Genomic DNA, 53,018 nt, shown 5'->3' on the forward strand with positions numbered 1-53,018 from the left:
TCATAAGACGGGAACCCCACAGCCCTTTTCAATACCCCCGGTTGCATATCCTTGAGGGGAAGTGGATGAGTGCAAGTTTTGAGATGCCTTTCTTTTATAGGCGCCACCACCGGAAGCGGGACGGCCGGGAGCTCATCCTCTACGGGCTTACCCCTTGGGAGGAGGCGCCTTTGCCGGAAGGGGAGGAGGCCCTGGCGCCCGCCCCCCACCTCCGCTACCACCCCTTGCGGGGGGAGTGGGTGGTCTACGCCGCCCACCGCCAGGAGCGCACCTTCCTTCCCCCAAAGGAGCACTGCCCCTTGTGCCCCAGCCGGGAAGGGGCCTTCCCCACGGAGATCCCCTTTACCCGCTTCCAGGTGGCGGTCTTTGAGAACCGCTTCCCCGCCCTGGTTTCCTCCCCTCCGTCCCCTCCTTCCGGCCTTCCCGTGGCGGCGGAAGCCGCCCGGGGCCGGTGCGAGGTGGTGGTCTACACCCCCGCCCACACGGGGAGCCTGGGCACGCTTAGCGAGGAGGAGAGGCTCCTTTTGGCCTGGGTGTGGCGGGAGCGGTACCAGGCCCTCTATAGCCTTCCCGGGGTGCGCTTCGTCATGCCCTTTGAGAACCGGGGGGAGGCGGTGGGGGTGACCCTGCACCACCCCCACGGGCAGATCTACGCCTACCCCTTCGTGCCCCCCCTTCTAGAGCGGGAGAGTGCGGCCTTCCGCGAGCGGCCTGTGCTCCAGGAGCTTATGCCCCGCCTCGAGGCCTACCGGGTGGACGAGGAGGAGGGCTTCCTGGCCTTCGTGCCCCCCTTCGCCCGCTACCCCTACGAGGTCTGGGTGGCCCCCCGGGAGCGGCACCCAGGCCCCTGGACCTTTGGGGAAGGGGAGATGGCGGCCTTCGCCCGGCTTTTGGGCCGGGTGGTGGCCCGCTACGACGCCCTCTTTGGCGAGCCCTTTCCCTACGTGATGGTCTTCCACGCCGCCCCCTTGGGGGAGGAGCGCACCTTTCACTTCCACGTGGAGTTCTACCCTCCAAAGCGCACCCGGGACAAGCTCAAGTTTTTGGCGGGAACGGAGCTTGGGGCGGGGACCTTCGTGGTGGACGCCCTGCCCGAGGACACGGCGCGGCGGCTTAGGGAGGTGTTATGAGCTACCTTTTGGCCCTAGACCAAGGCACCACGTCCAGCCGGGCCATTCTCTTCACTTTGGAGGGGAGGCCCGTTGCGGTGGCCCAGCGGGAGTTCCGGCAGATCTATCCGAGGCCCGGGTGGGTGGAGCACGACCCCCTGGAGATCTGGGAGACCACCCTGTGGGCGGCCAGGGAGGTGCTGCGGCGGGCGGGGGTGGAGGCCCGGGAGGTGTTGGCCCTGGGCATCGCCAACCAGCGGGAGACCACCTTGGTGTGGGAAAGGGATACGGGGCGGCCCCTCCATAACGCCATCGTCTGGCAGGACCGCCGCACGGCTCCCCTTTGCGAGGCCCTGAGGGAGCGGGGACTAGAGGGGCTCTTCCGGTCCCGCACCGGGCTTCTTTTGGACCCCTACTTCTCCGCCAGCAAACTCCTGTGGCTTTTGGAGAACGTCCCAGGGCTAAGGGGGCGGGCGGAGCGGGGGGAGGTGTGCTTCGGGACCGTGGACACCTGGCTCCTCTGGCACCTCACGGGGGGCCAGGTCCACGCCACCGACCCCACCAACGCCAGCCGCACCCTGCTTTTCAACCTCCAGAGCCTCACCTGGGACGAGGAGCTTCTCGCCGCCTTGGAGATCCCAAGGGCCCTTCTCCCCGAGGTGCGCCCCTCGGACGGGGACTTTGGGACCACCCTTCCCGAACTCCTTGGGGCCCCCCTGCCCATCCGAGGGGTTTTGGGGGACCAACAGGCGGCCCTCTTGGGGCAGGCGGCTTTGGGGGCGGGGGAGGGGAAGTGCACCTACGGCACCGGGGCCTTCCTCCTCCTGAACACGGGGGAGCGGCCGGTGTTCGCCGAGGGGGGCCTTCTCACCACCCTGGCCTGGCACCTCCGGGGGCGGGCCACCTACGCTTTGGAGGGGAGCGTCTTCGTGGCGGGGGCGGCGCTGGGATGGCTTCAGGAGGTGGGCCTCCTGGGGGAGAGCGCCGAGGCGGGACGGCTGGCCCAGGAGGTGGCGGACACGGGGGGCGTCTACTTCGTCCCCGCCTTCACGGGGCTGGGGGCCCCCTACTGGGACCCCTACGCCCGGGGGGCCATCCTGGGGCTCACCCGGGGCACGGGACGGGCCCACCTGGCGCGGGCGGCCCTGGAGGGGGTGGCCTTCTCCGTGCGGGACGTGGCCCTGGCCATGGCGGGGGCGGCGGGGCTTCCCCTCAAGGCCCTGAAGGCGGACGGGGGCATGGCGCAGAGCGACGCCTTCCTGGCCATCCAGGCGGACCTCCTGGGGGTGCCGGTGCAGAGGCCGAAGACCACGGAGACCACCGCCTTGGGGGCGGCCTTCGCCGCGGGGATGGGGTCGGGGGCGCTTGCCCTTGAGGACCTCCCCGCCCTGTGGCGGGAGGAGGCCCGCTTCCTCCCCCGGATGCCGGAGGGGGAACGGGCGCGGCGTTACCGCCTCTGGCGGAAGGCGGTGGAGCGGGCCCGGGGCTGGGCGGAGGAGGGGTGATGCCCTGGGAACGGGAGGCGCTTTGGGAAGGGCTTAAGGAACCCCTGGACCTCCTCATCCTGGGGGGCGGGGCCACGGGGGCGGGGGTCCTCTGGGAGGCCACCTTGAGGGGCCTCAAGGCCGCCTTGGTGGAGGCCAGGGACTTCGGCGCGGGGACGAGCTCCCGCTCCACCAAACTCCTCCACGGGGGCGTGCGCTACCTGGAGCTGGCCCTTAAGCGCCTGGACCGGCGGCAGCTCAAGCTGGTAATGGACGCCCTCCACGAGCGCCGGGTGGTGATGGACCTGGCTCCCCACCTGGCCCACCCCCTCCCCCTCCTCACCCCCCTCTTCCGCCCCCTGGAACTCCCCTACTACGGGACGGGCCTCATGCTCTACGACCTCCTTTCGGGGCGAAGACGCCTCGGCCCCACCCGCTACCTCCCCCCCCAGGCGGTGGCGGCCCACTTCCCCCAGCTGCCCAAGACCCTGGGGGGCATCCTCTACTGGGACGGGCAGTTTTTGGACCACCGCCTCACCCTCGCCCTCCTCCTCTCCGCCCTCCACCGGGGGGCCACTGCCCTGAACCACGCCGAGGCCACCGCCTTCCTCCTCCAAGGGGGAAGGGTGGCGGGGGCGGTGGTGCGGGACCGCCTCACGGGGAAGGAGGTGGAGGTCTACGCCAGGGCGGTGGTGAACGCCACCGGCCCCCTCACCGACCGCACCCGCCACCTCCTGGACCCTGACCTCCCCCCCCTCCTCACCCCCTCCTCCGGGGCCCACCTGGTCCTGGACTACCCCTTGCGGATGGGCCTCCTCCTGCCCAAGACGAGGGACGGCCGGGTGCTTTTCCTCCTGCCCTACCGGGGCAAGGCCCTCCTCGGCACCACCGACCTCCCCGCCGAGGCCACTTCTTGCCCCCTCCCCCGGGAGGAGGAGGTGGCCTACCTCCTGGAGGAGGTGCGGCCCTACCTGGGGGACCTCTCCCCCCACATCCGGGCGGTCTGGTCCGGGCTCCGGCCCCTGGTGGGGCGGGGGGAGACCAGGCTTTTGGTGCGGGACCACCTCATCGCGGAGGAGCGGGGGCTCTACACCCTCACCGGGGGCAAGTGGACCACCTTCCGCCTCATGGCCAAGGACCTCTTGGACCGCCTGGACCGGGACCTGAGCCTGGGGCTTCCCGCCTCCACCTCCCACGCCACGCCCCTATGGGGGGCGGGGCCCAAGCCCGCCTTGGACCTTCCTTCCGAGGTGGGGGAGTACCTCTACAGGACCTACGGGAAGGAGGCGGGGAGGGTGGCGGCCTTGGGGGATAGGCCCCTTGTGCCCGGGCTTCCCCACCTGGAGGGGGAGGTGGTCTACGCCGTGCGGGAGGAGCTGGCCTGGAAGCCCCTGGACGTTTTGGTGCGGCGGATGGGCCTTGGGCTTTTGGACCAGGAGAAGGCGAAGGAGGCCCTGCCCCGGGTGGTGGAGCTCATGGCAAGCCTCCTGGGCTGGGACCAGGGGCGGAAGGAGGCGGAGCGGAAGGAGGCCGAGGCCGCCTTGCCCGGGCTTTGCTAGCCCTCCTCCGCCCGCTGCACCGCCTGAGTTTCCCGCAGGATGGCCCGCACCCTTTCCCCGGGGATGGTCTCCTCCCGGAGGAGCTCCTCCGCCAGGCGGTGCATGGCCTCGGCGTGGGCCAAAAGCACCTCCCGGGCCCGGGCGTAGGCCTCGTCCAGGATCTTCCGGATGTCCTGGTCAATGAGGCGGGCGGTTTCCTCGGAGTGGTCCTTTTTCTTGGCGATCTCCTCCCCCAGGAAGATAGGGCCGGAGTCCGACCCCCAGGCGATGTTCCTAAAGTGCTCCCCCATGCCCCAGTCCAGGACCATGCGCTTGGCGAGCTGAGTGGCCCGCTTGAAGTCGTCCTGGGCCCCGGTGGTCACGGTGCCGGTGAAGAGCTCCTCCGCCACCCGGCCCGCCATGAGGACGGAAAGCTCGTCCATGAGGTGTTCCCGGGAGACCAAAACCCGCTCTTCCGGCTTGCTCCACCGGGCCCCCAGGGCCATGCCCCGGGGCACGATGGACACCTTTTCCGTCTTGTCGGCGTGGGGCAGGACCTCCCCCACCACGGCGTGGCCCGCTTCGTGGTAGGCCACGGCCCGCTTTTCCTCGGGGGAGAGCTTGAGGGCGGGGCGCTCCAGGCCGAGGACAATCTTGTCCAGGGCCTTGAGGAAGTGGTCCTTGCGGATTTTCTTTTCCCCGTCCCGGGCGGCCAGGAGGGCGGCCTCGTTCACCAGGTTCTTGAGGTCGGCCCCGGAGAAGCCGGGGGTGAGGTGGGCGAGCTCCAAGGCGTCCACGTCCTCGGCGATGGGTTTGCCCCGCATGTGGACGAGGAGGATGTCCTTCCGTTCCTCCAAAGAGGGAAGTCCCACCACCACCTGGCGGTCAAAGCGCCCCGGGCGCAACAGGGCGGGGTCCAGGATGTCGGGGCGGTTGGTGGCGGCGAGGACGATGACGGAGGTGTCCTTCTCAAACCCGTCCATCTCCGAAAGGATTTGGTTTAGGGTCTGCTCCCGTTCGTCGTGGCCGCCCCCGATGCCCGCTCCCCGCTTGCGGCCGATGGAGTCCAGCTCGTCAATGAAGATGATGCTGGGGGCGCTTCTCCTGGCGTCCTCAAAGAGGCTCCGCACCCGGCTCGCCCCCACGCCCACGAACATCTCCATGAACTCGCTGGCGGAAACGGAGAAGAAGGGCACCCCCGCCTCCCCCGCCACCGCCCGGGCCAAAAGGGTTTTGCCCGTGCCCGGGGGGCCCACCAGGAGGACGCCTTTAGGGATCTCCGCCCCCAACTCCAGGTACTTCTTGGGGTTCTTGAGGAAGTCCACCACCTCCATGAGCTCGCGCTTGGCCTCCTCGTGGCCGGCCACGTCCTTGAAGGTGGTGTTGACCTTGCGCTCTTTGCCGTAGAGCTTGGCCCGGCTTTGGCCAAACTGCATCACCTGGCCCGCCCCGCCTTGGGCTCGCATGAAGAAGAACCAGAAGAAGAGGATGAGGAGGAGGGTGGGGCCCACGTAGAGGAGGAGCTGGGGCCAGAAGGAAGGGGCCTTGGTCACCACCCGGACGCCGTTTTCCTCCAGGAAGCGTAAGAGATCGGGGTCCGCCACCTGGGTGGGGGGCAGGGGCACCTGGAAGCGGCGGGCCACCTGGCTGCCCCCTTGCGGGGTGGGGAAGCGCTCGGGCTCCTTGAGGGCGCCCAGGATGCGGGTTTCCTCCAGGGTCACCTCCGCCACCTTGCCTTGGCGTACCAGCTCCCGGAACTCGGTGTAGGAGAGGGTGGGGGCCGGGGGGCCGGTGAAGGCGGTGTAGGCCAGGTAGCCTAAGAGGAGCAGAAAGATCAGGGTAAAGGGGTTCAAGCGTTGCGGCAACATCTACCTCCCTTGCCCTATGGTAGCGCCTTACCGGGTGAGAGGACTGAAGGCTGTGGTATCCTCTAGCGGCGATGAGGGGGGTCCTCGAGGCCCTGCACCAGGGGGACTACGACACCGCCATAGAGCGCCTCACCCGCAAGGCCCTCTTCGGCTCCAGAGAGGAGGCCAAGGAGGCCCTGTTGCTCCTCGCCGAGGTGCATAGCCTCTACGGGGAGGAGGGGCTGGAGCGGGCCCATCGGGCCTTGGAGGAGGCTTATGAGCTCGGGGAGCTGGAGTATAACCCCCTTTACCGGGCCCTTTTGGCCGAGCTTCTGGCCCTGGAGGGGCGGAGCGAGCGGGAGGTTCTCCCCCTCTTCCTCCCCACGGAGGACCCCCGGGCCCTTTACCACCAGGCCCAGGCCCTCTTTTACCTGGGCCGCTTTGAAGAGGTCTTGGGGACGCTCAAGGAGGGGCTTCCCGCCTTCTTGGCCTGGCGGGCGGAGGTGCTAAGGGGGAGGGCCCTGGAGCGGCTTGGCCGCCACCGGGAGGCGGCCACGGCCTACGAGCGGGGGGCGGAGCTCGCCCTGGGGTTTGAGCGCTACTGGCTCCTTCTGGACGCCGCCGCCATGTGGGTGGAGGCGGGGGAAGGGGAGCGGGCCCTTGTGGCCTTGAAGGAGGCGGAGGAGGAGGTGGGGGAGATGGAAGGGGCGGAGGACGCCGCCACCCGCCACTACCTCCTGGCCCGGGCTCACCTCCTCTTGGAAAACCCCAACCGGGCCCTGGAGGAGGTGCAGGAGGCCCTGAGGAAGGAGGAGGAAAGCGGCCACAGGGCCTACGGCACCCCCCTCCTCATGGGGCAGATCCTGCAAAGGCTCGGCCGCCACGAGGAGGCCATGGGGGCTTATCGGGAAGCCCTGGCCAGGGCCCAAGGGGAGGAGCGGCCTTACGTGCTCCACGAGATGGGGGTGGCGGCCTTGGACCAGGGGGCTTTCCTCGAGGCCGAGGCGTACCTCAGGGCCCTGGTGGAGGAGGAGGGCTACCCCTACCGGGCCCAGGCCCTGGCGGACCTGGCGGAGGCCCTCTACCGCCAGGGGCGCTACCAGGAGGCGGAAACCGTGGCCAAGGAGGCCATGGCCCAAGGGGCGGAGGCGGCGGGGGAGCTCATCCTGGGCCACGTGGCCTACGACCTCATGCACCTGGAGGAGGCCCTGGCCCACTACCGCAAGGCGGCGGAGCTTTCCGAGGAGGGGAGCCGGGAGTGGGTGGGGGCCCAGGAGATGGTGGTGGACACCTTGGCCCAGTTGGGCTACCGCTTCCCGGAGGAGATCCTGGCCCGCGCCGAGGCGGTGCTGCCCCACGTCCACCCCGCCGACGAGTGGCACCAGGCCCTCCTGGCCTACCGGGAGCGGGCCGAGGCCATCCTGCGCCAGGGCCGGCGGCCCAACTAGCCCCGCCGCAAGGGGCTTAGGGCCCTGAGCACCTCCTGGGCCCGGAGGGGCTTGGGCAGGTGGAGGACCCGCAAGGGGCGGAAGAGGAGGCCCGGGGGGGTTTCGCTCACCAGGTACAAGGAGGCGAGCTTCCCCTCGGGGTGGGACCGGATCCTGCGGGCCATCTCCAGGGCCTTTTCCCCTTGCACGATGACGCCCTTGGGCCTTTCCTTGAGGAGCCTTAGGGCCATCTCCAGGTCCTTGGCCAAGAGGACGCGGAAGCGGTGGGCCTCGAGGAGGTAAAGAAGAAGCCTCCGCACCACCCCGCTTTCCGCCAGGACCAAGACCAAGGGGTCTTCCGCCAGGAGGGTGGAAGGGCGCACCAGGCCCCGGCTTTTGAGCTCAAAGAGGAGGTGGTAGACCTCCTCCTCCGGCAGGCCCGAAAGGAGGGCCACGCTCCGGGCCCGCCGCACCCCGTCCAGGTGCTCCAACACCGCCCAAGCCTCCGGGGGCAGGGGATGGCGGGTGGGGTCTTCCACCAGGTGAAAGACCTCGTCCGGGTCCACCTGGCCCCGGCGCCACTCGTCCAGGCGTCTCGCCGCTTCCATGAGGGCGGCGTCCGTGTCCAGGGTGTGGGGGAGGGCCACCTGGCTCCCCTCCGTGAGGGGCTCGGCCAGGATCTCCCCTTCCTTTTCCCCCAAAAGGGTGGCCAGGGCCTCCAGAACCTGGGCCTCCAGGGCCTCCCTTAGCTCCTCCTCCCCGATGAGGCCGAGCTCCAAGGCCAAGGCCCCCAAGGGGGTGCCGGGGTTTTCCCGGCCCTGGCGCTCCACGAGCTCCTGCACTTCCTCCAGGGTGAGGTGGCCGAGGCGCACCAGGTACTCCCCCAGGTGGGGGCCCGGCTCGGTGCGGGCGTAGAGGATGCGCCCACCCAGGAGGTGGACCCGGCCGTAGATGCGGCCCTGGAAGGCCACCACGGCGCTTTTCCGCTGGGCGGAAAGGGCTTTTAGGAGTTCGTCCAGGTCCAGTTCCTCGAGGGTGGCCCGGATCATGCTAGAGGAGGGGTTCTGCGGGGGGCGGGTAGCCCAGGTGGCGGTAGGCCCGCTCCGTGGCCACCCGGCCCCGGGGGGTGCGCTTGAGGAGGCCCTGCTGGATGAGGTAGGGCTCGTGCACCTCCTCCAGGGTCCCGGGGTCCTCCGAAACCGCCGTGGCCAGGGTGGCGAGGCCCACGGGCCCACCCCCGAAGCGGAGGATGAGGGCCTCGAGGATCTCCCGGTCCCGCTTCTCCAAGCCCAGCTCGTCCAAGCCCAGGGCCGCAAGGGCCTCCAGGGCCCGCTCCCGGGTGATGACCTCCTCCCCCGCCACCTGGGCGAAGTCCCGCACCCTCCGGAAGAGGCGCTTGGCGACGCGCATGGTGCCCCGGCTCCGCTTGGCGATCTCCATGGCGGCCTCTTCCGTGATCTCCACCCCCAGGAGCCCGGCGTCCCGTCGGATCCCTTGGGCGAGCTCTTCCAAGGAGTAGTACTCCAGGTGCTCCACGATGCCGAAGCGGCTCCTCAGGGGAGCGGTGATGAGGCCGGGGCGGGTGGTGGCCCCGATCAAGGTGAAGCGGGGAAGCTCCAGGCGGATGGTCCGCGCCGCCGGCCCCTGGCCGATGACGATGTCCATCTTGAAGTCCTCCATGGCCGGGTAGAGGTGCTCCTCCGCTTGGCGGCTCAGGCGGTGGATCTCGTCAATGAAGAGGATGTCCCCCTCCTCCAGGGAGTTGGCCAAGATGGCCGCCAGGTCCCCAGGCTTTTCTATGGCGGGCCCCGAGGTGACGCGGAGGTTCACCCCAAGCTCGTGGGCGATCACGTGGGCCAGGGTGGTCTTGCCCAGGCCGGGGGGGCCAAAGAGGAGGAGGTGCTCCAGGGGTTCCCCCCGGGCCTTGGCGGCCTCGAGGTACACCCTCAGCTTCTTTTTCAACCTCTCCTGGCCGATGTACTCGTCCAGGGTCCTGGGCCTTAGGGCGAGGTCCGGGTGCACTTCCACGCCCTTTCATGATAGCCTTATTCCCATGCGCCGGACGGTTAAGGAGTTCCGTCACGCCAAGGGCCAAAGGCTCGTTTACCTCACCGCCTACGACTACCCCACGGCCCGCTTGGCCGCGGGCGCGGGGGTGGACGCCATCCTGGTGGGGGACTCCTTGGGCATGGTGGTCCTGGGCTACCCCTCCACCGTCCCGGTGAGTCTGGAGGAGATGCTCCACCACACCAAGGCCGCCAGGCGGGGGGCGCCCGACACCTTCTTGGTGGCGGACCTCCCCTACCTCTCCTACGCCACCTTGGACCGGGCCTTGAGTGCGGCGGAGCGCCTCCTTAAGGAGGGCGGGGCCGACGCGGTGAAGCTAGAGGGGGGCGAGGAGGTGGCGGAGATCGTCCGGGGCCTCACCCGGGCCGGGGTTCCGGTCTTGGGGCACGTGGGCCTCACCCCCCAGACGGCGAGCCAGCTCGGGGGCTATAAGCTCCAGGGCAAGCGGCCCGAGGAGGCGGAGCGCATCCTAAAAGGTGCCATGGCCTTGGAGGAGGCGGGGGCCTATGGGGTGGTGCTGGAGATGGTCCCCGCCCTCTTGGCCAAGGAGATCACGGGGCGGCTTTCCATCCACACCGTGGGCATCGGGGCTGGGCCCTATACGGACGCCCAGGTCCTGGTCTTCCACGACGTGGTGGGGCTTTACGGGGAGTTCAAGCCCCGCTTCGTGAAGCGCTATTTGGAGGCGGGGAAGCTGATCCAAGAAGCCCTTGTCCAGTACGCCAAGGAGGTGCGGGAGGGGGTTTTCCCCGGCCCTGAGCATAGCTTCTAGCCCTACAATGAAGGCCGTGGTGCGCTTTCAGGCGGAAGGGGTGCGCCTGGACCAGGCGGTGGCCGAGGCCTGCGGGGTGAGCCGGGCCCGGGCCCAGGCCTGGATTGCCCAGGGCCGGGTGCGGGTGGGGGAACGGGTGGTGGAAAAACCCTCCTACCGCTTGAAGGGGGAAGAGGTCCACGTGGAGCCCCCGGAGGAGCGGCCCATGGTGGTGCCGGAGGACCTTCCCCTTCCCCTGCTCTATGAGGACGAGGACCTCCTGGTCCTGAACAAGCCCCCGGGCCTCCTCACCCACCCCGCCCCTGGGGTCTACACGGGTACCGTGGTGAACGCCCTTTTGGGCCGCTATTTGGAGGTTCCGGAAGCCCTTCCCCCCGCTCAGCCTGAACTGGTGCGCCCGGGCATCGTCCACCGCCTGGACAAGGACACGAGCGGCGTTTTGGTGGTGGCGAAGCACCCGGGGGCGGTGGAGGCCCTCTCCCGCGCCTTCCGCGACCGGCTCGTGATGAAGCGCTACCTGGCCCTCACCGAGGGACACCCCAAGGAGGGCACCCTCATCGCCCCCATCGGGCGCCACCCGGTGGAGCGGCACAAGATGCACGTGGGGGGCGTGGCTCCCCGCTACGCCGAGACGGAGTTTAGGATTTTGGCCACCGCCGGGCCCCACGCCTTGGTGGAGGCCAGGCCCCACACGGGGCGCACCCACCAGGTCCGGGTGCACCTGAAGCACCTAAAGGCCCCCATCCTGGGGGATGAGGTTTACGGCAGGAAAAGCCCCCATATCCCCCGCCAGGCCCTGCACGCCTACGAGCTCCGGATCCCCCATCCCCGCACCGGGCGCATCTTGGAGTTTGTGGCCCCGGTGCCCCCCGATATGGTGCGGGCATGGGGGGCGGTGGGGGGGGTGTGGCCGGGGGATATTCTCCTGGAAGGGTATACTGGGGCCTAATGAGCGCTTCCCAGGCCTTTCCGGTAGCGGAAAGCCTGCCCGAAGAGGCGGGCCAGCCCCGTCTCTACGTGGGGGACGCTCGGGAGGTGCTTACCCGCCTGCCCGAGGCCTCCGTGCACCTGGTTCTCACCTCACCCCCCTACTGGACCCTGAAGCGCTACGAGGACATGCCCGGGCAACTGGGCCACGTGGAGGACTACGAAGCCTTCCTGGACGAGCTGGACAAGGTGTGGCGGGAGGTTTACCGGGTCCTGGCCCCCGGGGGGCGGCTCGTCATCGTGGTGGGGGATGTGGCCGTGGCCCGGAGGCGCTTTGGGCGCCACCTGGTCTTCCCCCTCCACGCCGACATCCAGGTGCGCTGCCGGAAGGTGGGCTTTGACAACCTCAACCCCATCCTATGGCACAAGCACACCAACGCCGCCCTCGAGGCGGACCGCCCCGGGTTCTTCCTGGGCAGGCCCTACGAGCCCGGGGCCATCATCAAGACCGAGGTGGAATACATCCTCATGCAAAGGAAGCCCGGGGGCTACCGCAAGCCCACCCCGGCGCAGCGGGAGGCCTCCCGCATCCCCAAAGAACTCTTTGCCCGCTGGTTCCGGCAAATCTGGGACGACATTCCCGGGGAAAGCACCAAGGCCCACCCGGCGCCCTTCCCCTTGGAGCTGGCGGAGAGGCTCGTGCGCATGTTCAGCTTCGTGGGGGATGTGGTGCTAGACCCCTTCGCCGGCACCGGCACCACCCTCGTCGCCGCCGCCAAGTGGGGGCGGAGGGCCCTTGGGGTGGAGCTGGTGCCCCGGTACGCCGAGCTCGCCCAAAGGCGCTTTGCCCAGGAGGTTCCCGGGGGCTCCTTGGAGGTTTGGGATGGGATCCCAGGACTTGGCCCGTGAGCTGGAGGGGGTGCTGGAAGGACTGATCCACACCTCCTCCCAGGACAGCGGGCGCCAAAACCGCCTCGCTGACTACCTGATGGGGCGCTTGCGCGCGCGTCTTCCTTCCCACCTTTGGCCCTATCTGGAACCGGAAGTCCAGGTGCCAGGGTTGGCGCGGGAAAAGGCTTGGGACCTGGGGTTGGTCTACCCGATGGGGCCCACGCTTCCCAAAAAGCCCCGGCTTCTCCTTTCCCTTAAGTCCATTTTGAAAAACCCTTCGGGCTCCTGGCCCAACCGCTTGGATGACCTGGTGGGGGAGGTTTCCTCGGTGCAGATGCTTTTCCCCGAGGTGGTGGTGGGCTACGTGGTGGTCCTGGACCATGGGGCGCCCACCAAGCGAAAGGGCGTCTACAGACAACCTGAAGGGGACGAGCTTTTGCCCATCTATGCTCGCTTCAAGGACGGGCTTGCCGCTTTGGCGCGAAGGCGGCCCCCCCTTTGGGCCCAGGGGCTGGTGGAGGCCCATTGGGTCTTGGAGATAGATACAAGGAAACGGCCGCTTTTGCAAAACCCCCAGGAAACGGCCCGTGCGGGCGAGGCCTTTTTAGACCTTTTGGTGGGGGCCTTGCGCCAGCGGGAGCCCCTGCTTTTCCTAGGCCAGGGCCAGTAGCCCCTTTAGCGCCCTGCCCAGGCGGCGCACGCCCTCTTTTATGCGCGCTCGGTCCATGGTGGCGTAAGAGAGCCTCAGGGTGTTCTCCCCGCCCCCGTTGGCGAAGAAGGGGCCTCCGGGCACAAAGGCCACGTTTTCCTCTATGGCCCGTTGGAAGAGGCGCTCGGCGGAAAGCCCCTCGGGTAGCGTCATCCAGACGAACATCCCGCCCTGGGGCCGGGTGTAGCGGACCCCCTCGGGCATCTCCCGGTCCAAGGCGGAAAGCATGGCCAGGGCCTTTTCCCGGTAGGTCCTGCGGATGAGGGCGAGGCGCTCGGAAAAGCCCTCCTGCACCAGGGCGTGGACCAGCATCTGGTTGAGGACGGGGGTGTGGAGGTCGGACCCCTGCTTGGCCTGGGTGAGCTTGCGGATGGCCTCGAGGTTCCCGGCCGCAAAGGCCACCCGGAGGCCCGGCGCGAGGATTTTGGAAAAGCTTCCCAGGTAAATGACCCCCGGGTAGCCCGCCTGCCGGGCGAGCTCAAAGAGGCTGGGAAGCCTGCTTTCCCCAAAGTAGAGCTCCCGGTAGGCGTCGTCCTCCACCACCACCAGGCCCCGTTCCATGGCCATGGCCAGGAGGCGCTGGCGGGCGGGAAGGGGCATGAGGCCCCCCGAGGGGTTTTGGAAGGAGGGGATGAGGTAGAGGAAGCGGGGGCGCTCCCGCTTCAGGACCTCCTCCAAGGCCTCCAGGTCCGGCCCCTCCTCCCCAGTGGGCACGGTGAGGAAGCGGGGGCCATAGGGGCGGAAGGCCTGGATGGCCCCCATGTAGCTGGGGGCTTCCAGGAGGAGGGGGCTTCCCTCGTCCAGGAAGACCTTGCCCAGGAGGTCTAGGGCCTGCTGGCTTCCCGTGGTGATGAGGACCTCCTCCGGGTTGAGGCCGAGCCAGTCCGCCACCCAGGCCCTAAGGGGAAGGTAGCCCTCCGTGGGGCCATACTGCAAGGCCACCTCCCCCTTTTCCCGCAGGATGGCCGCCGCCTTTTCCGCCGCCAGGTCCTTGGGGAAGAGCTCGGGGGCGGGAAGCCCCCCGGCGAAGCTGATGACCCCCGGGCGCTGGGTGAGCTTGAGGAGCTCCCGGATGGTGGAGGCCTGGATGCGGCCCGCCCTTTCGCCGAAAAGGGTACTCCAGTCCAGGGTTTTCACTTACCCATTCTACGCCTTAGGGGAAAAGGCGGCGGTAAGCTTCCAGGGCGTAGCGGTCCGTCATGCCGGCGATGTAGTCGCACACCGCCCGCTCCAGGCCCTCCTCGAGGATGCGCCCCTGCACCTCCTTGGGCAGGGTTTCCGGGTAGCGGGTGTAGGCGCGGAAAAGCCCTTCCAAGGCGGTTTCGGCTTTAAGCCTTTCCCGAAGCACCTCGGGGTGGCGGTAGAAGCGCTCCAGGAGGAATGCCTTGAGCTCTTTGAGCGCCGCTTCCGCCTCCTCCGTGAGGGTGGCGAGGCGGCTGGGATGGTGGCGCACCGCCTCGGCGCTGTGCACCTGGGCCCTTTCCAGGCGGGCGTGGGTGGCCTCAATGGCGGCGGTGATGAAGTAGCCCAAAAGTTGCCGCACCAGAACCCGCCGCTCCAGCTCGGGAAGCCGCAGGAGGTCCAGCCCTTCCTCCTGGGCCAGGGCCTTGAGGAGGGGGACGTCCAGAAGCTCCTCCGGGCGCAAAAGCCCCGCCCTTAGCCCGTCGTCCAGGTCGTGGGCGGCGTAGGCGATGGCGTCGGAGAGGTCCACCACCTGGGCCTCGAGGGTGCCCTGCCCTTGGTACTGTTCCTTGAAGCCCGGGACATAGGCGGCCTCGTGGGTGGCGATCCCCTCCAGGACCTCGTAGGTCAGGTTGAGGCCGCGGAAGCCGGGGTAGCGCACCTCCAAGTGGGTGAGGATGCGCAGGGCCTGGGCGTTGTGCTCAAAGCCCCCGTGGTCCTTCATGAGCTCGTGCAGGACCTTTTCTCCCGTGTGGCCGAAGGGGGGGTGGCCCAGGTCGTGGGAGAGGGCGATGGCCTCGGTGAGGTCCTCGTTGAGGCCTAGGGCGCGGGCGATGGAGCGGGACACCTGGGCCACCTCCAGGGTGTGGGTGAGGCGGGTGCGGTAGTAGTCCCCGGCCCAACCGGGAAGCACCTGGGTCTTGTACTCCAGGCGGCGGAAGGCGGTGGTGTGGAGGATGCGGTCCCGGTCCTTCTGGTAGGGGGTGCGGAAGGAGGACTCGGGCTCGGGGTGCATGCGCCCCCGGGTGTCCCTGGCCTTTTGCGCATAGGGGGCGAGGCGGGCGGCCTCCAGCTCCAGAAGGGTTTCCCGGGGGAAGAGCATCTAGACCCGCTTGAAGAGGAGAACGGCGTTGTGGCCGCCAAAGGCGAAGGAGTTGGAAAGGGCGTAGTCCACCTTTGCTTCCCGAGGCTCGGGGACGAAGTCCAAGTCCAGCTCAGGGTCGGGGTCTTCCAGGTTGAGGGTGGGGGGGATTACCCCGTGATAAAGCGCCTGCACCGTGGCGATGGCCTCCACCGCTCCCGCCGCCCCCAGGAGGTGGCCGATCATGCTCTTGGTGCTGGAGACCATGAGGCGCTTGGCGTGCTCCCCGAAGACCCGCTTGATGGCTAACACCTCCGCCCTATCCCCCACGGGGGTGGAGGTGCCGTGGGCGTTGATGTAGCCCACGGCCTCGGGGGGCACCTGGGCGTCCTCGAGGGCCCGCTTCATGGCCAAGGCGGCCCCCTTCCCTTCGGGGTGGGGCTCGGTGATGTGGTGGGCGTCAGCGCTCCGGCCGAAGCCCACGATCTCGGCGTAGATCCTGGCTCCTCGCTTTTGGGCGTGCTCGTACGCTTCCAGGACCAGGACCCCGGCTCCTTCCCCCATGACGAACCCGTCCCGGCTTAGGGTGAAGGGGCGGCTCGCCTTATGGGGCTCCTCGTTCCGGGTGGAAAGGGCCCGCATCACGGCGAAGGCCCCGATGGCCATGGGGGTGATGGCCGCCTCCGTCCCCCCGGCAAGGACCACGTCCGCCTCCCCCAGCTGGATCATGCGGAAGGCCTGGCCGATGGCGTCCGAGCCGGTGGCGCAGGCGGTGACGGCGGTGGTGGAAGGCCCCATGAAGCCGTAGCGCATGGCGATGTGGGCCGAGGCCATGTTGGCGATCATCATGGGGATGAAGAAGGGGCTGATGCGGTTGGGGCCCCTTTCTAGGAAGACCTTGCTCTGCGCTTCCCAGGTTTCCATGCCCCCGATGCCCGTGCCCACCAAGGTGCCCACCCGCTCGGGGTTCAGCGTCCCCGGTTCCAGCCCGGCGTCCTTGAGGGCCAGCTCGGCGGCGATGAGGGCGTACTGGGCGAAGCGGTCCAGGCGCTTGATCTCCTTCTTGTCCAGGTAGGCTTCCGCGTCCACGTCCACCTCGGCGGCGATGCGCACGGGGAGCGCCGAGGCGTCAAACCGGGTGATGGTGCGGACCCCGCTTTTACCCTCCAGTTGGGCTTTGTGGAAGGCCTCCTGGCCCACCCCGATGGGGGTAAGGGCCCCGAGGCCGGTGACCACCACGCGTCGCATGGGCGCAGTATACCGCCAAAAGGAAAGCACCGGACGGGCCAAATCCCCAAAACCCGCCCGGCGCCCCCCTTAAGCCCCTAGCTTGCCCTTGATGTACGCCACCGCGTCCTTCACGGTGCGGATCTTCTCCGCCTCCTCGTCGGAAATCTCCAAGCCGAACTCGTCCTCCAGGCCCATGATGAGCTCCACGGTGTCCAGGGAGTCCGCGCCCAGGTCCTCAATGAAGCGGGCCTCGAGGGTGATCTTCTCGGGTTCCACCGAGAGCTTGTCCGCAATAACCGCCTTCACCTTTTCAAAGATCTCCTTCTCCGTCATGAAAACCTCCCTTGGGGATTTTACCACGGGGTATAGCTTAGGGCCTGGCCCCTTCAATGGGGGGTGAGCCCCCCATCCACGCACAGGGTTTGGCCGGTGATGTAGCCCGCAGCCTCGGAGACCAAAAAGGCCACGGCCTCCGCCACCTCCTCCGGGCGGCCAAAGCGACCCGCAGGGATGCTCTTCAGGTAGGCTTCCTGCACCTCCTTGGGTAGCTTCCCCGTCATCTCGGTTTCTATGAACCCCGGGGCCACGGCGTTCACCGTGATCCCTCGGGCGGCGTACTCCTTGGCCACCGCCCGGGTGAAGCCGATGAGGCCCGCCTTGGAGGCCACGTAGTTGGCCTGGCCGGGGTTTCCCAGGATCCCCACCACGCTGGTGATGTTCACGATGCGCCCGAAGCGGGCCTTCATCATGAGCTTGATGGCCTCCCGGGTGGTGCGGAAGACCGCGGAGAGGTTGGCTTCCAGCACGGCTTCCCAGTCCTCGTCCTTCATGCGGATGAGGAGGGTGTCCCGGGTGATGCCGGCGTTGTTCACCAGGGTGTCCAGGCCCCCCAGGATCTCCGCCGCCCCGTGGACCAGGCCCGTGGCGGCCTCCGCCTCGAGGAGGTTGGCCCCCAAAACCCCCACCAGGGGGCTTCCCAGCCTCCTGGCCTCCTCCGCTACCTCCTCCGCCTTCTCCCGGTTCTGCCCGTAATGGATCACCAGGGCGTAGCCCTCCCGGGCCAGCCTGAGGGCGATGGCCCGGCCGATGCCCCGGCTGGCTCCGGTGACGAGCGCTCTACGCATCCCGCACCTCCAAAGCTTTCCTTAAGCTTTCCGGATCGGTAACGGAAAGGGCCTCCACACCCTCTAGGGTGCGGGCCACGAGGCCCTTCAGGACCTCCCCGCTCCCGAACTCCAAAAAGCGCCGCACCCCCCGCCTTTCCATGTCCATTAGGATCTCCACCCAGCGCACCGGTGCGGTGATCTGCTCCAGGAGGAGGTGCCGGATGGCCTCGGGGTCCTCCTCCGGCTTTGCGGTGACGTTGGAGTAAACGGGGAAAAGGGGTTTGCGGAAGGGGATTCCTGCCAGGTCCCGGGCGAGCCGTTCCTTGGCGGGGGCTATGAGGGAGGAGTGGAAGGGGGCGGAGACGGGCAAGTAGACCACGCGGGCCCGGAGGGCCTTAAGCCTTTCCGCCGCCCGCTCCACCGCCTCCTTCCTGCCGGAGATCACCGTCTGCTCGGGGCTGTTGAGGTTAGCGATCTCCACGCCCTCTAGCCCCGCCAAAGCTTCCTGGATGGCTTCCAGAGGAAGCTTGAGGATGGCGGCCATGGCTCCCTCTCCCGGGGGCACAGCCTCCTGCATGTACCGGCCCCGGAGGCGCACCAGCCGTAGGGCATCCTCCAGTTCCAGGGTACCCGCGGCCACGTGGGCGGTCCACTCCCCCAAGGAGTGGCCAGCGGCCAGGGAAGGGGGCTGGCCTCCCTGGGCTAGAAAGGCCCGGTAGGCGGCATAGCCCACCGCCAGGAGGGCGGGTTGCTGGTTTTCCGTGAGGGTGAGGGCCTCCTCGGGGCCTTCCCACATGAGCTTTAGGAGCCCGGGCAGGGTGGCCTCGGCTCGGTCCAGCACCTGGCGGGCGGCAGGGAAAGCCTCGTAAAGGGCTTTTCCCATACCCACCTTCTGGGAGCCTTGGCCGGGGAAGAGGGCGGCGTACATTAGGCTCCCCCCCAGGTGAGGACCGTGGCGGCCCAGGTGAGCCCGGCCCCGAAGGATACCAGAAGAACGTGATCGCCTTCTTGGATCCTGCCGTCCTCCACAGCTTCCTTGAGGGCCAGGGGGATGGAGGCGGTGGAGGTGTTGCCGTAGCGGTCCACGTTCACCACCACCCGTTCCCAGGGAAGGCCCAGTCGCTCCCGGGCGGCGTCGATAATGCGTAGGTTCGCCTGGTGGGGCACGAAGACCTTGATGTCCTCCGGGGTGAGGCCGGCTTTTTCTATGGCCTCGAGGGTGGCGGTGTTCATCACCCGCACGGCGAACTTGAAGACCTCCCGCCCGTTCATGTACAGGCGGTTCCGCATGGAGGTGCCGTCGGGAAGCCGGGGGGCCACGCAGGCGTGGAAGAGCTCCTTGGCCCCCGAGCCGTCCGCCCCCAGGACGAAGGATTTAAAGCCGAAGCCCTCCCGCACCTTCCCCACCACCGCCGCTCCCCCAGCGTCCCCAAAGAGGACGGCGGTGGCCCGGTCGTTCCAGTCCAGGATCTTGGAAAGGGCCTCGGCCCCCACCACCAGAACCTTGCGGGCCAGGCCCGCCTCCACCAGGGCGTGGGCCTGGGCCAGTCCGTAGACCCACCCCGGGCAGCCCGCCAGGAGGTCGTAGGCGAAGGCGTTCAGGCCAAAGCGGGCCTGGACCAAGGCGGCGGTGTCGGGGAAAAGAGCGTCCGGGGTGTTGGTGGCCACGATGACCCCGTCCACCCCTTCCAGGGCCCCCGGGTGGCGGGCGAGGAGGTCCTCCACCGCCTTAAACGCCAGGTCCGAGGTGTACTCGTCCTCCGCGGCGATGCGCCGCTCCCGGATCCCCGTGCGGGTGACGATCCACTCGTCCGAGGTGTCCAGGTAGGCCTCAAACTCCTCGTTTTTCATGACCCTTTGGGGCGCGTACGCCCCTAAGGCCAGGATGCCGCTCATGCCGGACCTCCCGTCATGGGCCTTACTATACCTGCGCCTCCCCAAAAAAGTTGAGGCCCCGGGGAGGCCGGGGCTATGGACGTGAACGGGATTTAAACCTCCAGGACCTTGCGCCCGTCGTAGTAGCCGCACTCCGGGCAGACGGTGTGCGGGGGCTTCATCGCCTTGCACTCGGGGCAGGGGACCAGGGTCGGGGGGGTCAGGGCGTGGTGGCTCCTGCGGGCGTCGCGCCGCGCCTTGGAGGTCTTCTTCTTGGGTACCGGGTGCTTGGCCATCTCCAATCCTCCGTGGGGGGCCTTGGCCCCCGCTAAACCCCTGGTAGTATAGCAGACCCGCTAGACTTCGGGAAGGAGGTCCTTAAGCCCAGTGAAGGGGTGGGAAAGCCCCACCTCGTGGCCGCAGTCCACCAGGTTGCGGTCGGCCCCGCACACCGGGCAAAGCCCCTTGCACCCCTCCTCGCAGAGGACGGTGTAGGGCATCTCCGTCACGAAGGCCTCGGTGAGGAAGGGGAGGAGGTCCAGGTCGGGAAGCCCAAAGGCGTAGTACTCGTCTTCCTCCTCCTCGTGGAAGACCACTTCCTTGAGGCCCTCCTGGTAGCGGAGCATGTGCTGGAAATGGGCGTGGACGTGAGTGGGGGTGGGTTTGAGGCAGCGGCGGCACTCCATGAGGACCACTCCCTCCACCTCCCCGGAAAGCCAGTACTCCGGCCCGCCCACGGCGGAAACCGCCACCTTCCAGGTGGCCTCGCCCTCCAAGGGGAAGCGCTCCTCGCCCACAAGGAAGGCCTCCCGCACCACGCCCGTGGCCCGGGCCGTGCCTCCTTCCTTCAAAAGGCGGGCTAGGTTGATGCTGGTCACCTCGCGCTGTTCCATCCTTACAAGTATAGCGCGCCTTGGGTGGATTTCCTAGGGCATAAACTTCCCGGGCAACGCATAGGGCTTTCTGCTACCATGCCCCCCATGGAGCGGGTAGCGGTGGTCGGGGTGCCCATGGACCTGGGAGCGGGGCGGCGCGGGGTGGACATGGGGCCCTCCGCCCTGCGCTACGCCCGGCTTCTGGAGGAGCTGGAGGCCTTGGGCTTTGGGGTGGAGGACCTGGGGAACGTCCGGGTGCCCTTGGCGGAGACCCTTAGGGGGCGGAAGGGGCCCTACCTGGAGGAGATCCGCCAAGCGGCCCTGGAGCTAAAGGAGCGGCTTCGCGCCTTGCCCGAGGGGGTCTTCCCCATCGTCTTGGGCGGGGACCACTCCCTTTCCATGGGCTCGGTGTCCGGAGTGGCCCGAAAGCGCATTGGGGTGATCTGGGTGGACGCCCACGCCGACTTCAACACCCCGGAAACAAGCCCCTCGGGGAACATCCACGGCATGCCCTTGGCGGTGCTGGCCGGGCTCGGCCACCCCCGGCTCACGGAGGCCTTCCGGGCGGTGGACCCCAAGGACGTGGTCCTCGTTGGGGTGCGGAGCCTGGACCCAGGGGAGAAGCGCCTCCTAAAGGAGATGGGGGTCAAGGTCTACACCATGCACGAGGTGGACCGCCTGGGCGTCGCCCGCATCGCCGAGGAGGCCCTGGCCTACCTGGAAGGTCTCCCCCTCCACGTCTCCCTGGACGCCGATGTCCTGGACCCCACCCTGGCCCCCGGAGTGGGCACCCCGGTGCCGGGAGGGCTTAGCTACCGGGAGGCCCACCTCCTCATGGAAATCCTGGCCCAGTCGGGGCGGGTGAGGAGCTTAGACCTGGTGGAGGTGAACCCCATCCTGGACGAGCGGAACCGCACCGCGGAGATGATGGTGGGCTTGGCCTTAAGCCTTTTGGGGAAGCGGATCCTTTAGGGGGTTTTGGCCCTTAGGGCTTCCCCCAGGCGGCTTCCCTGGAGGAAGGCCTGGCGCAGGCGGGCGTAGCCCGGGCGGCGTTTGCGGTAGAGGAGGGGCTCGAGGGCGCTCCTCGCCCACTCGCTCACCAAGACCGGGAAGTCCAAGCCCGTGTCCCAAAAGTAGGCTTCCGCCTCCCGCCACGCCCCTTCCATGCGTCGGAAAAAGGCGGAGAGGTCCTTGGGCGGCGGGGCCTCGGGCCAGAGGAAGCCGCTCGCCACCCCCAATAGCCACGCCCCCCGGGTGGCCTTGGGCAGGCTTTGGGCCTGGAGCCGCACCCAGGCCAAGGGGTCCTTCTCCAAAAGCTCGGGGGCCAAGGGGTCTTCCACTTTGCCCTCACTCTACCTAGGCCGGGAAAAGGGCACAAGGGGGGCCAAAGCCCCCCTTGTGGGGAAGCGGGCCTAGCCCGCCGCCAGGGCTGGGAGGAGGCTTCCCGGGAAGAGGCCCAGGAGGAGGAGGAAAAGGGCCACCAAGAAGGCCACGCTCCGGGCGAGGGGCCTGGGGGCGGCCATCGCCTCGCCCTTTTGGAACACCGCCAGGCCCAGGCCCAGGTAGTAGTAGGCGCTCACGGCGCTGGTGAGGAGGGCGAGGACCAGTAGCCCCCACTGCCCCGCCCGGGCCGCCTCGGTGAAGACCAGGTACTTGCCCCAGAACCCCGCCAAGGGGGGTAGACCCAGGAGGGAAAGGGCGGCCACGAAGAGGCCAAGGCCCAAAAGGGGGTCCTTGTGGAAGAGGCCCTTGAGGCTTTCTAGGGGTACCTGGTCCGGGGAGACCTCGGAGAGCACGGCGAAGGCCAGGCCCGTGGCCAGGACGTAGGTGAGGAGGTAGAAGCCGAGGGCCTGGGCGTTTCCGGTGTAAAGGGCGAGGGCCATGTACCCGGCGTGGGCGATGGAGGAGTAGGCGAGAAGCCGCTTGGCCTCCTTTTGGCTTAAAGCGGCCAGGTTCCCCAGGAGGACGGAGAGGGCGATGAGGAGGGGGAGGGCCTCGAGGGAAGCCGGGGCCACCACCCTCAGGAGGGCGGCGAAGGCCGCCGCCTTCACCCCCGTGGCCATGAAGAGCACCACCGGGGTGGGGCTACCCTGGTAGACGTCGGGGGTCCAGAAGTGGAAGGGCGCCAGGGCCACCTTAAAGCCCAGGCCCACCAACAAAAGCCCCACCGCCAGGGCGTAGAGGGGGCCTTCCCCCGGGGTGCCCGCCAGCAGGCTCCCCGTGGCCCCGTAGAAGAGGGCGGTGCCGTAGAGGAAGAAGGCGGCGGCCAAGGCCCCGAGGAGGAAGTATTTGAGGGCGGCCTCGAGGCCCGCCCCCCGCCGCCAGGTGGCCAGGGCGTAAAGGGGCAAGGAGAGGGCTTCCAAGGCCACCAGCATCAGCACCAGGTGTTTGGTGGAGGCGAGGAGGTGCATCCCCGTGGCGGCGTAGAGCACGAGGAGGTAGAACTCAAAGCGCCGCGTGCGCACCAGCCCCACCGTCCAAAGCGCCCCCAGGAGGGCGAGGAGGGTGAAAACCCGGGAAACGCCGTCCACCTGGTAAGGCCCAAAGGCCTCCGGCCTTCCCCAGGTGGCGAAAAGGGCGAGGAGCCCCAGGGAAAGCCCCAGGATGGTGAGCCGCTTGAAGGCGGGCACGGAAACGAAGAAGCCGAGGAGGGTGAGGACCACGGAAACCGCCGCAAGGACCAAGAGCGTCATGCGCCACCTCCGAGGATGCGGGCGAAGGCCTCCGCCAAGGGTTCTAGGCCGTGGAGGAAGAAGCCGGGGAAGACCCCCAAGGCCACCAGGGCCAGCACCGCCAAGGCGGCGAAGGGCCACTCCTCGCCCCTAAGGTCGGCCACCTTCCTCCCCTCCTCTTCCCAGAAGGTCTTCTGGAAGGCGGTGAGGGCGTAGGCGGCGGAGGCGATTACCGAGAGGAAGGCGAAGCCGGCGAGCCATGGGCTCGCCTTGTAGGCCCCAAGGAGGGTCAAAAGCTCCCCTGGGAACCCGGCAAGCCCCGGGAGCCCCACCATGGCGAGGAAGAGGAAAAGGGCCAAGGCGGCAAGCCCCGGGGCGCTATGGGAGAGGCCCCGGTAGCGCCCGATCTCCAGGGTGTTTAGCCGCTCGTAGAGCTTCCCCGCCAGGAGGAAAAGCCCCCCGGTGTAGACGCCGCTTGCCGCAAGAAGATAGAGCCCCCCCAAGGCGCCCTCTGGGGTGCCGGAGAAGACGCCCAAGGCCGCCACCCCCATGTGGGAAACCCCGGCGTAGGCCAGGAGGGTTTTGAAGTCGGGGGCGGAGAAGGCCACCCAGGCCCCGTAGACCGCGGAAAGGGCCGCCAGGAAGAGGAGAAGCCCCTGGAGCTCGGCAAAGCCTTCGGGGGCCAGGGGGATGGCGTAGCGGAAGAAGGCGAAGACCCCCACCTTGTACAGGGTGCCCATGGCGTCCGCCAGGCCTGCGGGGTGGTTTTCCCGGTGGAAGAGGGGAAGCCAGGCGTGCACAGGGAAGAGGGGCGTTTTGATGGCGAAGGCCAGGGCGAAGCCGAGGAAGACCCAGAAGGCGGCCTCGCCCCGCACCGGGTGGGCCAGGAGGTCCTTGAGGAGGAAGGTGGGGCTTCCCCCCAAGGCCTTCACCGCCAGGATGGCGGCCAGCATGGGCAAGGAGCCCGCCAGGGTGAAGAGGAGGAAGGTGTAGATGGCCCTAAGCCGCCCCTCCCCCCCGTAGAAGAGGAGCATGAGGAGGGCGGGAATCAAGGCCGCCTCAAAGAAGAGGTAGAAGACGAGGAGGTCCAGGGCGGCAAAGAGCCCCAAAAGGAGCCCCTCCATGAGGAGGGCGAGGCCCAGGAAGCGGCCTTCCACCCGGGCCACCAGGGCCCCGAGGAGCACCGTGAGGGCCACCGTGAGGAAGAAAAGGGCGGAAAGCCCGTCCAGGGCGAAGGCCCAGTAGACCCCGGCCTGGGGCACCAGGGGCAGCTGGACGGCGAAGGTTTCGCCCCCCCGGTGGGCCAAAAAGAGCCCCAGGTTGAGGAGGAAGGAGGCCAAAGCCCCAAGGACGCCCAGCGCCCGGGGGGCCCCCAAGAGGAGGAGCGCCCCGAAGAGGATGGGTAGAAGAATGGCCAAGACTACCACCGCATCACCCCCAAGAGGACCAGCACGCCCAAGACGAAGAGGAGGGCGTACACCCTAAGGTAGCCCGCCTGGAGCCGGGCCACGCTCTGCCCCAGACCCCGCACCGCGCCCCCCAGGCCGAAGTAACCCCTAAGGAGGCCCAAGTCCCCCTGGAGGAGGGCCTCGGCCAGGGCTTTCAAGGGGTTCACCAAGAGGGCGTTGTACACCTGGTCCACGTAGAAGCTCTCCCGGCTCGCCCGCTCAAAGGCCAGGTACCAGGCGGGGAAGGCCTGCCGTTGGAAGAAGGTGTAGCCGAGCCAAAGCCCCAGGAGGGCCACAAGGGCGGAGAGGGCGATGAGCCCCCACTCCGCTCCCAAGGAGAGGTGGTGGGCCTCCACCTCCGCCAAGGCCGGCTTCAAGAAGGGCTCCAGCAGGTTGGGCAAGGGGTGGGGCAGGGCCAGATAGCCGGCAAGCACCGAGCCTAGGGCCAGGAGGTGGTTGGGCCAGAGCATCACGGGCGGGGCCTCGTGGGGGTGGTGGTGGCCCCGCTCCTCGCCCAGGAAGACCAGGACGAACCAGCGCATGGCGTACATGGCGGTGAGGACCGCCACCAATAGCGCCCCCACGTAGAAGCCCGCCCCGCCGAAGGGGTAGGTAAGGGTGGCGGTGAGGATGGCGTCCTTGGACCAGAAGCCGGAGAGAAGGGGAAGCCCACCTAGGGCCAAGGCCCCGATGAGGCCGTGCCAGCGGGTTTGGGGCAGGTGCTTCCAAAGCCCTCCCATCTTGCGCACGTCCTGCTCCCCGCCCAGGGCGTGGATCACGCTACCCGAGGCCAGGAAGAGGAGGGCCTTGAAGAAGGCGTGGGTGAAGACGTGGAAGAGCGCCACCCAGTAAGCCCCCACCCCGGCCGCCAGGAACATGTAGCCCAACTGGCTAATGGTGGAGTAGGCCACGATTTTCTTGATGTCCGTCTGCCCAAAGGCGGAAAGGGCCCCGTAGAAGGCGGTGAGGAGGCCGACCACGGCGATGGTGTAGGAAACCTCGGGCAGGGCGCCATAGAGGAAGGAGCTCCGGGCGATGAGGTAGACCCCGGCGGTCACCATGGTGGCGGCGTGGATGAGGGCGGAAACCGGGGTGGGGCCGGCCATGGCGTCGGGAAGCCAGACCATGAGGGGCACCTGGGCGCTTTTGCCCACCGCGCCGAGGAAGAGGAAAAGCCCCGCCAGGGCCAGGAGGGAGGGGTTCTTGAGGGGGCCTTCCAGGGCCTCCTTGAGCTCGGAAATGGAAAGCGTACCGTAAAGGGCCCAGAGGATGGCCATGCCCAGGAGGAAGCCGAGGTCGCCGATGCGGTTCACGATGAAGGCCTTGCGGGCGGAGTCGGCGTACTGGGCGTTCTGGTACCAGAAGCCGATGAGGAGGAAGCTCGCCAGGCCCACCCCTTCCCAGCCGATGAACATCACCGGGTAGCTATCCGCCAGGACCAGGGTGAGCATCATGGCGATGAAGAGGTTGAAGTAGGCGAAGAAGCGGCTATACCCAGGGTCGCCCGCCATGTAGCCAATGGCGTAGACGTGGATGAGGAAGCCCACCCCGGTGACGATGAGGAGCATGAAGCCGGAGAGGTGGTCCAGGAGGAGGCTAAAGGGGATGCCGGGAAGCCACTCCGCCTCAAAGCGGGCCCCGCCTCCCAGGAGGAGGTCCACGCCGAGGAGGAAGGAGGCGAGGACCAGGGCGGAGGCGATGACCCCGGGAAGGGGCTCCCGCATCCTTTTGCCGAAAAGCCCCAGGAGGGCGAAGCCCAGAAGGGGCAGGAGGATGGTGGTGAGGAGCGCCATGCTTACCCCCTAAGCTCGGACAGGTCGTCCACCGCGGTGCTTTCCCGGTGGCGGAAGATGGCCACGATGAGCCCTAGGCCAACCGCCACCTCCGCGGCGGCGATGGCGATGACCATGAGGGCGGCCACCTGGCCCTCGAGGCCGTGGGCCCGGGCGAAGCCGATGAGGGAGAGGTTGGCGGCGTTCAGCATGAGCTCAATGGAGAGGAAGACCAGGATGGCGGTCCGGCGGGTCAAGACCCCGTAGACCCCCAGGGCGAAAAGCAGCGCCGAGGCGAAGAGGTAACTCATCGCAGCACCTCCTCCTTGCGCTCCTCGGGGCGCAGGGCATCCAGGGGGCGGCTCGGCTGCACCAAGGCCACCGCCACCACCGTGGCCGCCATGAGCAGGAAGCCCACGGCGAGGAGGACGAGGAGCCAGTCCCCGTAGAGGAGGGGCCCCAGGGCCTGGGGGAGCCCGCCTTGGAGGTCTTGGGAGAAGGCGAGCTTCAGGCCCAAGAGCCCGGAGAGGAGGACCCCCGCCACCCCGAGGGAGAGGAGGGCCGCCAGGGGCTTGGAGCGCACCAAGGGGTCAAAGCCCACCTCCCCCTGGGCGGCGAAGAGGAGCATGATGACGAAGAGGAAGAGGACCACGATGGCCCCGGCGTAGACGATGATCTGGATGAACCCGAGGAAGCGGGCGTCTAGGGCCACGTACACCCCGGCCAGGACCAAAAAGTTGGCGATGAGGGCCAAGGCGGCGTGGATGGCGTTCCTTAGCGTCACCACCAGGAGCCCGGTGGCGAGGAGCAAAAGAAGGGCCAAAGCTTCCCAAGGGCTCACTTTTTCCCTCCCTCCGTGGGGGCCTTGAAGCCCTCCAGCTCGGGCCGCACGTAGGGCACCACGTAGCCGGGCTTCACCGCCTTCCCGGTCATCTTGGCCTCGCGCCGTTGGGGTTTGGTCCCCACCACGTCCACCAGCATGTCCTCCTTGCCGTAGATGAGGTCGGAGTACTGGTAGTCCGCCATCTCAAAGTCGTAGCCCAGGACGATGGCCCCCGTGGGGCAGGCCTCCTCGCAGAGCCCGCAGAAGATGCAGCGGAGCATGTTGATCTCGTAGACCTTGGCGTAGCGCTCCCCGGCGGAAACGGGGTTTTCCGGGTCGTTCTCCGCGGGCTCCACGTAGATGGCGTAGGCGGGGCAGGCGGCGGCGCAGAGGGAGCAGCCGATGCACTTCTCCAGGCCGTTGGGGTGCCGGGTGAGGACGTGCCGCCCGTGGAAGCGGGGCTTGAGGGCCACGGGGGCGTCGGGGTAGGGGACGGTCACCGGCTTGGAGAAGAGGTACTTGAGGGTGATGCCGAGGCTTTGCGCTAGGGCTTTTAAGGTCATGCGCCACCTCCTTTGCGGACGGGCTTGGGGCTATAGAACGTCGCCCCGAGGAGGGCGAGGAAGCTCAGGCCGGAGAGGTAGACGAGGTACACCCGGGGCAGGCCCAGGGCCACCACCAAGGCGGTGACCAGGAACCAGACCAGGGCCACGGGGAACAGGAACCCCCAGCCGAAGCGCAAAAGCTGGTCGTAGCGGAGGCGGAACCAGGTGGCCCGGATCCAGATGAAGAGGAAGAGGAAGAAGGCGATCTTGAGGAACATCCAGAGGTAGGGGACGTTGAAAAAGGGCATGGTCCAGCCCCCCAGGAAGAGGGTGGGGATGAGGGCGCTGGCGGTGATGAAGTGGATGTACTCCGTCATCTGGAAAAGGGCCCACTTGATGGAGCTGTACTCCGTGTGGTAGCCCCCCACCAGCTCCTGCTCCGCCTCGGGAAGGTCAAAGGGGGTGCGGGCCGCCTCGGCCAAGGCGGCGATGGCGTAGACCAAGAAGGCGGGGAAGGCGTAGAGGAAAAGCCAGCCGTTTTCCTTCTGCCAGTTCACGATGTCGTTGAGGTTGAGGCTGCCCACCAAGAGGACCGGGGCGAGAAGGGCGATGCCGAGGCCGAGCTCGTAGGAGATGAGGCTTGCGGAGGAGCGCAAGGAACCCAGGAGGCTATACTTGCTCCCCGAGGCCCACCCCGCCAGGAAGATGCCGTAGATGGCCATCTCGCTCACGGCGAAGAGGTAGAGGATCCCCAGGTCCAGGTTCACCACCCAAGGCTGGAAGCCGAAGAAGCTCCCCGGGGGGCCGAAGGGGATGGCCCCGAAGGCCAGGAGGGCGAAGACCACCCCGAGGAGGGGGGCGAGGACGAAGAGGACCTTGTCCGCCCGCTCCACCACCAGGTCTTCTTTGAAGATGCTCTTGATGGCGTCGGCGATGGGCTGGAAGAGGCCGGAGGGCCCCACGCGGTTCGGGCCCATGCGGATCTGGAAGCGGGCGAGGAGCCTGCGCTCAATCAAGGTCATGAAGGCGAAGGCGGTGAGGAGGCCCACCACCACCAAAAGCGCCTTCAGGGCCACCATCCAGTAGGGGTCCAGGGGGTAAGGGTTCACGCTTCACCTCCTGCCGGGACCAGGATCTGGGCCGGGAAGCGCCTGCCGGCGAAGGGGCCCAGGGCGGAGAGGTAGTAAAGGCCCTTGGGGACGTCTTGGCGGTGGACCACCCGGGCTTCTTCCCGTCCCAAGGGGGTTTCCACCTCCACCGAGGCGCCTTCGGGCAGGGCCTCGAGGCGGGCCGTTTCCGGGTGGACCCAAAGCTCCGCTGAGGCCGCCTCCGTGGCCTTGCCCTCCCTTTGCCAGGCCTTCCACATGGTGGGTCGGAGGTAGAGGTTCCCCGTTTCCTCCTTGGGCCTGAGCGCCTTGGTGCGGAAGGCGTAAAGCCCCATGGCCTCGGGCACCTTCTTGGCCTTAAGGGCCCGCTCAGCCTCCAGGTGGAGCCTAAAGGGCGGCCGCACCCCCAAAGCCTCCGCCAGGAGGGCCAGGACCTGCAAGGCCCCTTCCGCCTCCCCGTTTTCTATGGGGGCGGGGGAGAGGGGGAGGACGCGGCCTTCCAGGTTCAGGATGTGGCCCCGCTTCTCGTAGAAGGTGGGGGAGGGCAGGACCACGTGGGCGTGGCGCTCCGCCAGGGGGTGGAGGTGGGAGAGGTGCATCACCACGAAGCGCTTCCCTTTAAGGGCCGCCTCGGGGGGGACGAAGCCGTAGTAGGCGTAAGGGGCCCCCGGCTCGTCCCAGGCGGCCCCCTTCTCCTTGGGCCATACCCCCATGGCCTCGAGGCCCCGGGCATTGGGGGCGGGGGTCATGGCCAGGACCTTAGCCCCCTTGCGCTCGGCGAGGAGCCTGGCCCGTTCCGCCGCCACCGTGTCCTGAAGCACTCCAGCCCCCAGGATGAGCACGGGCCGCTCCGCTCGCTCAAAGGCCTCCTTGGCCTTCCGCACCACCTCGCTCCCCTCCTTCTCCCCCAGGAGGGCGAGGAGGATCTCCCGCTCCTCCCCGGGGGCGTGGACCTCGTGGAGGGCGGCCCAGCGCATGAGGGGGGCGCGGTAGGGGGCGAAGAGGGCCATCTTGTCCGTGCGGCGGGGCATCCTCTCCTTGATCTGCAGGTCGGCGAAGGGGGTGCCGTGGGCAAAGCGGTAGGGGGGCTTGAGGTCCCGCACGAACTCGGAGAGGCGCAGGTGGAGGATGGGGGCCTCCTCCGTGGGGTCGCCCAGGACCAGGGCGAAGTCGGCCTCGAGGAGGTTTTCCAGGGTGGCCGGGGGGTAGAGGCTTGCCGGGGCGGCGGTGCGGCCCTGGAAGTCCAGGTGGGGGGTTTTGAGGCTCTCCGCCAGGGCGGCGGCCAGGAGTCCCTCCTCCAAGGTGGCGTCCCCCGCCAGGTAAAGCCCCACCTCCTCCCCCTTAGCCCCCTTCAGGCCCTCCTTTAGGGCGAGGAAGGCCTCCTCCCAGGTGGCCTCCCTGAGCCGCCCGCCTTCCCGCACCATGGGGGTCTTGAGGCGGTGGGTGTCCGCCCACTCGTGGCCGAAGCGGCCGGCGTCGCAGAGCCAGATCTCGTTGACCTCGGGGACCTCCCGGGCCCGGACCCGTAGGAGCTCGCCGCTTCGGGTGTCCGCGGTGATCCCGCACCCCACGGGGCAGAGGGCGCAGGTGGTGGGGGTTTCCTCCATCTCCCAGTTGCGGGCGCGGAAGCGGGCGGTGAGGTCCAAAAGGGCCCCCACGGGGCAGATGTCCGTGATGTTGCCGGAAAAGCCCGAGGGTAGGCCGAAGTCCAGGGTGCCGATGAAGGTGTGTACCCCCCGCTCAATGAAGTCCAGGACCTCGTCCCCCGGGATCTCCTCAAAGTAGCGCACGCACCGCTTGCAGTGGATGCACCGCTCCCGGTCCAGGATGACGAAGGGGGAGAGGGGGTGGTGCTTGTCCTCGTGGCGGCGGGTGAACTCAAAGCGGGTGTAGACGGGAAGCTCCAGGGGGTTTTTCTGGTAGTACTTCTCGTAAAGCCCGTACTCCACCGTGCGGTCCTGGAGCTCGCAGGCCCCGCCCTTGTCGCAGGTGGGGCAGTCCAGGGGGTGGTTGAGGAGGGTGAACTCCACCATCCCCGCCTGCGCCTCCCGCACCACCTCGGAAAGGGTGTCCACCACCATGCCCTCGGCCACGGCGGTGACGCAGCTCGCCGCCAGCTTGGGTTGCCACTGGATCTCCGGCTCGCCCTTTTCGTTCAAGAGGGGCTTCCCGTCGGGGCCCCGCTTGGGCAGGCCGATGCGCACCAAGCACATGCGGCAGGCCCCGATGGGGGAGAGGTGCTTTTCCGAGCAGAAGAGGGGGACGTCGTACCCGGCGTGGAAGACGGCGTCCATGACGCTCGTCCCCGGGGGCACTTCCACCACGCGGTCGTTGACCTTGACCCTGACCATGTCACCTCCAGAGGCTCGGCCTGGGCACGGGGCGCTTCTCCCGCGCCAGGGCCAGGTACTGGTCCTTAAAGTGCTTCAAGGAGCCCTTTACCGGCCAGACGGCGGCGTCCGCCAAGGGGCAGAAGCTTCGGCCTTCAATGAGGGGGAGGAGGGCTTCCAGCGTTTCCACGTCCTTTTCCTCCCCTTCCCCCGAGCCGATTTTGGCGAAGAGGTTCACCATGAACCCTGCCACCCCCTCGCGGCAGGGGGTGCACTTGCCGCAGGACTCGTGGGCGTAGAAGCGGGTCACGTTCCACATGGCGTCCACCATGCTCACCCGCTCGGGGATGAGGATCACCCCCCCGGTGCCCAGCATGGAGCCCTTGGCCTGCAGGTGCTCGTAGCTCATGGGGGTGTCCAGGACCTCGTCCGTGAAGGGCAAGGGCGGGGTGGAAGACCCGCCGGGGATGAGGGCCTGGATGGGCTCCAAAGGCCCGCCCGCCCACTCGTAGATGAGCTCCCGCAAGGTGGTGCCCATGGGAAGCTCATAGACCCCAGGCCGCCGCACGGGGCCGGAGATCTGGTAGAGCTTCATCCCCTTGGACTGCTCCGTGCCCATCTGGGCGAACCAGTCCGCCCCCCGTTCCAGGATGGGCACCACGGAGGCCAGGGTCTCCACGTTGTTGATGGTGGTGGGCTTGCCCCAAAGCCCCGCCTGGGCCGGGAAGGGGGGCTTGAGGCGGGGGTTGGCCCTAAGGCCCTCCAGGGAGTTCATGAGGGCGGTCTCCTCCCCGCAGATGTAGGCCCCCGCCCCCCGGTGGACGTGGACGTCAAAGGAAAAGTCCGTGCCGAAGAGGTTTTTCCCCAGGTAGCCCCGGGCCCTGGCCTCCCGGATGGCGGCCTCGAGGCGGTCCGCCGCCCGGCGGTACTCCCCCCGCACGTAGATGTAGCCCACCGTGGCCCGAATGGCGTAGCCGGCCAGGATCATCCCCTCGAGGAGGAGGTGCGGGACGTCCTCGAGGATGTAGCGGTCCTTGAAGCTCCCCGGCTCGGACTCGTCGGCGTTGCAGATGAGGTAGTGCTGCTTGCCGTCGTCCTTGGGCATGAAGCTCCACTTGAGCCCCGTGGGGAAGCCCGCCCCGCCCCGGCCCCTAAGCCCCGAGCGCTTCACCTCCTCTATGACCTCGTCCGGGGTCTTTTCCTTGAGGACCCGCTTGGCCGTCTCGTACCCCCCGTGCTTCAGGTAGTAGTCCAAAGTCCAGCTCCCCTCCTTGCCCACGTGGGCGTAGAGGGTCCTCTCAAAGCGAGGGTCCTTTCCGGAAACGATGGGCCCGGTCATACCTCCACCTCGTGCACGTGGTGGCCGCACTTGCCGGGAAGCGCGATCTCCTCAAGCCGCTTCCCCGCCCTTAAGCCCTCCAAAAGGGCCTGGAGCCTGGCCCGGGTCACGCACTCCACGTAGGGCTCGTCGTTCACCTGGATCACGGGAGCGGTGTGGCAGCTTCCCAGGCACTCCACCTTCTGCACGCTGAAAAGCCCGTCCGGGGTCACCTCCCCGGGGCCGATGCCCAGCGCCTCGGTGAGGTGGTCCCAAAGCTCGTCTGCCCCGGCGAGCTTACAGCTTAGCGTGGCGCAGACCTGGAGGTGGTACTTGCCGGTGGGCACAAACTGGTAGTAGGAGTAGAAGCTCGCCACCCCCATGACCTCCGTGGGGGTGGTGCCCACCAGACGGGCGATCTCCTCTATCCGCTCGGGCCGGATCCAGCCCTCCTCCTGCTGCACCCGCCTCAGGAGGGGCATGATGGCGGCCCGCCGCCCCTCGGGCGGGTACTTGGCGAAGGTTTCCCTTAAGAAGTCCTCTTTGTCGTCAAAGAACCCCATGGTGCCTCCTTAGCGGTCCACGTCCCCCATGACCGGGTCCAGGCTGGCGATGATGGCCACCATGTCCGGCACCTGTTCGCCCTTGGCGGCGTAGGGCAGGCTTTGCAGGTTGACGAAGCTCGGCGCCCGCACCTTCACCCGGTAGGGCATGCTCCCCCCGTCGGAGACGATGTAGTAGCCGAGCTCCCCCCGGGCCGACTCCGTGGGCACATAGACCTCGCCCTTGGGGGGGTGGAAGCCCTCGGTGTAGTGTTTGAAGTGGTAGATGACCGCCTCCATGGAGGTCTCCAGGAGGGGTCTTGGGGGCGGGGTGATCTGGGGGTTGGGGTCGCGAACGGGGCCCGGCTCCAGCCGCTCCAGGGCCTGCTTGATGATCTTCACCGACTCCCGCATCTCCCGGATGCGGATGATCATCCGGTCAAACACGTCCCCGTGCTCTCCCAAGGGCACGTCAAACTGGTAGGTCTCGTACCCCGAGTAGGGGTAGGCCTTGCGCACGTCGTAGTTCACCCCGCTCGCCCGCAAGGAGCCCCCAGTGAGGCCGAGGTCAATGGCCACCTCGGGCGGGATCACCCCCACGCCCCGAGCCCTCTCGTAGAAGATGGGGCTTTCGGCGAAGAGGGCCTCGTACTCGTCAATGCGGTGGGGCATCACCTCTAGGAACTTCTTAAGCTCAGGAACAAACTCCTCCGGGAGGTCCTCCTTCACCCCGCCGATGCGGATGTAGTTGTGGTGGAAGCGCTGGCCCGTGACCCACTCAAAGAGGTCCAGGATGGTCTCGCGCTCGCGGAAGGCGTAGAAGAAGGGGGTGAGGGCCCCGAGGTCCAAAAGCCCCGTGCCCAGGAAGACCAGGTGGCTCGCCAGGCGGGAGAGCTCGTTCAGGATGATGCGGATGGTCTGGGCCCTGGGCGGCACCACCGCCCCCACCAGCTTCTCCACCGCCAGGGCGTAGGCTAGGTCGTGGGCGAAGGAGTGGAGGTAGTCCATCCGGGGCGTATACGTGATGACCTGCGTATACGTCCGGTTCTCCATGTTCTTCTCAAAGCCGGTGTGGAGGTAGCCGATGTGGGGGACGAGGTCCAAGACCTCTTCGCCCGATAGGGTGACCACCACCCGCAATACCCCGTGGGTGGAGGGGTGCTGCGGGCCCACGTTCAGGGTCATGACCTCGGTGCGGAGCTCTTTGGGCTCCTCCAGGGTCTCCACCGGGTCCAGGTAGTCCTTCATTTGACCTCCTTGGCCTTGGTCAGGTCGGCCCAGAGGGACCGGTAGCCCTTGCGGCTACCTCCCTTGTAGAGGGTGAGGCCGGGGTTCTTGCCGGTGATGGCCGCCCGGAACTCGCTCGGCACGATGAAGCGCCCCTCGCGGAAGAGGGTGGGGGTTTCCCCCAAGGGGAAGTCCTTGCGCAAAGGGTGGCCCTCGAGGTCCTCCGGGGTGAGGATCTTGCGGAGGTCGGGGTGGCCTTCAAAGACGATGCCGAAGAGGTCGTAGACCTCTCTTTCCAGGAAATTGGCGCTCCCCCAGAGGTCGGTGACCGTGGGGAGCCTGGGGTCCTCTTCGGGCACGTAGACCCGCACGAAGAAGCGGCTTCCGTCCCCGTCCTTCCAGCCCGGGAGGGAGACGAGCTCGTAGACCACGGCGAAGCGCTCGGGGCGGGGGTCGGGGTACTCCAGGTAGTCCAGGCCCACGATGTCCGCCAGGTAGTTGAAGCCCAGCTCCTTGTAATGGACCATCTCCCCCTTGAAGGCCTCCCGGGGCAGGACCACCCAGAGGTTGCCGAGGCCGTTCTCCTCCACGGCATACCCCTTGGACCGGGCTTCTTCCAGGACACGCTCAAGCCGCACGCTTCACCCCCTTGCCCGCTGCCAAGCGGCCACGGGCGGAAGCTTCCGCCCCTTCTCGTCGTAGGCCTGGCCGCGGACCTTCTTCTGGAGTTGCATCACGGCGTAGATGAGGGCCTCGGGGCGCGGGGGGCAGCCCGGCACGTAGACGTCCACGGGCACCACGGAGTCCACGTTCTGGACGATGGCGTAGTTGTTGAACATCCCCCCGGAGCTGGCGCAGGCCCCCATGGAGATCACCCACTTGGGGTCGGGCATCTGCTCCCAGACCCGGCGCATCACCGGGGCCATCTTCTTGGATAGCCGCCCGGCCACGATCATCACGTCCGCCTGGCGGGGGCTTGCCCGGAAGACCTCGCTGCCGAAGCGGGCGAGGTCGTTGCGGGCGTCGGTGGAGGCCATCATCTCAATGGCGCAGCAGGCGAGGCCGAAGGTGGCGGGCCAAAGGGAGTTGGACCGCCCCCAGGCCACCAGCTTTTCCAAGGTGGTGAAGAGAATGCCCTCCCTTTCCAGCTCCTGCACGTCTTTCTCAAACAAATCCTTCAATGCCACCGCATCACCCCCTTCCACCACTCGTAGAGGAAGCCCACGAAGAGGAGGAGGGTGAAGGCCAAAACCCCCAGGAAGCCATAGAGCCCAAGCCCTCCGGCGCTCACGGCGTAGGGCCAGAGGAAGGCCACCTCCACGTCAAAGAGGATGAAGAGCATGGCCACCACGTAGAAGTGGACGGGAAAGCGCTTCACCTCCCCGGCGGGGTCGTTCCCCGACTCGTAGGGCATGAGCTTGGCCCTGCCCGGCTTCTTAGGGCCCAAAAGAGCCCCCACCCCAAGGGCCGCCACCCCGATGAAGAGGGCCACCCCTAGATAGATGAGGACGTTCACGTACTCCGCGATCGGCGCCAAGGTCCCCTCCTTTCGTGCATCTCTTCACGAGGCGGGGACCCAAAACCCCAAGCGCCCCCGCCTCATTTCCCGCCCATCTTATCACCCTGAGGCCGGGACAAGGGGGATAGGCTACACCAAGAGTAGATTAAACGGTGTAATGTCCATCCTCACGCGCGGGGAAAAGCTACACCGAAGTGTATAGCAACGCCTGGAGCAGGCGGAACCGCTCCAAGTCCAGGGTTTCGCCCCGCACCTCCGGGGGGAGGCATAGGGCCTCGAGGGCCTTTTCCACCCTTTCCTTGGGGTACCCCGCCGCCACCAAGGCGTTTTTCAGGGTCTTCCGCCGCTTAGCGAAGGCGGCCTCCACCAGGCGGAAAAGCGCCGGGTCGTCGGCCACCCCCAAAGGGGTGAGGCGCACCAGGCTGCTATGGACCTTGGGCGGGGGGAAGAAGGCTCCCGGGGGCAGGTCAAAGAGCCTTTCCGCCCGGGCGTGGTGGGCCACCCGTAGGGACAAGACCCCGTAGGCAGGGCTTCCCGGCTCCGCCGTCATCCGCTCCGCCACCTCCTTCTGCACCAGGAAGACCAGGCGGGCGAAGCGGCCCGTCTGGAGGAGGCGGGTGACCAGGGGGGTGGCGATGTTGTAGGGGAGATTGGCCACCAGGAGGCTTCCTTCCGGCGCCCTCTCCCAGGGAAAGTCAAGGGCGTCTTGGAAGAGGAGCCTGACGGGGAGTCCTTGTAGGGTTTCCTCCAAGACGGGCTTAAGCCGGATGTCCTTCTCTATGGCCGTGACCTCGGCCCCCGCCTCCGCCAGGGCCCGGGTGAGGACGCCAAGCCCCGGCCCCACTTCAAAGACGGGCCCTGTGAAGGGCTTGGCCGCCTCCACGATGCGCCTTAGGTGGGCCTCGGAAACCAGGAAGTTCTGGCCGAAGCGCTTGTCAGCGAAAAGGCCGTGCTTGGCCAGAAGCTCCCGCACCGCTTTGGGGGAGGTGAGGGGGTTAGGCATAGGAGAGGCGCTTGATCCTGACGGCCAAGGGGTCTTCCTCGGGGAAGAGCTCCAGGTACTCCCCCAGGTCCAAGGCGTCAATGAGGGCGAAGCGTTCTTTCAGGAGGATGCCCTCCCGCAGGGGCACGTGGCCGTAGACGCCATAGCGATAGCCCATGCGCTCCACGTAGTCGGGGGTGCGGAACCACCAGGTCTTGGGCTCGCTTTGGGCGTAGAAAAGGTCATCGTACTCCTGGAGCCAGGGCACCGGGCCCACGTGGGCGAAGTGCACCCCGCTTAGCACCCACTCTTTGGGAAAGCGTTCCATCCAGGTTTTGAGGGTCTCCGGTAGGGGCAGGCCGCCTTTTTCGGGGTGGAACTCCAGGTGTTTTAGGTGCCGGTTCCCCAGGATGGGCTCCCCCTTGAGAACCGCCTCGTCGTGGTTGCCCAGGAGGATGACCAGGTTGCCCCCCGCCGCTTCTTGGAAGGCCTTGAGCCGGAAGAGCTCCCGGATCTCCGCCTTGGCCGCTAGGCGTAGGTGGAAGGGGTCTTCCGGGTCAAAGGGGGCGAGGCCGGTGAGCCGCTCGTAATCTCTGGGCGTTTTGGGGTGGACCAGGTCGCCCAAGAGGACCACCTTGGCGGCCCCAAAGCGGAGGTCAGGGGTGGGCTTTAGGGAAGCGTCCGCCAGGCCTTCCGCCTTTAGGATGCGCCACAAGGCGGGGAAGTTGGCGTGGAGGTCCCCGATGGCGACGACCCTCATCCCTTGAGCAAGGCCCGGAGTTCCCCGTAGAGGCGCTTGGTCTCCTCAGGGGTCTTGCCGTACCCCCCGTATTTGGTGACGATCCTGGCCGCCTCTTTGCCCAGGCCCTTTTCCCTGAGGCGCTCCAGGAGCTGGTCAATGAGGCGGTGGGCTTCGGGCTTCTCCTCTTCGGGCTCCGCCTCCGGTTCCGGGAGCTTGGGCGGGGTGAAGCGGCCCTTTTCCGGGTCGTAGTCCACCCACTGCTTTTCCAGGCGGTAGAGGTAGCGCCCTACCCCGAACTTCACCGCCGCCCGCTTGAGGGCGTCGGAAAAGGCGGCCTTGAGGGAGTCGCCCTCTCCCACGTCCTCCTTGGTGACCCCGAGGACCGTGAGGCGGCACTTCACTTCGCAAAGCCGCTCCCTACGCTCGCCCCGCTCGTCCTTTAGGTTCCTTTCCTGGTCCGCCAGGACCTCGTAGCTATCGTGCCACCCCTCGGGCCCCACCACCCGGTCCAGGCGGTCCAAGACGGTGCGGGCGTCCACGTAGGGGACCACCAGGGCCCGCTTCCGGTCCTTGGAGAGGGCTTCTATGCGCCACTGCACCTCGGCGGGGGGAAAGGGCTCGGCCAGTTTCCGCCAAACTTCGTCCACTTTCTAAGTCTACTTTAGCGGGCTCTCATGGACCAGGGGAGGGAGGGGGGTATCCTTAGGGCATGCGGAAGTGGCTTGTCCTTTCCTTCCTGTTGGTTCCGGCGGTGGCCCTCGAGGTCCGGATCACCGCCAACCTCACCTTGGACCTCTTTCCCCAAGCGGTGGTGGTGGAGCGGGTGGCGGAGCCCCAGGGGGTCGTGGTGGTCTACAACTTTTCCCGGGCGGAGGCGGTTTTCCGCTACCACGACGAGGACCTGCGCCGCCGGGGCTGGGTGCGCACCAAGTACGAGGTGAAGAAGGGCGAGTGGAAGGCGGAGTACCGCAAGGGCAAGGCCAAGGCTACCCTTTCCGTGAAGGACAAGAAGGGGCGGGTGGAGGTGCGCCTCAAGGAAGGGGACTAGACAAGCCTTCTTGCCCCCGCTACCATATAGGGCGCGTGGGGCCGTGGCGCAGCTGGGAGCGCGCCTGAATCGCACTCAGGAGGTCACGGGTTCGAGTCCCGTCGGCTCCACCAAGTCTGGGACGTGAAAACCGCCCCCCGGGGAAACCCGGGGGGCTAGCGCTTGTGTGCCTTCACGGCGCGTTTTCTGACAGCTTAAGGAGCCAGTTCACGAAGGCGTTCACCACGTCGTTCTCCGCAAGGAGTTCGGGGTTTTCCAAGACCGCCTCAAAGAAAGCCCGCACCCCCTCGAGGCTCGGCTCCTTCAGCACCTCCTGCACGCTCTTCCCCGCATAGGGCCCCTTGGGAAGGGGAGCGGTGAGGCGGCTTGAGGTGGCGAGGGGGGCGGCTTCTTTAAGCGCCTGGAGCGTCCTTTCCAAAAGGAGCCTTTCCCCCTCCTCCCCCAGGGCCTCCTTGGGGGTGAGGAGGGCTTGGCCCGAAAGGTCCCGCGCTTCCAGGCCCAGGGCGTAGAGCCGGCGGGCAAGGCTCGGGGGCCCCGCCTCCAGGGGCAGGAGGAGGGTGGCCTCCCCGTAGCGGACCTCTAGGGTGTACCGCCCAGGGGCCGGGAGGGTAACGGCGGGGGCATTTTCCACCAAGGCGGTGGTGAGGGGGGGGAAGCCCAGGGGCTTCTTTTCCTCCTGGAGGAGGGCACCTTCCCGGTAGAGGCGGGTTTCCAGGGCGTCCCGCTTCAGGTAGGGGGTTCCCGTGAGGCGCACCTCGGGGAAGACCGCCTCCCCGGCGCGGAAGGGGCGGGCGTCCACGTCCCCGGGGATGAGGGAAAGCCTTAGGACCTCCAGCCGCGCCCCCCCCTCCCCAAGCTGGGCCAGGGCCCGCCGGGCGGCGGGGCCTAGGGGGTGCTTGGGGTGTTGGGCGAGGAAGGCTTCGTAGAGGGGCTTGGCCTCGAGCCCCGCCCGCTCCGCCAGGTAGGCGCGGAAGTAGAGGGCAAGGGGTTCTTTGCGGGCCTCGAGGTCCTTAAGGGCCTCGGGGAAGTCCTCCCCTTCGTCCAGCCTAAGGGCCCTGTCGTAGGCGGCCTTGGCCCCCAAATAGTCCCCGTAAATGGCCTGGAAAAGCCCCAGGTTGTAGAGGGCGGTGGCGTTGGGACTAAGCTGTAGGGCCCTTTCCGAGGCCCAAATGGCCCGGGGCAGGTCCCCCGCCAGGTAGTAGGCCCAGCCCAGGTTGGTCCAGTAGAGCCAGTAATCGGGCCGGAGCTTGAGGGCTTGGAGGAGGGCCTCCTTGGCCTCCTCGCCCTTCCCCTCGGCGAAGGCGGCGAAGCTCACCTCCTCCCAGGCCAAGGGAAGCTCGGGGAAGGCTTGGGCGAGGCTTCTTGCCGTTTCCTTCCAGCGCTCATCCTCCAGGGCCCGGAAGAGGAGGTGGGCCGCGGTCCTTTCCAGGACGTCCCCTTGGGTCAAAGCCTCCGCCCGCTTGAGGGCTTCCTCCCGCTTCCCCTCCGCCAGGAGGCGGAAGGCCTCGTAGGCGGGGGGGAGGGTACCTTGCCAGAGGAGGAGGAGCCGTCTGGGCAGCAGGCCCTCCAAAAGGCCGCTTCCCCGCCCCTCCTTGAGGTCCAGGGCGGACTGGTGCAGGGGGTCGGGGTCTTGGCCCTGGGCCAGGGCCTGCAGGCGCTCTTCGGAGAGGGTGGAGGTGGGGAAGGGGCTAAAGCGGGGGGCGAGGCCTTGGCCCTGGAGCCAGAGCCAGGCCAGCTGGGGGGTGCGGAAAAGCCCTTCTTGGGCCCCCTTAGGGGTGGCGAGGATGAGCCTTAAGCCCCCTTCCTCCTCCCGCCCCAGGAGCACCCAGTCGGCCCCCGTGGCGGCGAGGGCGAGCCGGGCCCCGGCCCGGGTGTGAAGCCCTCCGGCGAGCTCATAGCTTCCCCGCCAGGGGAGGTCGGGGAGGAGGAGGGCGAGGAGGGTGGGGGGAGGTGCGTTCAGCCCTTGGGCGAAGGCTTGGGCCAGGGTGTAGCCCCTGGGGCCCTCAAAGGGGAGGACGAGGCCTTGGGCCAGGGCGAGCCCCAGGAGGAGGAGGGAGGCCAGAATCCGCCGCATGGGTTTAGTCTAGCGCCCTTCCTTGAGGACCATGTAAGCGAAGCGGAGAAGCCTTGGGGCGCGCCGCCAGCGCTTGGGGTCGGTTCCCACGCGCAGGAGCCACTCCAGGCCCAGGCGTTGCGCCCAAAGGGGAGGGCGCTTCGCCTCCCCCGCCAGGACGTCCAGGGTGCCCCCCACCCCCATGGCCACCTTGGCCCTGAGGTGCGCCTTGTTCCGGTGGATGAAGGTCTCCTGCCTTTCCCCCATGCCCACCAAGAGGAGGTCGGGGGCCGCCCGTTGGATGGCTTCCACGATGGGGGCCTCCTCCCGGAAGTAGCCGTGGTGAAGGCCCACCACCTTTGCCCCGAGCCTTTCCGCCTCCCGCGCCGCCCGCTCCGCCACCCCGGGCTTTCCCCCCAGGAGGTAGACCCTGAGGCCCGGGAAGCGGCGGAAGAGGGCCAGGGTGAGGTCCACCCCCGTGACCCGCTCGGGGAGGCGCACCCCGTGAAGCCGCCTGACCGCCCAAAGGATGCCCACCCCGTCTGGGGTGATGAGCTCGGCCTCGAGGACGGCTTCCCTCAGGGCCTGGTCCTCCTGCGCCCGCACGGCGATTTCCGGGTTTAGGGTCACCACCTGGTGGGTTCTTTCCTCCTCCAGGAAGCCCCCGATGCGCCTTAAGGCCTCCCCCATGTCCACGGGGTCCAGGGGAAGGCCCAAAAGGGTTAGCCGTTCCATGCCGCGTACCTCTGCGCGTAGCGGTCCTGGGTGAGGCCGTGGGCCTCCTTGGAGAAGAGGCGGACCTCGGTGAGGCGGGGCACCACCGGGTCTACCCCGATGAGGCTCGCCCAGGCCAGCTCCTCCGTGCGCCCCTCCTTGTGGAGGGCCTGCCCCTCCTGGCTTTGGAAGAGGGCCTCCTGGGGGTCGGGGAAGGCCTTGAGGAGGAGGGTGGCGAGGCTTTGCGCCTCGGGGGAAAGGCGCTTTTGCAAAAAGCCCAGGGCCACCACCGCGGAGAGGAGGGGCTCGGGGGCCCCGGAGGGGCGCAAGGTGGGGTTTTTGAGGGTACCGGCCAGCTCCAGGATGGCCTTGGCGTTTCGGAAGCCCGCCAGGTACACCTCCTCCTCTCCCGGCAGGAGGCTCCCGTTGAGGGAGGGGGCCACCAGGACGGCCTCCTTCCCCTTCACCTCCGTCCTTTCTAGGTCCAAGAGGGAAAGCCGCCCGTGGAACCCCTCGGGGGGAAAGCCCTCCACCTCGCCCAAAAGGAGGGCGTTTTTCCCCAGGCTTTCCCCCAGGAGGCGGGCCACCTTGGGCCCCGGGGCCACCCAAACCCCCTTGGCCCCCAGGGCCAAGAGGCGGGTGAGGACGCTCCCCGCAGGCAGGACCTCCACCAGGATCAAAGGGCCAGGGGTCGGCCTCAGGCACAGGTCAACCCGGCACACCCCGCCATGATACCCTAGCCTGGGTTTATGCGGCTTAAAGACCTGGGCGAAAGGGCCCTTCTCCGGAAGCTCGCTCCCTTGGGCTACCCCTTGGACGCCCCCCTTCCCCCGGGGGACGACGCCGGGGGGGTGTGGCTCGGGGAGGAGGCCCTTTTCCTCAAGGTGGACGGCTTCCGCTACCGGGACGTGGCGCTCCGGGGCATGGGGCCCTTTGAGGTGGGCTTCCGGGGGGTGGCGGCCACCGCCTCCGACCTCCTCTGCAAGATGGGGCGGCCCTTGGGCTTCGCCCTGGGGCTTTTCCTGCCCCCTGAGGCGGAGGAGGAGCTCGCCCTGGGCCTGGTGCGGGGGGCGGCGGAGGCGGCGGGCCGGCTTGGGGCCTTCCTTCTGGGCGGGGACACCAACGCCGGGGAGGAGGCGGCCTTGGTGGTGGCGGGCTTCGCCGAGGCGAAGCGCCCCCTTCCCCGCCAGGCCCTGCCGGGGGACCTCTTGTATTTGGCCGGGGACCGGTGGGGGCGGCTTGGGGCGGCCATCTTCGCCCACTACCAGGGGGTGGGCCTCGAGGCCTTCCCCGCCATCCGGGAGGCGGCCCACTACCCCTTGCCCCGGCTGGGCCTCTTGGCCCTGGAGGGGCTTCTGCGGGGAAGCCTGGACTCCTCCGATGGCCTGGCGGAAACCCTATGGCAGCTTGCAGAGCTCGGGGTGCGGGTGGAACTGGAGGCCTTGCCCCTTTACCCCGACGTGGTGGCCTTGGCGGGGAGCGAGGAAAGGGCCTTGGCCTTCGTGCTCTATGGGGGGGAGGAGTTTGAGGCGGTCTTGGTGGTTCCCCCCGAGCGAGGGGAGGCGGTGGAGGCGCGGGCGAGGGAGGCGGGGCTTCCCCTCTTCCGGGCCGGGCGCGTGGTGGAGGGAGAGGGGGTTTACCTCCAGGGGGTCCCCGTGCCGCGGAAGGGGTACGACCACTTCCGCCCTTGATGGCGCTTTGCTTCACAAAGGGCCCGGGAGGCTTCCGGTACTATTCCCGGCGTATGGAGGCTACACTCCCCGTTCTGGACGTCAAGACCGCGGCCCTAAGGCGCCGCTCCATCCGCCGCTACCGGCCGGACCCCGTGCCTGAGGGGGTGTTGCGGGAGGTCCTAGAGGCGGCCCTTAGGGCCCCTTCCGCCTGGAACCTGCAGCCCTGGCGTTTGGTGGTGGTGCGGGACGCCGCCCTCAAGAAGGCCCTTAGGGAGGCGGCCTTCGGCCAGGCCCAGGTGGAGGAGGCCCCCGTGGTCCTGGTGGTCTACGCCGACCTCGAGGACGCCCTAGCCCGCCTGGACGAGGTGATCCACCCCGGGGTTCAGGGAGAGCGGCGGGAAGCCCAGAAGCGGGCCATTCAAAGCGCCTTTGCCGGGATGGGGGAGGGGGAGCGGGCGGCTTGGGCCGCGGGGCAGAGCTACATCTTCTTGGGCTACCTGCTCCTCCTCCTGGAGGCCCACGGGCTTGGGAGCGTGCCCATGCTGGGCTTTGACCCGGAAAGGGTTAAGGCCCTTTTGGGCCTTCCCGCCCACGTGGCCGTCCCCGCCCTTCTTCCCTTGGGCTACCCGGCGGAGGAGGGCTACCCCTCCCACCGCTTGCCCCTGGAGCGGGTTGCCCTTTGGCGCTAGGGCGGGGGAAGGAGCCAACGGGTTTCCCGCCGTAGGGCTTGGGCGAAGCGGGGGCTTCCCTGGGGGAGGGCTTGCCACTCCGCCAGGGTATAGACCAGGGCCTCCGCGGGCACGGGGAGCTCCTCCAGGGGCAGGGCGGCGGCGCGGCGGTAGGGGGGAAGGGGGCTTTCCTCCACCACCAGGACCAGGTCCAGGTCGCTCCCCACGCCGTAGTCCCCCCGGGCGTAGGAGCCGAAATACCCGAGGGCCAGGAGGCCCGGGATGGGGTGGCGGGCGAGCCAGGCCTTGAGGGCCTCCTCCACCGCCTCTCGCCTAGGCCATCTGACCACGGACGAACGCAAGGATCGCGTGGGCATGGTTCAAAGCCTCCTCGCTTTGCAGGGGCCCGTAGTGCTCCGCGGAGGGGCCTTCGGGGAAGGCGTCGGGGTAGCGGGTGGGAATATAGAGACCATCCAGGTATCGGGCTCTTTCCACCAACTCCTCAGGTACCGGCAAGGGCAGCTCCCGGAGGAGCCGGGCCACCACGTGCCCCCAGGCTTCCTGGCCCAGGTGAAGGTGCAGGGCCTTGACCGCCTTCTCCGCCGCCTGTTGGGCGGCGAAACAGGCCCACTCGTGCCTTCCCGCCTGCCGGGCGATCTCGGCCATCTCCAGGTCCTTCTCGGCCTGGAGAAGCCAGTCCTTGGCCCGGTTCATGCCCCCAGTCTACCGCTATACTCGGGGCATGCGGGCTTTCAAGGCGCACCTCCGGGACCTCGCCCCTTACCCCTACAGGAAGGAGGAGGCCCTGGTGAAGCTGGACCAGAACGAGAGCCCCTTTGACCTGCCCGAGGCCCTCAAGGAGGAGGCCTTAAGGCGCCTTAAGGGGCTTTCGTGGAACCGCTACCCGGAAATCCACGCCGAAACCCTTAGGAAGCGCCTTGCCGCCCTGTTGGACTGGCCGGAGGGGGGAATCGTCCTCGCCCCTGGCTCCAACCTCCTCATCCTGGCCCTAAGCCTGGCGGCGGAGGAGGTGCTGGACCTTGCCCCCTCCTTCCCCCACTACGCCCACGCCGCCCGGGTGGCGGGCACCCCCTACCGGGCGGTGCCCTTGGGGGAGGGTTTCGCCCTGCCCCTGGAGGAGGTCCTTGCCGCCTTCCAGGGCGGGGTCTTCTTCCTCCCCAACCCCCACGCCCCCACGGGAGCCCTCTTCCCGAAAGAGGCGGTGGCGGCCTTGGCGGAACGGGCCAAGGAGGTGGGAGGGCTTCTCGTGGTGGACGAGGCCTACCGGGAGTTCGCCGGCACGGATTTTAGCCCCTTGGGCCGGGATAACCCCCACGTGGTCTTCCTGCGCACCTTTTCCAAGGCCTTCTCCTTGGGGGGGATTCGGGCGGGCTACCTCTTGGCCCACCCCCAGGTGGCCGGGGTGGTGCGGGAGGTGCTTCCCCCCTTTGTCCTTCCCGCCCACACCGGGGTCATCTTGGAGGTGGTCTTGGAGAACCCGGGGTACGTCCGGGAGGTGGTGGAAGGAGTGGTCCGGGAGCGGGAAAGGACCTACGGCGAGCTCCTTCGGCACCCCACCTGGCGTCCCTACCCGAGCCACACCAACTTCCTCCTGGTCAAGACCCCGGACGCCGAGGGGGCCTTCCGCCACCTCCTCGCCCAAGGGGTCTTGGTGCGGCGGCAGGACCGCTACCCGGGGCTTGCCGGCTGCCTTCGGGTGACGGTGGGGCGGAAGGAGGAGATGGACGCCTTCCTAAGGGCGGCCTTTGGGGTGGCCTATGCGTGAAGCCTTGGTGGAGCGGGCCACGGCGGAGACCTGGGTGCGCCTGCGCCTGGGCTTGGACGGGCCCACGGGGGGTCAGGTGGCCACGGGACTCCCCTTTTTGGACCACATGCTCCTCCAGCTCCAGCGGCACGGGCGCTTCCTCCTGGAGGTGGAGGCCAAGGGGGACCTCGAGGTGGACGTCCACCACTTGGTGGAGGACGTGGGCATCGTCCTGGGCATGGCCCTGAAGGAGGCCCTGGGGGAGGGGAGGGGGATAGAGCGCTACGGGGAGGCCTTCGCCCCCCTGGACGAGACCCTGGTCCTCTGCGTGGTGGACCTATCCGGCCGACCCCACCTGGAGTACCGGCCCGAGGCCTGGCCCGTGGTGGGGACGGCGGGCCGGGTGAACCACTACCACCTGCGGGAGTTTTTGCGGGGCTTGGTGAACCACGGGCGGCTCACCCTCCACCTGCGGCTTTTGGCGGGGCGGGAGGTCCACCACGTGGTGGAGGCGAGCTTCAAGGCCCTGGCCCGGGCCCTCCACAAGGCCACCCGCCTCACGGGGGAGGGGCTTCCCAGCACCAAGGGGGTGCTTTAGTGCGGGCCATCCTCATTGACTACGGCTCGGGAAACCTGCGGAGTGCCGCCAAGGCCCTGGAGGCGGCGGGTTTCGCCGTGGCGGTCTCCGCCGACCCCAAGGCCCACCCGGAGGCGAGCCTTCTCGTCCTCCCTGGCCAGGGGCACTTCGGCCAGGTGATGGGGGCCTTTGCCCGAAGCGGCTTCCTGGAGAGGGTCCTGGCCCATTTGGAAAAGGGGCTTCCCTTCCTCGGCATCTGCGTGGGCATGCAGGTCCTCTACGAGGGGAGCGAGGAGGCGCCGGGGGTGAGGGGGCTTGGGGTGGTGCCGGGGCTGGTGCGCCGCTTCCCCCGGGGGCGGGTGCCCCAGATGGGTTGGAACGCCCTGAACTTCGGGGGGTTTTTCGCCGAGCTCACGGGCCGCCACTTCTACTTCGCCAACTCCTACTACGGCCCCTTGAACCCCCACGCCCTCGGGGTGGGGGAGTACGAGGGCACTCCCTTCACCGCCCTCTTGGCCAAGGAAAACCTCCTCGCCCCCCAGTTCCACCCGGAAAAAAGCGGGCGGGCGGGCCTCGCCTTTTTGGCCCTAGCCCGCCGCTATTTTGAGGTCCTCTAGGGAGATGAGGCGGCCTTGGGCCCCAAGCCCCGTGGCGGCCAAGGCCCCCGCCAGGTTGGCGAGCCTTCCCGCCTCCACCGGGCTTCTGCCCTCGAGGATGGCGTGGGCGAAGGCGGCGGTGTAGGCGTCCCCGGCCCCGGTGGAGTCCACGATGTCCTCTATGGGGAAGGGCTCCAAAAGCTCCTCCCCTTCGGGGGTCACCACGATGGAGCCCATGGCCCCCACCTTGATGGCCAGGTGGGAGAAGCCCTCCCTTCGGAGCCGGGCCACCCCCTCGGAGAGGGAAGAGGCGCCGGTGAGGGCCAAAAGCTCCGTCTGGTTCATAAGGAGCCAGGTGACGCCCCGCAGGTGCTTCAAAAGCTCCGCCCCCGCCGCCCGCACCGCCCCCGTGCCCAGGTCGGCGAAGACGGGAAGCTCCCGCTTCCTCGCCGCCTCCAGGACCTCCACGGCGTAGCTCCGGGAAGGCCCTCCCACCAGGGCGTAGGCGGAGAGGACCACGGCGTCGGCGCTGTCCAGGTGGCGGGGCTTGAAGAGGGCGGGGTCCAGGTAGCGGCTCGCCCCTTCCGCGCTCACCATGGCCCGTTCCCCACCCGGCACCACCAGGATGAGGACGGAACTGGTGGTGTGGTCGGGGTCTTCCTGGAGGTGCTTTAGGTCCACCCCCACCTCCCGCACCCGGCTTAAGGCCAGCTCGGCGAAGGGGTCTTGGCCCACCCGGCCCGCCAGGTGCACCCGGTGGCCCAAGCTCGCCAGCTGGACCGCCAGGGTGCCCCCGGCCCCCCCGGGCTTCATCAGGGCCCGCCTCGAGGGCACCTCCTCCCCGGGTTCCGGTATTCGCTCCACGAAGAAAAGCAGGTCAACGGAAACATCCCCCAGCACGAAAAACCGCATCTTGCCTCCTTCCGCAAGGCACAGGGTTTGCCCCCACTATACCGCAAGGGCCCCGTTGCTTTGGGGGAAGTATACCCCGGGGTTATGAGAAGAGATTAACGAGCTAGAAGCGGCGGTCCAGCACCAGGCCCCCCTCCAGCTCGCCCACCAGCTCCACCTCGTCCAGCCTTAGCCCCGTGGCCTTCTGGATGGCCTCGTAGAGCCCAGGGGGCACCTTGTCCGCCTTCAGGCGGAGCACCAGCTTGTCCGTCCCCTCCAGCTTCCTTTCCACCACCACCTGGAAGCCCTTGGGGTCCAGGCCGAAGCCGGCCAGGATGGGGGCGAGCTCCGTGGGGTAAAGCTTCACCCCCTTTACCTTCACCATCTGGTCCGTGCGGCCGAAAACCCCGCGGGGCAGCACGGTAAGCCCTTCCCGGCGCTCGGCCAAGGCCAGGTCCCCGGTGCGGAAGCGCACCATGGGCATGAGGGTGCGGCTTAGGGCGGTGACCACCAGCTCCCCCTTTTCCCCCGGGGCCACGGGCCTTAGGGTTTCCGGGTCCAGGACCTCGAGGACGGCCATCTCGGGGATCTCCCATAGCCCGTCCTTGACCAGGTTTTCCCCGGCCACGATGCCCAGTTCGCTGGTGCCGTAGGCGTCCAGGGCTGTGCCGCCCAGGAGGGCCTCCACCTTCTCCCGGAAGCCGGGCACCGAGGTAAAAGGCTCCCCCCCCGCCAGGAGCAGGCGAAACCGCCCGCCCGCCTGGCCCACCTTGAGGGCGAAGGAGGGGTTGGTGACCAGGACGTCAAACTGGGGGCTCAGCTCGGCGATGCGCCCCGCCTCCCCGGGGCCGTGGGGGAAGACCAGGTTCCCCGCCAGGACCAAGGCCTCGTGGAAAAGCCACCCCCCGGCGAAGACGTGGTAGCTGAAGGCCACCAAGACCCGCTTGCCCTCGAGGCCAAGCCGCCGGTAATGGGCGGCCAGGGCTTCCGCCTGGTAGCGGAGGTCCTCCTCCGAGAGGTATTCCGGCATCCAGCCCATGAGGGGGCTTGGGGTGAGGTGCATGAGCCTCGCTCCTTCCGGGGGGGTGGGGTTTGCCTTGAGGTAGGCCACCCACTCCTCCCGGCTGGTGAGGGGCAAGGCGGAGAGGTTCTCGGGGGAAACCTCCTCGGGGTCCACGTCTTTAAGCTTTTCCCGGTAAACGGGGTGGGCCTTGGCCGCGCGGATGACCTCCCTTAGGCGCCTGGTGCGGTCCATGCCTGGCCTCCTTCGCCCCCGATTATACTGGGGCTTCCCGCCAGGGTTAGGAGGCGGGGGAGCTCGCTTTGGAGCTCCTCCCAGGTGTCCCGCCTCAAGGTGATGTGCCCCACCTTCCGCCCGGGGCGCACCGCCTTGCCGTACCAGTGGAGGTGGGCGGAGGGGAGGCGGAGCACCTCCCCAAAGTCGGGCCTGTGGCCGATGAGGTTCGCCATGGCGCTATACCCCCTAGGGGCGGTGCTCCCCAAGGGGAGGCCCAGGAGGGCCCTCAGGTGGTTTTCAAACTGGCTCGTTTCCGCGCCCTCCAGGGTCCAGTGGCCGGAGTTGTGGACCCGGGGGGCCATCTCGTTGAAGAGGAGTTCCTCGCCTACTTGGAAAAGCTCCAGGGCTAGCACGCCCACGTAGTCCAGGGCGAGGAGGGCTTCCCTGGCGTAGGCCTCCGCCTTCTTCTGCAGGGCTTCCGTGAGGTGGGGGGCGGGGGCTAAGGAGAGGCGAAGGATGCCCCCGTGGTGGCGGTTTTCCACCAGGGGATAGAAGGCCATCTCCCCGTTTCGCCCCCGCACGGCGAGGAGGGAAACCTCCCGGTCAAAGGGGACGAGGCCCTCGAGGATAAGCCCCCGGCCCCCCAGGGCCCGTAGCGCCCCTTGGGCCTCCTCCTCCGTGCGCACCAGGGCCTGCCCCTTGCCGTCGTAGCCCCCGCGGCGGGTTTTGAGGAGGGCGGGGAGGCCCACCTTTTTCAGCCCCTCCGCCAGGTCCTCCTCCCCGTCCACGGGGTGGAAGGGCGGGGTGAGGACGCCGAGGCTCGCCATGAAGGCCTTCTCCCGCAGGCGGTCTTGGGCCCCCTCCAGGGCCTTGGGGGGCGGAAGGACGGGAAGCCTTTCGGCTAGGCTTAGGGCCGCTTCCACCGGGACGTTTTCAAACTCGTAGGTGACGAGGTCCAGACCCTGGGCGAAGCGGGAAAGGGCTTCGGGATCGGCGAAATCCCCCACGCAAAGCTCCCCCACCTGCCCGGCGCAGGCCTCGGGGGAGGGGTCCAGGAAGCGGAAGGAAAGCCCCAAGGGGTAGCCCGCCAGGGCCAGCATCCGCCCAAGCTGCCCCCCACCCAAAACGCCCACCCTCATCCTTCCTCCCGGGGGTCGGGGTGGGCCAGGACCGCCTCGGTTTGGGCCTTCCGGTAGGCCTTGAGCCGCGCCATCACCTCGGGGTCCTTGAGGCCAAGGATGCTGGCGGCCAAAAGGGCGGCGTTCACCGCCCCCGCCCTGCCGATGGCCAGGGTGCCCACGGGGACGCCCGCGGGCATCTGGACGATGGAGAGGAGGGAGTCTAGGCCCCGTAAGGCTTGGCTTTCCACGGGCACCCCCAAGACGGGCAAAGGCGTGTGGGCCGCGGTCATGCCGGGCAGGTGGGCCGCCCCCCCGGCCCCGGCGATGATCACCTGGATGCCCCTGGCCTCGGCGGTCTTGGCGTACTCCGCCATGAGGTCCGGGGTGCGGTGGGCGGAGACCACCCTCACCTCGTAGGGGATGCCCAAGGCGTCCAGGGTCTCCGCGGCGTGGCGCAGGGTTTCCCAGTCGGAGCGGGAGCCCATGATGAGACCTACCAAAGGCACCATCGTACCGGATTGTAAAAGCCCTTCTTCCCGTAGTAAAGCTTGGGGGTATGGACGCTTTGGAACTCCTGAGGCTTAACTTCCTTTCCCCTATGGTTTTGGCCTACTTTCTGGGAATGGCCGCCCGGCTTCTCAAGAGCGACCTCGCCTTTCCCGAGGCGCTTTACACCGCCATTTCCATTTATCTCCTTTTTGCCATCGGCTTTAAGGGGGGGGTAGAGCTCGCCCACACCCCTTTGGCCGTGGTCCTCCTCCCGGCCCTTTTCACCCTAGCCCTGGGGCTTTTTAGACCCTTCCCCGCCTATTTCCTTGCCCGGCGTTTCCTGGGGGTGAGCCGACAGGACGCCGCCGCCTTGGCCGCCCACTACGGCTCGGTTTCCGCCGTGACCTTCCTTGCCGCCCTCACCTTCGTCCAGGCCGTGGGGCACACTGCGGAGGGTTTCATGCCCACCCTGGTGGCCTTGTTGGAGGTGCCAGGGATCGTGGTGGCCCTCCTCCTGGGCAAACGGCAGAGCGGCCGGCTTTCTGAAGCGCTCCACGAGGTTTTGACCGGAAAGAGCGTGGTCTTGATGCTGGGGGGGCTTCTGATCGGGCTCCTTTCGGGAGAGGCGGGGATGGAGCGGGTCAAATCCTTTTTCGTTGACCCCTACCAGGGGGTTCTCACCCTTTTCCTCCTGGACCTGGGGATGGTGGCGGCCTCGAGACTTTCCGTGCTGCGCCAGGTGGGGTTTAGGCTGGTCCTCTTTGGTGTGGGCCTAGCCCTTTTCCACGGGGTTTTGGGGGTTTACCTGGGCCTGAAGGCGGGGCTTAGCGTGGGGGGTGCTGCGGTGCTTGGGGCTATGAGCGCCAGCGCCAGCTACATCGCCGCCCCCGCCGCCGTGCGCATCGCCTTGCCCGAGGCGAACCCCAGTTTGTACCTCACGGCGAGCCTCGCCGTCACCTTCCCCTTTAACCTGATCTTGGGGATACCCATCTACCACGCCTTGGCCAAGGCGATCGGGGGGTGAGGCCGGTGAACCTGGTGCCCTTGAAGCTGTTGACCATCGTGGCGGAAAGCCTTTTGGAGAGGAGGCTGGTGGAGGAGATCAAGCGGCTTGGGGCCAAGGGCTACACCATCGTTCCCGCCCGGGGGGAGGGTTCCCGCGGGATGCGGAGCGTGGACTGGGAGGGGCAGAACATTCGCCTAGAGACCATCGTGAGCGAGGAGGTGGCCCTGAAGATCCTGGAGCGCCTGCAGGAGGCGTACTTCCCCCACTACGCCGTGATCGCCTACGTGGAAAACGTCTTCGTGGTGCGGGGGGAGAAGTACGTCTAGCGGCCTCGGCGCAGGAGGGGTAGAAGGGCTAGGAGAAGGAGGACCGGCCAGAGGAGCCAAGGGGAGACCCTTTGGCCCAGGAAGTAGGCGAAAAGCACCAGGCCGTGGGTCCAAAGGAGGCTTCCCAGGGCGGCGAAGAGGAAGTAGGGGGCAAGGGGGAAGGCTAGGGCTCCTAGAAGGAGGGGTAAGGCGGTCCGCACCCCCGGGAGGAAGGGGGCGAGGAGGAGGGCTGTGGGGCCGTAGCGGTGGAGGAGCCCTTCAGCCCGCGTGAGCAGTACCTCGGAAAGGCGCCCGCGCACCCTTTTGCCCAGGGCTCGGCCCAAAGCGTAACCCACCCCGTGGCCCAGGAAGCTCCCCAGGAAGAGGAGGGGAAGGAGGGGAAAAAGGCCAAGCCGCCCTTCCCCCGCCAACACCCCCAGGGCGAGGAGGAGGGTGTCGCCGCCGGGGACAAAGAGGCCAAAGGGAAAGCCCACCTCAAAAAAGAGGATAAGGGCAGGAGCGAGGTAGGCCCACATCTCAGGCGGGATGTTCCGCGGGCTTCCGTAGGGCCCATAGGCTTCCCAAAAGGAGGACGCCCAGGATGAGGAGGCTAAAAGCCTCCTTGTCCAAGCCAAGGGCGAGCTCAGGGCGGTGGAGGACCTCCTTGGCCAGCTTGTCCCAACCGCCCACAAGGAGCTTCACCCCGGCGAGGCCCACCACCACGTAGGCCAGGTGCTTGAACCGGGGGTAGCGGTCCAGGAGGGTGACCACCAGGCTCGCCAGCATCCTAAGGGCCAGGATGCCCAGGAAGACCCCGGTGTAGATGACCCAAAGCTTGTCGGAGAGGGCCACGGCCACCAGCACCGAGTCCACGGCGAAGGCCAGGTCCATGAGCTCCACCTGGGCCACCACCTTCCAGAAGTGGGCGGCGCTCACCTCCAGGGGGGGCGGGGCGTGGGCCTCCTCGGGCTTGAGGAAGTGCTTGAGGGCGATGAAGAGGAGGTAGGCCGCCCCCAGGACCTGCACCCACCAGAGCTTGATGACCAAGGTGGCGAAGAGGAGGGCGAGGCCCCTTAGGACGTAGGCGCCCAGGATGCCGTAAAAGAGGGCTTTCCGCCGGAGGGGAACGGGCAGTTTCTGCACCATAACCCCGAGGATCAGGGCGTTGTCCGCGGAGAGGATCACCTCCAGGGCCACCAGGATGAGGATCACCGAAAGGACGCTGGCCTCCATGCTTCACCTCCACAAAGAAAGACCACCGCGCAAGGCGGTGGTCTTGCCCGGGCTTCCTGCCCCCGGCCCCCGGGGCCTAAGGCCCGTCCTGACGGGGTGCCGGCTTGGGGCTACTCCCCAACCAGGGGGCATTATAGCAAAAGGCGCTGGGGTTTTCCGGGTATACTGGAGGGCATGGAAACCGAGGCCACGCTGCCCACCAAGGAGCAGGTCCTCGAGGCCCTCAAGGTGGTCTACGATCCCGAGATCCCGGTGAACATCGTGGACCTGGGCCTCGTCTACGACGTGGAAGTCCACGAGAACGGCGTGGTGGACATCACCATGACCCTCACCGCCATCGGTTGCCCCGCCCAGGACGTGGTGAAGGCGGACGCGGAGATGGCGGTCATGCGCCTGCCCGGGGTGCAGGGGGTGAACGTGGAGTTCGTATGGACCCCGCCCTGGACCCCAGCCCGCATGACGGAGGAGGGAAAGCGCATGATGCGCATGTTCGGCT

At 68.0% G+C, this 53,018-nt stretch carries 59 protein-coding genes and 1 tRNA gene (1 of these 60 running past the window's edge); 19 read left to right on the forward strand and 41 right to left on the reverse strand.

From position 1 onward, the window contains the following. The first annotated feature begins 83 nt into the window (after positions 1 to 83). From galT to L0D17_RS05430, 3 genes are read left to right on the forward strand one after another with little or no spacing between them, the layout of a single operon-like run. The gene (gene galT / locus L0D17_RS05420) at positions 84 to 1,130 is read left to right on the forward strand and encodes a galactose-1-phosphate uridylyltransferase (RefSeq protein ID WP_039455555.1); all 1,047 of its coding nucleotides are present in this window, start codon (positions 84 to 86) and stop codon (positions 1,128 to 1,130) included. Then, on the forward strand, positions 1,127 to 2,614 hold the full coding sequence (gene glpK / locus L0D17_RS05425; RefSeq protein WP_243094303.1) for a glycerol kinase GlpK: 1,488 nt from the start codon (positions 1,127 to 1,129) through the stop codon (positions 2,612 to 2,614). The genes galT and glpK overlap by 4 nt, the downstream gene beginning before the upstream one ends. Beyond that, positions 2,614 to 4,152, forward strand: coding sequence for an FAD-dependent oxidoreductase (locus L0D17_RS05430; RefSeq protein WP_243094306.1), 1,539 nt, complete (start codon positions 2,614 to 2,616; stop codon positions 4,150 to 4,152). The genes glpK and L0D17_RS05430 overlap by 1 nt, the downstream gene beginning before the upstream one ends. Here L0D17_RS05430 and ftsH read toward each other — a convergent pair. Further along, entirely contained in the window at positions 4,149 to 5,996 is a 1,848-nt protein-coding gene (gene ftsH / locus L0D17_RS05435) for an ATP-dependent zinc metalloprotease FtsH (protein ID WP_243094403.1), read from the reverse strand. The two genes, L0D17_RS05430 and ftsH, sit on opposite strands and share 4 nt — an antisense overlap. Positions 5,997 to 6,070: 74 nt before the next feature. On the opposite strand from ftsH, the gene L0D17_RS05440 reads away from it, so the two are divergent. Then, positions 6,071 to 7,426, forward strand: coding sequence for a tetratricopeptide repeat protein (locus tag L0D17_RS05440; protein WP_243094314.1), 1,356 nt, complete (start codon positions 6,071 to 6,073; stop codon positions 7,424 to 7,426). On the opposite strand, the gene L0D17_RS05445 is transcribed toward L0D17_RS05440, so the two are convergent. Beyond that, complete coding sequence (locus tag L0D17_RS05445) at positions 7,423 to 8,454, reverse strand: response regulator (RefSeq protein ID WP_243094315.1); 1,032 nt, start codon at positions 8,452 to 8,454, stop codon at positions 7,423 to 7,425. The two genes, L0D17_RS05440 and L0D17_RS05445, sit on opposite strands and share 4 nt — an antisense overlap. A gap of 1 nt (position 8,455) precedes the next feature. Further along, positions 8,456 to 9,427, reverse strand: a complete 972-nt coding sequence (gene ruvB / locus L0D17_RS05450; protein ID WP_243094404.1) for a Holliday junction branch migration DNA helicase RuvB — start codon at positions 9,425 to 9,427, stop codon at positions 8,456 to 8,458. A 31-nt stretch (positions 9,428 to 9,458) separates the two neighbouring features. On the opposite strand from ruvB, the gene panB reads away from it, so the two are divergent. The 4 genes from panB to L0D17_RS05470 are packed head-to-tail and all read left to right on the forward strand — an operon-like array spanning position 9,459 to position 12,732. Further along, positions 9,459 to 10,244, forward strand: a complete 786-nt coding sequence (gene panB / locus L0D17_RS05455) for a 3-methyl-2-oxobutanoate hydroxymethyltransferase (RefSeq protein ID WP_243094317.1) — start codon at positions 9,459 to 9,461, stop codon at positions 10,242 to 10,244. 16 nt (positions 10,245 to 10,260) lie between these two features. Further along, positions 10,261 to 11,193, forward strand: a complete 933-nt coding sequence (locus L0D17_RS05460) for an RluA family pseudouridine synthase (protein WP_243094325.1) — start codon at positions 10,261 to 10,263, stop codon at positions 11,191 to 11,193. Beyond that, positions 11,193 to 12,080, forward strand: coding sequence for a DNA-methyltransferase (locus tag L0D17_RS05465; RefSeq protein ID WP_243094327.1), 888 nt, complete (start codon positions 11,193 to 11,195; stop codon positions 12,078 to 12,080). The genes L0D17_RS05460 and L0D17_RS05465 overlap by 1 nt, the downstream gene beginning before the upstream one ends. Then, the gene (locus L0D17_RS05470) at positions 12,055 to 12,732 is read left to right on the forward strand and encodes a hypothetical protein (RefSeq protein ID WP_039455566.1); all 678 of its coding nucleotides are present in this window, start codon (positions 12,055 to 12,057) and stop codon (positions 12,730 to 12,732) included. The genes L0D17_RS05465 and L0D17_RS05470 overlap by 26 nt, the downstream gene beginning before the upstream one ends. Here L0D17_RS05470 and lysN read toward each other — a convergent pair. The 9 genes from lysN to L0D17_RS05515 form a co-directional block, all read right to left on the reverse strand. Then, positions 12,715 to 13,908, reverse strand: a complete 1,194-nt coding sequence (lysN, locus tag L0D17_RS05475) for a 2-aminoadipate transaminase (RefSeq protein ID WP_243094329.1) — start codon at positions 13,906 to 13,908, stop codon at positions 12,715 to 12,717. The genes L0D17_RS05470 and lysN overlap by 18 nt on opposite strands. Positions 13,909 to 13,924: 16 nt before the next feature. Then, positions 13,925 to 15,055 (reverse strand): deoxyguanosinetriphosphate triphosphohydrolase, encoded by a 1,131-nt coding sequence (locus L0D17_RS05480; protein WP_243094331.1) that lies wholly within the window; start codon positions 15,053 to 15,055, stop codon positions 13,925 to 13,927. Beyond that, positions 15,056 to 16,282 (reverse strand): beta-ketoacyl-ACP synthase II, encoded by a 1,227-nt coding sequence (fabF, locus tag L0D17_RS05485; protein WP_243094333.1) that lies wholly within the window; start codon positions 16,280 to 16,282, stop codon positions 15,056 to 15,058. Between the two features lie 69 nt (positions 16,283 to 16,351). Then, positions 16,352 to 16,597 carry an acyl carrier protein gene (gene acpP / locus L0D17_RS05490; protein WP_243094335.1) on the reverse strand — a complete coding sequence of 82 codons (246 nt, stop codon included), beginning with the start codon at positions 16,595 to 16,597 and terminating at the stop codon, positions 16,352 to 16,354. A gap of 53 nt (positions 16,598 to 16,650) precedes the next feature. Beyond that, positions 16,651 to 17,388: a 3-oxoacyl-[acyl-carrier-protein] reductase gene (fabG, locus tag L0D17_RS05495; protein ID WP_243094338.1), complete on the reverse strand. Its 738-nt coding sequence runs from the start codon at positions 17,386 to 17,388 to the stop codon at positions 16,651 to 16,653. Next, a complete protein-coding gene (gene fabD / locus L0D17_RS05500) occupies positions 17,381 to 18,298 on the reverse strand; it encodes an ACP S-malonyltransferase (protein ID WP_243094339.1) in 918 nt (305 codons plus the stop codon). Before fabD ends, fabG begins: the two co-directional genes overlap by 8 nt. After that, positions 18,298 to 19,266 (reverse strand): beta-ketoacyl-ACP synthase III, encoded by a 969-nt coding sequence (locus L0D17_RS05505; protein ID WP_243094341.1) that lies wholly within the window; start codon positions 19,264 to 19,266, stop codon positions 18,298 to 18,300. Before L0D17_RS05505 ends, fabD begins: the two co-directional genes overlap by 1 nt. 92 nt (positions 19,267 to 19,358) lie before the next feature. Then, positions 19,359 to 19,541, reverse strand: a complete 183-nt coding sequence (rpmF, locus tag L0D17_RS05510) for a 50S ribosomal protein L32 (protein ID WP_015716502.1) — start codon at positions 19,539 to 19,541, stop codon at positions 19,359 to 19,361. A gap of 60 nt (positions 19,542 to 19,601) precedes the next feature. Next, on the reverse strand, positions 19,602 to 20,138 hold the full coding sequence (locus tag L0D17_RS05515) for a YceD family protein (protein WP_243094343.1): 537 nt from the start codon (positions 20,136 to 20,138) through the stop codon (positions 19,602 to 19,604). Positions 20,139 to 20,216: 78 nt separating this feature from the next. Between L0D17_RS05515 and rocF the strand changes: the two genes are divergently transcribed. Next, positions 20,217 to 21,092: an arginase gene (gene rocF / locus L0D17_RS05520; protein WP_243094345.1), complete on the forward strand. Its 876-nt coding sequence runs from the start codon at positions 20,217 to 20,219 to the stop codon at positions 21,090 to 21,092. Here rocF and L0D17_RS05525 read toward each other — a convergent pair. The 18 genes from L0D17_RS05525 to L0D17_RS05610 form a co-directional block, all read right to left on the reverse strand. Continuing rightward, positions 21,089 to 21,460, reverse strand: coding sequence for a hypothetical protein (locus L0D17_RS05525; protein WP_039455584.1), 372 nt, complete (start codon positions 21,458 to 21,460; stop codon positions 21,089 to 21,091). The two genes, rocF and L0D17_RS05525, sit on opposite strands and share 4 nt — an antisense overlap. 72 nt (positions 21,461 to 21,532) lie before the next feature. Continuing rightward, positions 21,533 to 22,813 (reverse strand): NADH-quinone oxidoreductase subunit N, encoded by a 1,281-nt coding sequence (locus tag L0D17_RS05530; protein WP_243094347.1) that lies wholly within the window; start codon positions 22,811 to 22,813, stop codon positions 21,533 to 21,535. Further along, positions 22,810 to 24,219, reverse strand: coding sequence for a complex I subunit 4 family protein (locus tag L0D17_RS05535; RefSeq protein ID WP_243094349.1), 1,410 nt, complete (start codon positions 24,217 to 24,219; stop codon positions 22,810 to 22,812). The genes L0D17_RS05530 and L0D17_RS05535 overlap by 4 nt, the downstream gene beginning before the upstream one ends. Then, positions 24,213 to 26,033 carry an NADH-quinone oxidoreductase subunit L gene (gene nuoL, locus L0D17_RS05540; protein WP_243094350.1) on the reverse strand — a complete coding sequence of 607 codons (1,821 nt, stop codon included), beginning with the start codon at positions 26,031 to 26,033 and terminating at the stop codon, positions 24,213 to 24,215. The genes L0D17_RS05535 and nuoL overlap by 7 nt, the downstream gene beginning before the upstream one ends. Before the next feature lie 2 nt (positions 26,034 to 26,035). Then, a complete protein-coding gene (gene nuoK / locus L0D17_RS05545) occupies positions 26,036 to 26,323 on the reverse strand; it encodes an NADH-quinone oxidoreductase subunit NuoK (RefSeq protein ID WP_039455591.1) in 288 nt (95 codons plus the stop codon). Beyond that, positions 26,320 to 26,853: an NADH-quinone oxidoreductase subunit J family protein gene (locus L0D17_RS05550; protein ID WP_039455592.1), complete on the reverse strand. Its 534-nt coding sequence runs from the start codon at positions 26,851 to 26,853 to the stop codon at positions 26,320 to 26,322. The genes nuoK and L0D17_RS05550 overlap by 4 nt, the downstream gene beginning before the upstream one ends. Beyond that, the gene (gene nuoI, locus L0D17_RS05555) at positions 26,850 to 27,398 is read right to left on the reverse strand and encodes an NADH-quinone oxidoreductase subunit NuoI (RefSeq protein WP_039455593.1); all 549 of its coding nucleotides are present in this window, start codon (positions 27,396 to 27,398) and stop codon (positions 26,850 to 26,852) included. Before nuoI ends, L0D17_RS05550 begins: the two co-directional genes overlap by 4 nt. Beyond that, positions 27,395 to 28,459, reverse strand: coding sequence for an NADH-quinone oxidoreductase subunit NuoH (gene nuoH / locus L0D17_RS05560; RefSeq protein WP_243094405.1), 1,065 nt, complete (start codon positions 28,457 to 28,459; stop codon positions 27,395 to 27,397). Before nuoH ends, nuoI begins: the two co-directional genes overlap by 4 nt. 26 nt (positions 28,460 to 28,485) lie before the next feature. Then, complete coding sequence (nuoG, locus tag L0D17_RS05565) at positions 28,486 to 30,837, reverse strand: NADH-quinone oxidoreductase subunit NuoG (RefSeq protein ID WP_243094351.1); 2,352 nt, start codon at positions 30,835 to 30,837, stop codon at positions 28,486 to 28,488. Position 30,838: 1 nt separating this feature from the next. Further along, the gene (gene nuoF, locus L0D17_RS05570; protein ID WP_243094353.1) at positions 30,839 to 32,155 is read right to left on the reverse strand and encodes an NADH-quinone oxidoreductase subunit NuoF; all 1,317 of its coding nucleotides are present in this window, start codon (positions 32,153 to 32,155) and stop codon (positions 30,839 to 30,841) included. Next, positions 32,152 to 32,697: an NADH-quinone oxidoreductase subunit NuoE gene (gene nuoE, locus L0D17_RS05575; protein WP_243094355.1), complete on the reverse strand. Its 546-nt coding sequence runs from the start codon at positions 32,695 to 32,697 to the stop codon at positions 32,152 to 32,154. Before nuoE ends, nuoF begins: the two co-directional genes overlap by 4 nt. A gap of 9 nt (positions 32,698 to 32,706) precedes the next feature. Beyond that, the gene (gene nuoD, locus L0D17_RS05580) at positions 32,707 to 33,924 is read right to left on the reverse strand and encodes an NADH dehydrogenase (quinone) subunit D (RefSeq protein WP_243094356.1); all 1,218 of its coding nucleotides are present in this window, start codon (positions 33,922 to 33,924) and stop codon (positions 32,707 to 32,709) included. After that, positions 33,921 to 34,541, reverse strand: coding sequence for an NADH-quinone oxidoreductase subunit C (locus L0D17_RS05585; RefSeq protein WP_243094358.1), 621 nt, complete (start codon positions 34,539 to 34,541; stop codon positions 33,921 to 33,923). Before L0D17_RS05585 ends, nuoD begins: the two co-directional genes overlap by 4 nt. Positions 34,542 to 34,544: 3 nt before the next feature. Further along, positions 34,545 to 35,090 carry a NuoB/complex I 20 kDa subunit family protein gene (locus tag L0D17_RS05590; protein WP_341474676.1) on the reverse strand — a complete coding sequence of 182 codons (546 nt, stop codon included), beginning with the start codon at positions 35,088 to 35,090 and terminating at the stop codon, positions 34,545 to 34,547. Next, entirely contained in the window at positions 35,081 to 35,440 is a 360-nt protein-coding gene (locus L0D17_RS05595) for an NADH-quinone oxidoreductase subunit A (protein ID WP_039455610.1), read from the reverse strand. The genes L0D17_RS05590 and L0D17_RS05595 overlap by 10 nt, the downstream gene beginning before the upstream one ends. A gap of 166 nt (positions 35,441 to 35,606) precedes the next feature. Further along, positions 35,607 to 36,425: a 16S rRNA (adenine(1518)-N(6)/adenine(1519)-N(6))-dimethyltransferase RsmA gene (gene rsmA, locus L0D17_RS05600; protein ID WP_243094360.1), complete on the reverse strand. Its 819-nt coding sequence runs from the start codon at positions 36,423 to 36,425 to the stop codon at positions 35,607 to 35,609. Beyond that, complete coding sequence (locus L0D17_RS05605) at positions 36,418 to 37,164, reverse strand: metallophosphoesterase (protein WP_243094362.1); 747 nt, start codon at positions 37,162 to 37,164, stop codon at positions 36,418 to 36,420. The genes rsmA and L0D17_RS05605 overlap by 8 nt, the downstream gene beginning before the upstream one ends. Further along, complete coding sequence (locus tag L0D17_RS05610; RefSeq protein WP_039455620.1) at positions 37,161 to 37,793, reverse strand: Rad52/Rad22 family DNA repair protein; 633 nt, start codon at positions 37,791 to 37,793, stop codon at positions 37,161 to 37,163. The genes L0D17_RS05605 and L0D17_RS05610 overlap by 4 nt, the downstream gene beginning before the upstream one ends. Before the next feature lie 62 nt (positions 37,794 to 37,855). Here L0D17_RS05610 and L0D17_RS05615 point away from each other — a divergent pair, with 62 nt between their 5' ends. Together L0D17_RS05615 and L0D17_RS05620 are read left to right on the forward strand one after the other, a co-directional pair. Next, positions 37,856 to 38,194, forward strand: a complete 339-nt coding sequence (locus L0D17_RS05615; protein WP_243094363.1) for a hypothetical protein — start codon at positions 37,856 to 37,858, stop codon at positions 38,192 to 38,194. 37 nt (positions 38,195 to 38,231) lie between these two features. After that, positions 38,232 to 38,307: transfer RNA gene (locus L0D17_RS05620), tRNA-Ala, on the forward strand. 59 nt (positions 38,308 to 38,366) lie between these two features. Here the strand turns inward: L0D17_RS05620 and L0D17_RS05625 are convergent. From L0D17_RS05625 to L0D17_RS05635, 3 genes are read right to left on the reverse strand one after another with little or no spacing between them, the layout of a single operon-like run. After that, entirely contained in the window at positions 38,367 to 40,268 is a 1,902-nt protein-coding gene (locus L0D17_RS05625) for a tetratricopeptide repeat protein (RefSeq protein ID WP_243094372.1), read from the reverse strand. Positions 40,269 to 40,277: 9 nt separating this feature from the next. Beyond that, the gene (locus L0D17_RS05630; protein ID WP_039455716.1) at positions 40,278 to 40,982 is read right to left on the reverse strand and encodes a WecB/TagA/CpsF family glycosyltransferase; all 705 of its coding nucleotides are present in this window, start codon (positions 40,980 to 40,982) and stop codon (positions 40,278 to 40,280) included. Then, positions 40,970 to 41,683: a 2-phosphosulfolactate phosphatase gene (locus L0D17_RS05635; protein WP_243094374.1), complete on the reverse strand. Its 714-nt coding sequence runs from the start codon at positions 41,681 to 41,683 to the stop codon at positions 40,970 to 40,972. The genes L0D17_RS05630 and L0D17_RS05635 overlap by 13 nt, the downstream gene beginning before the upstream one ends. Before the next feature lie 27 nt (positions 41,684 to 41,710). Here L0D17_RS05635 and L0D17_RS05640 point away from each other — a divergent pair, with 27 nt between their 5' ends. After that, complete coding sequence (locus L0D17_RS05640) at positions 41,711 to 42,652, forward strand: thiamine-phosphate kinase (RefSeq protein ID WP_243094375.1); 942 nt, start codon at positions 41,711 to 41,713, stop codon at positions 42,650 to 42,652. Positions 42,653 to 42,705: 53 nt separating this feature from the next. After that, entirely contained in the window at positions 42,706 to 43,323 is a 618-nt protein-coding gene (locus L0D17_RS05645) for a nitroreductase family protein (protein WP_039455723.1), read from the forward strand. Here the strand turns inward: L0D17_RS05645 and L0D17_RS05650 are convergent. Both L0D17_RS05650 and L0D17_RS05655 read right to left on the reverse strand, forming a co-directional pair. Further along, positions 43,320 to 43,679 carry a nucleotidyltransferase domain-containing protein gene (locus L0D17_RS05650; protein WP_039455725.1) on the reverse strand — a complete coding sequence of 120 codons (360 nt, stop codon included), beginning with the start codon at positions 43,677 to 43,679 and terminating at the stop codon, positions 43,320 to 43,322. The two genes, L0D17_RS05645 and L0D17_RS05650, sit on opposite strands and share 4 nt — an antisense overlap. Next, complete coding sequence (locus L0D17_RS05655; protein WP_243094377.1) at positions 43,636 to 44,016, reverse strand: HEPN domain-containing protein; 381 nt, start codon at positions 44,014 to 44,016, stop codon at positions 43,636 to 43,638. Before L0D17_RS05655 ends, L0D17_RS05650 begins: the two co-directional genes overlap by 44 nt. Before the next feature lie 28 nt (positions 44,017 to 44,044). Between L0D17_RS05655 and L0D17_RS05660 the strand changes: the two genes are divergently transcribed. From L0D17_RS05660 to hisH, 3 genes are read left to right on the forward strand one after another with little or no spacing between them, the layout of a single operon-like run. Further along, a complete protein-coding gene (locus L0D17_RS05660; protein ID WP_243094379.1) occupies positions 44,045 to 45,088 on the forward strand; it encodes a pyridoxal phosphate-dependent aminotransferase in 1,044 nt (347 codons plus the stop codon). Further along, positions 45,081 to 45,665: an imidazoleglycerol-phosphate dehydratase HisB gene (gene hisB / locus L0D17_RS05665; protein ID WP_039455731.1), complete on the forward strand. Its 585-nt coding sequence runs from the start codon at positions 45,081 to 45,083 to the stop codon at positions 45,663 to 45,665. Before L0D17_RS05660 ends, hisB begins: the two co-directional genes overlap by 8 nt. Further along, positions 45,665 to 46,261 (forward strand): imidazole glycerol phosphate synthase subunit HisH, encoded by a 597-nt coding sequence (gene hisH, locus L0D17_RS05670; RefSeq protein WP_039455733.1) that lies wholly within the window; start codon positions 45,665 to 45,667, stop codon positions 46,259 to 46,261. The genes hisB and hisH overlap by 1 nt, the downstream gene beginning before the upstream one ends. Here the strand turns inward: hisH and L0D17_RS05675 are convergent. The 4 genes from L0D17_RS05675 to purE form a co-directional block, all read right to left on the reverse strand. Continuing rightward, a complete protein-coding gene (locus L0D17_RS05675; protein ID WP_039455735.1) occupies positions 46,232 to 47,152 on the reverse strand; it encodes a carbohydrate kinase family protein in 921 nt (306 codons plus the stop codon). The two genes, hisH and L0D17_RS05675, sit on opposite strands and share 30 nt — an antisense overlap. A gap of 103 nt (positions 47,153 to 47,255) precedes the next feature. After that, positions 47,256 to 48,386: a phenylacetate--CoA ligase family protein gene (locus tag L0D17_RS05680; RefSeq protein ID WP_039455737.1), complete on the reverse strand. Its 1,131-nt coding sequence runs from the start codon at positions 48,384 to 48,386 to the stop codon at positions 47,256 to 47,258. Then, complete coding sequence (locus L0D17_RS05685) at positions 48,365 to 49,507, reverse strand: 5-(carboxyamino)imidazole ribonucleotide synthase (protein WP_243094381.1); 1,143 nt, start codon at positions 49,505 to 49,507, stop codon at positions 48,365 to 48,367. The genes L0D17_RS05680 and L0D17_RS05685 overlap by 22 nt, the downstream gene beginning before the upstream one ends. After that, on the reverse strand, positions 49,504 to 49,998 hold the full coding sequence (gene purE / locus L0D17_RS05690; protein ID WP_243094389.1) for a 5-(carboxyamino)imidazole ribonucleotide mutase: 495 nt from the start codon (positions 49,996 to 49,998) through the stop codon (positions 49,504 to 49,506). The genes L0D17_RS05685 and purE overlap by 4 nt, the downstream gene beginning before the upstream one ends. A 47-nt stretch (positions 49,999 to 50,045) precedes the next feature. Between purE and L0D17_RS05695 the strand changes: the two genes are divergently transcribed. Continuing rightward, positions 50,046 to 51,002 carry a sodium-dependent bicarbonate transport family permease gene (locus tag L0D17_RS05695; protein WP_039455741.1) on the forward strand — a complete coding sequence of 319 codons (957 nt, stop codon included), beginning with the start codon at positions 50,046 to 50,048 and terminating at the stop codon, positions 51,000 to 51,002. A gap of 5 nt (positions 51,003 to 51,007) precedes the next feature. Beyond that, positions 51,008 to 51,310 (forward strand): P-II family nitrogen regulator, encoded by a 303-nt coding sequence (locus L0D17_RS05700; protein WP_039455742.1) that lies wholly within the window; start codon positions 51,008 to 51,010, stop codon positions 51,308 to 51,310. Here the strand turns inward: L0D17_RS05700 and L0D17_RS05705 are convergent. Both L0D17_RS05705 and L0D17_RS05710 read right to left on the reverse strand, forming a co-directional pair. Continuing rightward, positions 51,307 to 51,825: a DedA family protein gene (locus L0D17_RS05705; protein WP_039455744.1), complete on the reverse strand. Its 519-nt coding sequence runs from the start codon at positions 51,823 to 51,825 to the stop codon at positions 51,307 to 51,309. The two genes, L0D17_RS05700 and L0D17_RS05705, sit on opposite strands and share 4 nt — an antisense overlap. A 1-nt stretch (position 51,826) precedes the next feature. Next, complete coding sequence (locus L0D17_RS05710) at positions 51,827 to 52,522, reverse strand: TerC family protein (RefSeq protein WP_243094391.1); 696 nt, start codon at positions 52,520 to 52,522, stop codon at positions 51,827 to 51,829. A 174-nt stretch (positions 52,523 to 52,696) separates the two neighbouring features. Here L0D17_RS05710 and L0D17_RS05715 point away from each other — a divergent pair, with 174 nt between their 5' ends. Continuing rightward, positions 52,697 to 53,018 carry the 5' portion of a metal-sulfur cluster assembly factor gene (locus L0D17_RS05715; RefSeq protein WP_039455748.1) on the forward strand. It continues 11 nt past the right edge of the window, so the window shows 322 of its 333 coding nt (coding positions 1-322); its start codon is at positions 52,697 to 52,699; the stop codon falls past the right edge of the window.

The sequence above is a fragment of the Thermus thalpophilus genome (assembly GCF_022760915.1).
Taxonomy (GTDB): Bacteria; Deinococcota; Deinococci; order Deinococcales; family Thermaceae; genus Thermus; species Thermus thalpophilus.

Bases quoted from the DNA above. Each gene is read 5' to 3' on its own strand.
- L0D17_RS05430 (WP_243094306.1), top strand. From the start codon at position 2,614: ATGCCCTGGGAACGGGAGGCGCTTTGGGAAGGGCTTAAGGAACCCCTG.
- L0D17_RS05515 (WP_243094343.1), bottom strand. From the start codon at position 20,138: ATGGAACAGCGCGAGGTGACCAGCATCAACCTAGCCCGCCTTTTGAAG.
- nuoH (WP_243094405.1), bottom strand. From the start codon at position 28,459: ATGGTGGCCCTGAAGGCGCTTTTGGTGGTGGTGGGCCTCCTCACCGCC.
- L0D17_RS05685 (WP_243094381.1), bottom strand. From the start codon at position 49,507: ATGAGGGTGGGCGTTTTGGGTGGGGGGCAGCTTGGGCGGATGCTGGCC.
- L0D17_RS05630 (WP_039455716.1), bottom strand. From the start codon at position 40,982: ATGGAACGGCTAACCCTTTTGGGCCTTCCCCTGGACCCCGTGGACATG.
- fabG (WP_243094338.1), bottom strand. From the start codon at position 17,388: ATGCGTAGAGCGCTCGTCACCGGAGCCAGCCGGGGCATCGGCCGGGCC.
- nuoI (WP_039455593.1), bottom strand. From the start codon at position 27,398: ATGACCTTAAAAGCCCTAGCGCAAAGCCTCGGCATCACCCTCAAGTAC.
- acpP (WP_243094335.1), bottom strand. From the start codon at position 16,597: ATGACGGAGAAGGAGATCTTTGAAAAGGTGAAGGCGGTTATTGCGGAC.
- L0D17_RS05440 (WP_243094314.1), top strand. From the start codon at position 6,071: ATGAGGGGGGTCCTCGAGGCCCTGCACCAGGGGGACTACGACACCGCC.
- L0D17_RS05710 (WP_243094391.1), bottom strand. From the start codon at position 52,522: ATGGAGGCCAGCGTCCTTTCGGTGATCCTCATCCTGGTGGCCCTGGAG.
- nuoK (WP_039455591.1), bottom strand. From the start codon at position 26,323: ATGAGTTACCTCTTCGCCTCGGCGCTGCTTTTCGCCCTGGGGGTCTAC.
- rsmA (WP_243094360.1), bottom strand. From the start codon at position 36,425: ATGCCTAACCCCCTCACCTCCCCCAAAGCGGTGCGGGAGCTTCTGGCC.
- L0D17_RS05470 (WP_039455566.1), top strand. From the start codon at position 12,055: ATGGGATCCCAGGACTTGGCCCGTGAGCTGGAGGGGGTGCTGGAAGGA.
- L0D17_RS05465 (WP_243094327.1), top strand. From the start codon at position 11,193: ATGAGCGCTTCCCAGGCCTTTCCGGTAGCGGAAAGCCTGCCCGAAGAG.
- L0D17_RS05695 (WP_039455741.1), top strand. From the start codon at position 50,046: ATGGACGCTTTGGAACTCCTGAGGCTTAACTTCCTTTCCCCTATGGTT.
- L0D17_RS05645 (WP_039455723.1), top strand. From the start codon at position 42,706: ATGGAGGCTACACTCCCCGTTCTGGACGTCAAGACCGCGGCCCTAAGG.
- nuoE (WP_243094355.1), bottom strand. From the start codon at position 32,697: ATGGGGTTCTTTGACGACAAAGAGGACTTCTTAAGGGAAACCTTCGCC.
- fabD (WP_243094339.1), bottom strand. From the start codon at position 18,298: ATGTACGCCGCCCTCTTCCCCGGCCAAGGCTCCCAGAAGGTGGGTATG.
- L0D17_RS05505 (WP_243094341.1), bottom strand. From the start codon at position 19,266: ATGAGCGGCATCCTGGCCTTAGGGGCGTACGCGCCCCAAAGGGTCATG.
- L0D17_RS05480 (WP_243094331.1), bottom strand. From the start codon at position 15,055: ATGCTCTTCCCCCGGGAAACCCTTCTGGAGCTGGAGGCCGCCCGCCTC.
- L0D17_RS05640 (WP_243094375.1), top strand. From the start codon at position 41,711: ATGCGGCTTAAAGACCTGGGCGAAAGGGCCCTTCTCCGGAAGCTCGCT.
- L0D17_RS05660 (WP_243094379.1), top strand. From the start codon at position 44,045: ATGCGGGCTTTCAAGGCGCACCTCCGGGACCTCGCCCCTTACCCCTAC.
- nuoL (WP_243094350.1), bottom strand. From the start codon at position 26,033: ATGGCGCTCCTCACCACCATCCTCCTGCCCCTTCTGGGCTTCGCCCTC.
- panB (WP_243094317.1), top strand. From the start codon at position 9,459: ATGCGCCGGACGGTTAAGGAGTTCCGTCACGCCAAGGGCCAAAGGCTC.
- L0D17_RS05445 (WP_243094315.1), bottom strand. From the start codon at position 8,454: ATGATCCGGGCCACCCTCGAGGAACTGGACCTGGACGAACTCCTAAAA.
- glpK (WP_243094303.1), top strand. From the start codon at position 1,127: ATGAGCTACCTTTTGGCCCTAGACCAAGGCACCACGTCCAGCCGGGCC.
- L0D17_RS05705 (WP_039455744.1), bottom strand. From the start codon at position 51,825: ATGTGGGCCTACCTCGCTCCTGCCCTTATCCTCTTTTTTGAGGTGGGC.
- rocF (WP_243094345.1), top strand. From the start codon at position 20,217: ATGCCCCCCATGGAGCGGGTAGCGGTGGTCGGGGTGCCCATGGACCTG.
- galT (WP_039455555.1), top strand. From the start codon at position 84: ATGCCTTTCTTTTATAGGCGCCACCACCGGAAGCGGGACGGCCGGGAG.
- fabF (WP_243094333.1), bottom strand. From the start codon at position 16,282: ATGCGACGCGTGGTGGTCACCGGCCTCGGGGCCCTTACCCCCATCGGG.
- L0D17_RS05605 (WP_243094362.1), bottom strand. From the start codon at position 37,164: ATGAGGGTCGTCGCCATCGGGGACCTCCACGCCAACTTCCCCGCCTTG.
- rpmF (WP_015716502.1), bottom strand. From the start codon at position 19,541: ATGGCCAAGCACCCGGTACCCAAGAAGAAGACCTCCAAGGCGCGGCGC.
- L0D17_RS05530 (WP_243094347.1), bottom strand. From the start codon at position 22,813: ATGACGCTCTTGGTCCTTGCGGCGGTTTCCGTGGTCCTCACCCTCCTC.
- L0D17_RS05650 (WP_039455725.1), bottom strand. From the start codon at position 43,679: ATGCCCACGCGATCCTTGCGTTCGTCCGTGGTCAGATGGCCTAGGCGA.
- nuoG (WP_243094351.1), bottom strand. From the start codon at position 30,837: ATGGTCAGGGTCAAGGTCAACGACCGCGTGGTGGAAGTGCCCCCGGGG.
- L0D17_RS05680 (WP_039455737.1), bottom strand. From the start codon at position 48,386: ATGGACCGCACCAGGCGCCTAAGGGAGGTCATCCGCGCGGCCAAGGCC.
- L0D17_RS05625 (WP_243094372.1), bottom strand. From the start codon at position 40,268: ATGCGGCGGATTCTGGCCTCCCTCCTCCTCCTGGGGCTCGCCCTGGCC.
- L0D17_RS05675 (WP_039455735.1), bottom strand. From the start codon at position 47,152: ATGCGGTTTTTCGTGCTGGGGGATGTTTCCGTTGACCTGCTTTTCTTC.
- hisB (WP_039455731.1), top strand. From the start codon at position 45,081: ATGCGTGAAGCCTTGGTGGAGCGGGCCACGGCGGAGACCTGGGTGCGC.
- nuoD (WP_243094356.1), bottom strand. From the start codon at position 33,924: ATGAAGGACTACCTGGACCCGGTGGAGACCCTGGAGGAGCCCAAAGAG.
- L0D17_RS05615 (WP_243094363.1), top strand. From the start codon at position 37,856: ATGCGGAAGTGGCTTGTCCTTTCCTTCCTGTTGGTTCCGGCGGTGGCC.
- nuoF (WP_243094353.1), bottom strand. From the start codon at position 32,155: ATGACCGGGCCCATCGTTTCCGGAAAGGACCCTCGCTTTGAGAGGACC.
- L0D17_RS05655 (WP_243094377.1), bottom strand. From the start codon at position 44,016: ATGAACCGGGCCAAGGACTGGCTTCTCCAGGCCGAGAAGGACCTGGAG.
- purE (WP_243094389.1), bottom strand. From the start codon at position 49,998: ATGGTGCCTTTGGTAGGTCTCATCATGGGCTCCCGCTCCGACTGGGAA.